Raw genomic sequence first — 47,546 nt, forward strand, 5'->3', positions numbered from 1 at the left:
AAGTCTGTATTCTAACATATTTTTTTACTGGATTCTAAAGTCAATTATTTTTTATTTGCTAGAATTGCTTGTTTTTGTCTAATAAGATTATAAAGGATAGTGAAATGAAACATTTTAAAGTGCAATGCGACTATGAGAAACTTGCCAGACAATATGGTACACCGCTCTATATTTATGATATAGAATCTTTGCAGCAACAATATCTTAAGATAAAAGATTCTTTTGGTGGTTTTAAATCTCTTATATGTTATGCACTGAAAGCAAACTCTAATCTAAGCATTCTCAAGACTCTTGCAAAGCTTGGTAGTGGAGCTGATTGTGTTAGTTTAAATGAAGTAAAACGTGCGTTGCTTGCTGGTATTCCTGCATATAAAATTATTTTTAGTGGTGTGGGAAAGGAAGACTATGAGATAGAGGAAGCAATAAAGCTTGGTATTTTGTTTATTAATGTGGAATCTAAAATGGAGCTTTATCGTATTGAAGCAATTACAAAAAAGCTTTATGGTGATCATATTGCAAAAAAGACATCACATACAATGGAGAGCAACAAAACAGATTCTATACCCTATAGTATGCCAGAATCCATACAATATCAAACAAGAATTTCTATCCGTGTGAATCCTGATGTTGATGCAAAAACACATCCATATATCTCGACAGGACTGCATGAAAACAAGTTTGGCTTAGATATAGAAAGTGTAAAAGAGTTTTATATATATGCTCATAAAAGTGAGTTCTTAAATCCTATTGGCATACATTATCATATTGGATCACAGATTTTAGATAAAGCACCACTTTTAGAATCAACACAAAAAATTCTAGATCTTGCAAAAAGCCTTAAAGCCTTGCAGATTCCATTAAAATTCTTTGATATCGGTGGTGGTTTTGGGATATCATATAACAATGAAGAAAGCTTTGTGATACAAGACTACATTCATGAGATTATAAGAAAGATTGATGCACTAGATTTTACAGCTATTTGTGAGCCTGGACGCTTTATTATGGGAAATAGTGGGGCATTGCTTACGCGTGTTATCGGAGAGAAGCAAACTGCTAATAAAAGATTTGTTATTGTGGATTGCGCTATGAATGATTTATTGCGTCCGAGTTTATATCATGCTTATCATCATATTAGTCATGTTGCACATAAAGATCAAGATTGTGTTCAAACTTGTGATGTTGTTGGAGCAATTTGTGAAAGTGGAGATTATGTAGGGAAAGATATTGAGCTGCCACATTGTGAAAGTGGAGATTTACTGCTTATTGAGAGTGCTGGAGCATATGGATACAGCATGTCAAGTAACTATAATTCCCGTATGCGTCCTGCAGAGATTGCACTTTACAAAGGAGAGTCTTATATTATAAAAGAGAGAGAAGACTTTGATTTAAGTGTGCAAAATGAACTTGCATGTCTGAATAAATTGCCAGATTTGGATTGTAAGTAAAATATCTTGGCATGGATATACCTCAAAATAGGGTTCTTAAGTACATGATATATAAGCCAACTATTATCATATATGCTATGATAGCATACAGATATCAAAGGAAAATGCTGTGAGAATAGGATTTTATACAGAATGACTTAAGTTACTTTTTACAGCATAGTAGTGCGGTTTTTAGGATATGGTTGCTTGTATATTTTATTGTTATTGTGTTATATTCTGTATAGCTTCAAATACATAAGAAGGGTTAATAATGTCCCAAAAATTCTTGTAGAAAAGATTCTATATTACTTTGTAGTGTTTTCAAGTCACTTGTATTTTCAATGACAAAATCACTTTTTCTTCGTTTTGTTTCAATATCAATTTGTGAATCTACTCTTTTTATTGTGTCTTCAAGACTTAGATTATTACGAGATTGTATGCGTTGTATTTGCATATCTCTTGTAGCATATACACAGATTACAAAACGTTTCTTATATTCATATTTACTTTCAAAATAAAGTGGGATATCAATAAAGTATGGACTTTTCTTTTTTTCTAAAATTTCACATTCTCGTGTGATATGCTGATGAATGAGTGGATGAAGTATAGATTCTAATTCTATTTTTTTATTAGAATCTTTAAAGACTATATTGCCCAATTTTTCACGACTAATATATCTTTCTTTATTGCTAGTTTCTAAGATCTCATCGCCAAATACTGACACAACATTATCTCTGGCCATCTCTAATGCTTTGTGTGCTATTGTATCTGCATCAATAATCCTAAATCCATGCAATGCTAAAAGTCTTGCTGTTGTGCTTTTACCACAACCAATACCACCTGTGAGTATATTTGCATAATACATTATTACTCCTTTTATTATTTTATACAAGTGTTATGTGTGGAATTTATATTCTAAAATGCACACATAGCCCTTCTTTTTTTGTTTGCCTTGTAAAAAATTCTACTTTTGTGTTGTGGATTTTTGCAATTTCTTTTACGATAAAAAGTCCTAATCCCAACGAGTGGCTGCCTCGTTTTGCACTGCTTCCTTGATAGTATTTTTTTGTAAGATTCACTATTTCATTTTTTGACACACCAGGACCATCATCAATTACTGCAATATAATCATCTTGAATCTGCACAATAACTTGTGTATCCGCATACTTCAAGGCATTATAAATGAGATTATTTAAAACTTGCTCTATTAGGATTCTGTCTGCAAATATTAAGCGGTTTTTACCTTCTAGGATAATCTTTTTGTCTTGATATACGGACTTTAAAAGATAGTTGTGGAATCCTTCTATGACTTCTTCACAGAGTGTTAGAATGTCAAATTTTTCCATTTTTATTGTAATGACATGATGTTCTAAACTCTCGCTCAAAGTAAGCTTATTTAAAAGAGAGTTAATCTTTTTGCTATACAACATAATGCGGTGCAACAATTTGTTCTGTGTCTCTTCTTCCATTTCCTTATGAATCAAAATGGTTTCAATACTTGCTTGAATGATGCTTAATGGGTTTTTTATTTCATGTGATATACTTCCTAAGAGTTGTGTGATTTGCAGATTTTTTTCATGTAGTTTCTTTGTGCGTTTTTGGATTCGGTTTTGCTGTTTTTGCATAGCCTCACTCAGATCTTTTAACTCGCTAACATAGGGATTATTATCTTTTTTCAATGCTTTGAAATTAATATCTTGAAACCTCTTCTCTCTTAAATTGCAAAGGACTTTTTTTGTAGATTCTATAAGATGGTTTTCTTTAGCCATTTCTTTGTTACGTAAAAAGTGTGCCAATACAAATAATAAACCAAATAAATTGCAAACCATGGCAATACTTGTGAAATCAAGTAAAATGGTAAGAAGAGATATGGCAAAGAAAATCCCACAAATTAACATAATTTATAACCCTCATTGCGGATAGATTTAATCTTTACTTCCTTTGTTTCTTTTTCTATCTTTTTACGTAGCCTTTTTATACCCACATTTACGCTATTTTCGTGATAACCATCTTTATTTCCCCATGCATGTTCGAGTAAAAAATCCCTGCTTAATGTTTTACCTGCATGTTGCATAAAGCATTGCATAATACGTGTCTCAAGCGGACTTAATTGAATATTAATGTCTTCGATACTCAACTCCTTTGCATTAATGTCTAGAGTTATATTTTTATATTTAAGCACAGATCTTATAGAATCTTTTTTATATCGCCTTAGCACAGCTTGAATGCGTGCTACAAGCTCATCAAAGTTAAAAGGCTTTGTTACATAATCATCTGCATAATGCAGCCCTTTCACTCGCTCCATAGGTAAAGACATGGCACTCATCACAATAAATGGTATATCATAGCCTAGTTCCTTGACCTCCTTGATAAAATCTAACCCATCTTCTGCAACAAGATTTCTATCCACTAAAATAAGAGATACATGCTCTTTTTTTAAGAATCTTCTTGCCATATCAGTATTCAAACAACCAATAACTTCATAACCACTTGTATTTAAGGCGGCATTTAGATTTAGTTCAATTAAGTCAAGTAAGTCTTCTTCATCATCAATACATAAAATAACTTCATTCACTGGCTATCCTTTACTTTTGAGTTAGCATTATGCGGTTTTAGATTCTACCCTTTTCTGAATAATATATAACAAAATAATCCAAATGCTATATAGCATAATTATATAATTCAAAGCTTTACATAAATGCAATATGCAGAACTTCATGAGTAAAATACCAAAGTATTAAAGTAGGCTGTCAAGAATATTTTAAGGTTGTGTTTTAACTTAAAATCATTTGTTTTGACAACTTTATGATAGAATAAGCGGTTTTTAAGCTATGTTTTGTAGAATCCTACATCATTAAAGAAAGGGTGAATATGAAAGAATCAACACATATTTGGAAAAATGGTAAACTTATACCATGGAGTGAAGCAACAACACACATTCTAAGTCATACCTTGCATTATGGTAATGCTGTATTTGAGGGTACAAGGGCTTATATGACAAAACGAGGGTTAGCAATATTTCGTCTAGATGATCATACAGAAAGATTGCTTAATAGTGCAAAGATTTTATTGATTAATTGCCCTTATACAAAAGAAGAGCTCAAACAAGCACAGATTGACTTGCTAAGAGCAAATAATAGTGATTTTAAAGGCAATGTATATATCCGTCCAATTATTTATCTTGGTTATGGTGCTATGGGCGTTTATCATTTAAATTCCCCTGTTGAGACTGCTATTGCAGCATGGGAATGGGGTGCATATTTAGGTGAAGAGGCGTTGCAAAAAGGGATTCGCGTCAAAATTAGCTCTTTTGTACGAAATAATGTGAAGTCTACAATGGGTAAAGCAAAAGCAGCAGCCAATTATCTTAACTCACAAATGGCAAAGCATGAAGCCATTGCAAGTGGTTTTGAAGAAGCTTTACTGCTTGATGATAATGGCTTTGTGGCAGAAGGTAGTGGCGAGTGCTTTTTTATCGTTAGAAATGGGGTATTGATCACGCCGCCTTATGATAATACTTTGGAATCTATCACACAGAAGACAGTCCTTGAACTTGCAAAAGATTTGGGTATAAAGGTTGAACAAAGACGCATTACAAGAGATGAGGTGTATATCGCAGATGAGGCATTCTTTACTGGAACTGCAGCAGAGATTACACCAATTTGTGAAGTAGATTTTCGCGTTATTGGTACAGGTAGCCGTGGAGATATGACAAAAAGATTGCAAGATGAGTTTTTTAAAATCGTTATGGGAGAACACGAGAAATACGCACATTTACTGACATATGTTAATGAATGACGTCTATATGACGCTATGATTGTGGGCAGTGGATTTTATAATATTGTGCTATAATCATACATCATCATTCATTTGAACTTGACTATAAAGGGAAATAGATGCCAATAGATTTAAACGAACATAGACGTAAGCAACAAAGCAATGCACCAAAGCAAACTCCACAAAATAATGACAACAGGAATAGTGGAAATAGTAATAATGGTAGAAACAATAGGGGTGGGTTTGGCGTAGATTCTATGCCAATGCCAAGTATGCCGAGCGGAAAGTTTTTAATTCTTATTATACTCGCAGTTATTCTTGTAATTAATTTTGTAGTTGCACGACCATTTGTTATTATTAATTCTGGTGAGGTTGGGATTAAGGTAAACCTAGGTAAATATGATGATGTCCCTTTAACCCCAGGTTTACACTTTTTTATACCAATTATTCAGCAGGTTATAGTTGTAGATACGCGCATGAGAGTTTTGCATTTTTCGCGTAATGAAGATATGGGCAGTGTTGGAAGAGATGATCAAAGCGTATTGCGTAACGATGCTATTAGTGTTATGGACTCGCGTGGTTTACCTGTATCTATTGAACTTACTGTGCAATATAGACTTGATCCAAGTAAAGTACCAGAAACTATTAAGAATTACCGCCTATCATGGGAACAAAAGATTATTAATCCAGTTATAAGAGATGTTGTTCGCAGCGTTGTTGGTAATTATCCTGCAGAGGATTTGCCAAACAAACGTGATGAGATAGCAGGACTTATAACTTCAAGTTTTGAAGCGAAGTTGCGATCTACACCAAATCAACCAGTTATCTTTGATTCTATTCAATTAAGAGAAATTGTGTTGCCGCCTATGGTAAAAGAGAGAATTGAGCAAGTACAAGCAGCAAAACAAGAAGCAGATAGAGCAAAACAGGAAGCCAATGCCTTGAGAGAAAGAGCACAGGGTAGAGCTGATGCTGCAATTATTGAGGCAAAAGGACAGGCACAAGCAAATAAACTCTTAAGTGAGAGCCTATCACAGCGATTACTTGAATTGCGTCAAATTGACGTACAAGGTAAATTTAATGAGGCGTTGAAAGAAAACAAAGATGCACAAATATTCCTCACACCTGGTGGTTCTGTGCCAAATATTTGGGTAGATTCTAAGTCGAAACAACGCACAACAATTAGCAATAATCACTAGTATTTGAGAGTGGTTTTATGAATCTTGCAAAACAATGTTATTGGGCGAATAAGAGATGAAAGATTTACATATTGCTTGGGATAGCAATGGGCTAATCCCTTGTGTAACACAAGATTCTGTTAGCAATGAGGTGCTCATGCTCGCCTATATGAATGAGGAGGCATTAGAGCTTACTTTGCAAACTGGGATTGCACATTACTTCTCACGCTCAAAGCAAAGAATTTGGAAAAAGGGTGAGCAAAGTGGCAATATACAAGAAGTGTGTGAAATAAAGCTTGATTGTGATAGCGATTCTATTTTGCTCCGTGTGCGTCAAAAGGGAGCAGCATGCCATACGGGTCAGTATTCATGTTTTTTTAAAAGAATTGATTTGCTCGCATCTATTGGTAAGGAACATGTTGGTATTAAGCAAGAGGGGCTAGATGTAGCAAAAGATTCTCTAAAGCATAGCATAAAGACATATGACACATTAGATACACTTTACCACACGCTTTTGGAACGTCGGCATGCTGATGTGAAAACTTCTTATACTGCTTCGCTCTTTGCAAAAGGGACAAATGCTATTGCAAAGAAGATTATTGAGGAATCAGGAGAGTTCTGTTTTGCATTGAAAGATAAGAATTCTGAAGAAATCATCTATGAATGTGCCGATGTGTTTTATCATGTTTTAGTAGGACTTGCAAGTGAGGGTATCCACCCAGATAGAATCTATCAGGAACTTATAAGACGTATGGGCACAAGTGGGATTGCAGAAAAGCAAAGCAGAACACAAGTGCGTACTGATAAGGAATAAGTAGGCATGAAAGAGCAAATACTTAATTTTATTTCTTACTTTCATCTATATGATTTGATTTTATTTGCGTCGTTTGCATTGATTGCTATGTGTTTTGTGTTTTTATCTTTCATTTCATTTCGCAAAAAAATTATTTCTATTCCTTTATTTTTGTTAGGGTTTTGTTTTATTGTTGCTATTCCTTTTGCGATGCGTTATTTTATGGAAGAGCGATTTTATAAGATAGACAAAGAGATTGCCTATGATCGCACTTATAATTATTCTGATGTGTATCAATATATTGCAACAATCACAAATGTTGGTAAGAGAAATATCGCAGGTTGTGTCTTTTCACATCAGATTCTTTATGATACAGATAATGAGCAAGGCATGACAAAATATAAACATATTATACTCAATTATGTAAAACCAAAAAAAGTATATAACAGGGATATCCCCATGGACTTGAAAGTAGGACAAAGTGTAAATATTTCAGAGGTTATGGAGAATTATGCACATAAAGGAGAAAAATATATTACAAAAGTAGAATGTTATGGTAAGGTGCGGCATAAAGAGGGGGCAAAGGTTTTGCAAGGATTTTACAAAGATGATGCTAAAAATGGCAGCGGAGAAGACAAGGCTTCTAAACAGGTGGCAGACGAAGCGGGCAAGGATGATATGAGGGCTTATACAGATGAGATAGAACAATTGGAGAATGCTAAGAGAAGCAAGGAAGTGGTGTCGCAATCCCAAGCAATGAGTGTAGAGGATTCTCTAGGGGATTCAAATACAAGGGTTGAGACAAATAATAACATAAATCAGGATATGGAATCTAAAGACAATCAAATGCAAAACAACGCCAATGTAATACCAGAGAGCAATACTTCGCAATCACAGGGCATACCACCACAGGTTGTGCTGCCACCGCAAGAGGAGAAAATGTCACCAAATTGGCGTGAAGAAAGGGATAGATTTAATCCACCACTATTAAAGGAAATGCCTAGATAGAATCTATGATTATTTTCAATGGATTTATTGTTTTGCTTCTATGAATACCTAATAGGTTTTTTAAAGATTGAATGTATGGTTCGCTGGGAATTTTGCATATTTTTTGGTTAATTATTTTAAAACAATATAAAATAATGTTATAATAGATGGTTCATGTTAAACAAGTTGATATCAATACCAAGTGGGAGAAAAATATGGCTGTAAAACTATTGTGCCTATCATCTGCAAACACAAGCTTATTTGCTAAAGCCTTTTTGCAATATATTGCCAAGCATGATTCGATAGAGTATGATTACGCAGAAATTGAGCCTTATGTCCTTGCTAAGATTCCATTCACAAAACTTCTGACACATTTTTGCTCCCAAACACCAGATTATGTAATGTCTTTTGATGGTCATTATCGCTATATTAAGAATGATCCAAAGATTCCTTTTATCGAGATGAGTAATTCTGTTGCTGGACCAATTAGAGCCAATCGTCCATTTATAAAAACACCTGTAGATTGGGAAAATAGGGTTGTCAAAGTCGAACCATCGTGGTATAACAAGGTGTTGCCTATTGAAGATAAAATGATTTATAGTATGCCAGATTCTTATCGTTATGTATACTTGCGATACCTTGTTGCAGAATCAAAAAAGAATCCTGTAAGGAAGGAGCCGCCATTTGCCTTTTATATCCCTGATTGGAATACTCACACAGATGATATATTGAATAATATTTATCGATATTTAGATTTTTGCAGGGAAGATCGTTGTGGGTTGCATGTCGCACTCCCAAAAGCTATATTGGACCCAACTGATATGAGTTTGGAGGAAAAATATAAGGTAAAGCGAAAAAGTATTGATACCACGCTAAAGATTATTCATGATGAGATTGATAAATTTAATAAGGAATATGAAGAAGAGGGACTTATCGGTCGAGTTGTGGAAAATACAAACTATGAAAAAGATTTATTGAAATATGATATTCGTTTGTTATCTATAGAACCAAGTAGCACAACATGGCTGGAAGCACTTTATATGCTGAAAGTAAAAGAAGTGCAATGTAACAAAATTAGACTTGTTTTTGCGAGTGGACGCAGGTTTCCAGGCACAGATGACTTTGACAAAATGTTACCTGATGTTGAAAAGTATTTTAAAGAAAATCTCATGCGTAGGGATAAAACGCAAATGCTTGGCTATATCTATACGACAACAGATAGATTCTATCATTTCTTGGATTTTCAAGAGAATTTTGCACTACATATGGATTTTAATAAAATTGCTGATATTGTGGCGGGTGGTGAATCTATTCAGCGACAAGAGGCTTAATCGGTTTGGACACATCTAGCTTACATCTTTATTTATTTGCTATTGTAAATAACGAGTTGTTGCCTTAAGGATTTTTAAAAAAGATATATACACTTTTATTTTTCATGATGATGCTGATTGTTTGAATGCTAGGTATTTATCGCGTGAGGGCAGTGGGTGATACATCACAAAATTTGTGCCATTTTAGGGCGATTTCATTTCATTGTTAAAGTCCTATACACATAAATTATTTATAATACCATTTTAATATTATGTTATTGATATGAGGGTTCGTTATGCAAAAGAAAAAGCGTGTTTTGATTAAATTTTCTGGTGAAGCTCTTGCTGGTTCTGGTGGATTTGGTATCGATTTAGATATCCTAAAGTTTATTGCAAAAGAGATTAAAAATTTATATGAGTGTGGGTTAGAAATTGGCATTGTTGTTGGTGGGGGGAATATTATTCGCGGTGTCAATGCTGCTCAAGGTGGGCTTATTAAGCGTACAAGTGGGGATTATATGGGTATGCTTGCAACCATTATTAATGCTGTGGCAATGCAGGAGGCTTTGGAAAGTTTAGGGCTTGATGTGAGAGTGCAAAGCGGTATTGATGTAACGGAGGTATGTGAAAGTTATATCCATCGACGTGCCTTAAGACATTTGGAAAAAGGGCGTATCGTGATTTTTGGTGCTGGTACAGGGAACCCATATTTTACAACAGATACTGCAGCAGTATTACGTGCTATTGAGATTGAGTCTGCTGTAATTGTGAAAGCCACAAAAGTAGATGGCGTTTATGATAAAGATCCACATAAGTATAGTGATGCAAAACTTTTACCTACATTAACTTATGATGAAGCATTGAGGGACCATATTAAAGTTATGGATGACACCGCAATAGCACTTGCTAAAGACAACAAACTCCCTATTTTAGTATGCAACATGTTTAAGCCAAATAATCTCATCGATGTATTGGTTCATGAAAAAGGTGAGTTTTCGCTCGTGCGTTAACTTATTTTAATTATATAGAAGTTTATAGAGCTCATGTTTATACAAAATCAGATGCATACTCACATTAATGTATTACAATCATATTTTATGCAATCAGCACAAACAATAAAGGATTGTCCTGCACCAAATTATACAGAAATAGCTATGCTGGGACGGAGTAATGTAGGCAAAAGCTCTATTATTAATCTTTTGCTTAATCATAAACTTGCAAAAAGTTCAAGCACACCAGGCAAAACAAAGCTTATAAATTTTTTTAGCACTACTTGGGAATTATCTGCTAATAAAGAAGATTCTATAATTTATGATGCAGTGGAACTCGATGAGATTGCAATGCACAATAAAGAAGAATCATCATGCACAAAATCTATGCGAATTCCACTTGTATTTATCGATTTTCCAGGCTTTGGATATGCAAAGGTGAGCAAGGATACAAAGAAAATTTGGGATAAACATCTTACTGATTTCATCTATAAGCGACAAAGTATTAAATTGTTTTGCCATTTAATCGACTCCCGTCATACAGATTTAGCGATAGATGCAGAGATTGAGAGATTCTTAAAAGCGATTACAGAATCTAGGCAAGATTGTAAACTCTTACAAATTTACACAAAGGATGACAAATTAAACAAAAGCGACTATCACAAATTAAAAGCTCAAAATAAGATCACAATTTCAACGCTTAAAAAAACACCACAAGCCATACAACAACTCTATCATGCAATTTTATATGCGAGTCTGAATTGGTGATTACAATTTCTCGTGCTACATTCTATGAGTTATGATGGTTTCTTATTGAACATATCTAAGCAATATTGCAGTGAATATGGTGGTTATAATGATAATTTTAGGTGTTTAATTAATACTATAATATACCTGCTTTGTATTTGATAATTAAAGTTTTATAGTCGCTAGGTGTTTTGTGAATGAGCGTTGTGGCAACAAAGCTTAAGATAGAAAACACTTATAATAATTTATTCTCAGAATCTAGGACATCAAGTATAAAGTTGTATAGACAGTGTGAAGCAGCTACATAATAATTATTTCGTGTTTTTAACAATAAGTTGCTATTATTCTACATGGGTAATAAAATTTATGGCTAAGGGAGTATGATGTATTGCTTAAGGTGTTTTTATACGATATTTGCATTTTGTATGATGTTTGCCTTGCATTCTATGAGTTTATATGCAGAAGATAAAACAATCGTTGTAACAAGACAAACTGATAATATCCCAAATATCCAAGTTGTAAGTAGTGATGGTGCTGATAATACTATGGCAATATATAAAATGTTGGTGCAAGATCTAAGGACACTTGGACCTTTTAATGTGTATTATGATGATACATTGCGGGCTGATGTCTTACAAAGCGATCTTGCGTTGCAAGATTATAAAAATAAGAATATGAATTTTATTGCTCAAGTATCGCAAAAGAAAAAAGGTAATACTCTTACAGCCACTCTTAGCTTATATGAGTATGCAAGTGGTAAAACCATTACGACAGAATACAGAGAAGATGAAATAGAGCGTTATCCTTTTATTGCGCATGCCATGGCAAGTTATCTTAATGACTATATTAAAGCACCAAAAGCTGATTGGCTTAATCGTTATGTTATCTTTTCAAATTATGTTGATTCTGGTCGTAGCAATATTCTTATTGCAGATTATACTTTTACTTACCAAAAAACTATTATTAGCAATGGCCTTAATATGTTTCCAAAATGGGCAGATAATGATCAGCAAGAATTCTATTATACGCTTGTAACACATGAGGCAACCATATATAAGTATAATATGTATAATGGAAAAAATGAGAAAATTATCTCAAGTCAAGGCATGGCGGTAGTGTCTGATGTGTCTAGACATGGCGATAAGTTACTCTTATCGCTTGCTCCAGTTGGGCTAAGTGATATATTTTTGTATGAGATAAAGAGTAAAAAGTTAACACAGCTTACAAGATATTCTGGTATTGATGTCAATGCACACTTTACTAACAATGAAAAAAGCTTTGTATTTGTGTCTGATAGACTTGGGTATCCAAATATCTTTATGCAGGATCTTATACCAAATGCTAATGTCACGCAAATTGTATTTAGAGGACGTAACAATAGCACGATATCAACTTTTGGGCAATATGTGGTGTATTCTAGCAGGGAGAGTGATGAGGAGAGTGGACTAAATGTCTTTAACCTCTACCTAGTTTCGGCCAATAGTGATTATGTTCGACGTTTGAGTAAAATAGGTACAAATAGAATCCCAGTGTTTTCTCATGATGGGGATTCTATTATGTTTTTACGTCAACAGAAGAATGAGCAAGCAATTGGCATTATTCGATTGTCGATTAACAAAAGCTTCCTTTTCCCACTAAAAAATATAAAAATTCAAGCGTTTGATTGGTAATCTTTTCGTTTTTTTTGATAGAATAGTGTAAGATTTTTCAAAGTTTAAGGAGACAGCATGAAGTATTTAAAGCTCTCAAGTGTTTTAGTCGCACTTTTTTTTGCGGTTGGTTGTGGTAGTAAAAGTGTAGAAAAAGATGGTAACACCACGCAAAAAACTACAGAAATGCAACACAAAGTAGATACTCAAGAGCCTGAGGAGACAGTGGCAAGCCCAGGTGGTGCTGGGTTACCTGAGGGAGGGTTTATGCCTGATGGTGCTGCAAGTGATGAAGATGGCTATAGTGATAATAATTCCAATTCAAGTGAGCCTTATGTAGACAATGATAGCGAAGCTAATGGAAATGGTGGGCTTGGAAACACTGCTGATGATACTGATGAAACATATGCTGGAAATGACGATAATAATGAAGTCGGTCCAGCTTATGGTGATGCAGTCAAAGTGGATTCTCTTACTACAATTTATTTTGACTTTGATAGGTACAATATTAGAGCAGATATGAAAGATTATATAAAGGCAAATGCAGATTTTATCAAAGAGAAGGGTATTGAGGCTGTTGTATTGCAGGGTAATACTGATGAGTTTGGTGGTGATGAATACAATACTGCATTAGGTTTAAAGAGAGCGATATCAGTACGTGATGCTCTCGTGTTGCAAGGATTACCAAAAAATATGTTCTCAACAATTTCTTATGGTATGCACAAGCCTGTATGTAAAGAGAAGACTTCTGAGTGCTATGCTAAAAATAGACGCACAGATATAGTTGAAAAGCAATAAGAATAGCAAGAGGTTTTTGTAATGAAACTTAAGAGGTCTGTATTAGTATTTGCATCATCATTTATGTTACTCTATGCTGAACCTTCAGCATTTGAACTACAGAGTGGTGCCACAAAGAAAGATATGCAGGATCTTAAGGATATCGCGGATTTTACACGTTCTGTTATTGGTGATTTTCAAAATAAAATTGTGAATTTAGAACAAGCAGTTGATGGATTAAAAACTGTTTATGAGGGGATGAGTGTAACCTCAAGGCAGGATAGCATTGCAATTAAGAATCAGATAGAGAAAATCCAGAATATTCAAGATATTGTGAATTCCTACCAAATGTCGCAAAAATCTCAAGCAGAACTTGTTAAAAACTTGAAAGCTCAAGTTGAAGCAAATACTAAGAATATTGAGCAAATTAATCAAAAGATTGATAAATTATCAGAGGCATTTTTGCAGGCTAATGATGAGATTATAAAACAAATACAAGTTTTAAGCGAACAAGCCTTGGCACTACAAAATAATATACAAGGTATCCAAAATCAGCCAATCATAGATTCTATGCAGGTAAATGGTAGCGCATCAAAACAAACTTATAATTTTTCACCTGATAATGATAAGAATCTGCGTGAAGCAAAAAATCTTTTGCGTAAGAAGCAAAATGAAGAGGCAAAGGCTTATTTTGAATATCTTATTGATCAGCGGTTTGCAGTAGCGGAGTCAAGCTATTACATCGGTGAAATATATTATGCAAGAAAAGAGTATAATAAGGCATTACCTTACTATAAAACGAGTGCCAGCCTTGATAGTAAGGCTAACTATATGCCCATTTTACTATGGCACACAGCATGGTCATTTAAATACTTGAATGATCCAGATAATTACATAAAGTTTTTACAAACCTTGGTTGCCTTGTTCCCTGAAAGTGAGCAAGGTCGTAAAGCCCAAGATATTTTATCAAAATAGGAGATACATTATGATAGAAAATAACAATGTTGTGTCAATTAATTATGAAGTGATCGATTCTGAAACAAAGCAACCAATCGATAGTAATCAGGATAATAAACCACTCGAATTTATTGTTGGACAGTCCCAAGTTATTGAAGGTTTAGAGCAACATATAAAAAATGCAAAGATTGGAGATAAACTAGAATTTAGTGTTGTGCCAGAACTTGCTTATGGTATACGTAATCCAGAGCTTATTCAAGAAGTGAGTAGAGAACAATTTGGAAATATTGAGCTAGAAAAAGGCATGACGTTATTTGGTCAGGCTGAGAATGGTATGCCCGTGCAAGTTATTGTTGCTGATTTTAACGATACTTCGGTGTTGATTGATTATAACCATCCATTAGCAGGAAAAACCTTAGATTTTAAGGTTGAAGTACTTAATGTGAGGGAGGCTACTGATGATGAGATCATAGCTAGTATGGGCGGTGGCTGCGGTTGTTCTAGTGGTGGTCATGGACATGGCGGCGGTGGCTGCTGTGGTGGTGGTGGTGGTGGCTGCGGTTGCAGTCATTAAACTTTGATATAAGGAATGGTGTGTAAAGTTTATTTGCTAGAATTATGCAAATAGTGGAGGGTAAGGCAAGATGTCTCGTAAAAAGATTTACTTCATAAACCTTTTACCGATTATACTCATAAGTATCAATTTGCGTGGACCTATTACATCTGTTGGCCCTATTGCAAATCTTTTGCAAGACTATTATGAGCTTAGTTCAGCGCAAGTAGGATTGTTGACCTCGTTACCATTATTGGCATTTGGTGTAGTTTCGTTTTTGGTTGCGGTATTTCAACCTATAAGAGCGATGTTCTTTGGGCTTGTGTGTATAATTCTTGGTGAGATATTGCGCTGTGTTGGAGATAGCATAACCTTATTTGTTGGTACAGCGATTATGGGTTCTGGCATTGCTATTGCAAATGTGTTGCTACCGAGCTTTGTAAAGGTTAAGTTTCCTCGCGAGATTCCAAAGGTTATGGGAATTTATAGTTTGGTACTCAATATTTCTGCTGCATTAGGGATGATTGCTATACTTCCGTTAGCACATATTTTACCGTTGCCTTTGGCTTTTGGTTGTTGGGTGATACTAGCTATTCTTGCTTTTGTAAGTTACTTACCGCAGATAAAAAATCGTAGGATTTTTCGTCCAAAGCGAAGCTACGCAGTAGCAGGTTCACTCTTTGCAAATATGCATGCATGGAAGATAACACTCTTTATGGGATTACAGAGTGCAATGGCGTATAGCTTTTTTGCATGGTATCCGAGTTTGCTTATTGATTTCGGGTTTGATAAGAGTTTTATTTCTCACATCATGATTCTAATGCAATGCATCATTGTTCCGCTCTCATTTATCATTCCGCTATGGTTACATTCTCTGCGTCAAAGACTACGAGATGTTGCTATCGTGGTTATCTGTATGCTTTATGCAATAAGTTATTCCTTATTGCTTATTTCACATGAAATGTGGCTAGTTATACTTGCTTCCATTTTTATCGGTGTTCCTATAGGTGGTGTTTTTAGTGTTGCTTTGCTCTTTATTTCGAGTAAGAGTGCAAATGCTTCTGTGGCGACTAAATTGTCAGCTATGTCGCAGGGGATAGGCTATCTTATGGCTTCTATTTGCCCATGGATTATCGGAAAGATTCACGACGCATATCATAGTTTTACTTACGCAATTTTTATGCTTATAATACTTAGTTTATTATTAAACGTTGTTGGATATTATGCCCAGAGAGTTGTTGTTATAGAATAATTTAAGGTTTTCTTGGTAGTGCGCACGCAAATAAAATATTTGTCCACCATAGGCATTTATATATTAAGTCCGCTCTATCTTGTTGCATCTAAAGTCAATGTTATCTTTATTGTTTGAGATCGAAGGTTTCCTTTATATTTACTATTATTAGATACAATCTTGGGCTTAATCCAAAATTGGGTTAAATCCGTTTTCTTAGGAGTCCGTTATGAAAGTTCGACCATCGGTCAAAAAAATGTGCGATAAATGCAAAGTCATTAAACGCAAAGGTGTGATTCGTGTAATTTGTGCGAATCCAAAACATAAACAAAGACAAGGATAAAAAATGGCTAGAATTGCTGGTGTAGATTTGCCAAAAAAGAAACGAGTAGAATATGCACTCACTTATATCTATGGTATTGGGCTTAAGAGCTCAAGAGATATTTTGAATGCTGTAAATATTTCTTTTGATAAGCGAGTTCATGATCTCAGCGAAGATGATATTTCAAAAATCTCAAAAAAGATTCAAGAAAGTTATATGGTTGAGGGTGATTTACGCAAAAAAGTAACAATGGATATCAAGGCTCTTATGGATTTAGGCAGTTATCGTGGTTTAAGACACAGAAAAGGCTTACCTGTGCGTGGGCAAACAACAAAAAATAATGCTCGCACACGAAAAGGTAAGAAAAAAACCGTTGGTAGCAAGTAAGGAGTAGCGTATGGCAAAAAAACAAACAAATGTTAAAAAAAGAGTGGTAAAAAAGAATATTGCTCGTGGGATTGTATGTATTGCTGCTTCATTTAATAATACAAATGTAACGGTTACTGATGAAATGGGTAATGTTTTGTGTTGGGCTACTGCTGGTGGATTAGGTTTTAAAGGTAGTAAAAAATCTACACCTTATGCTGCACAGCAAGCTGTGGAATCTGCGTTATCCAAAGCAAAAGAACATGGTATTAAAGAAGTTGGTATTAAGGTGCAAGGTCCAGGTAGTGGGCGTGAGACTGCTGTAAAAAGTGTTGGTGCGATTGAAGGTATTAAAGTGTTGTGGATAAAGGATGTAACACCATTGCCGCATAATGGTTGTCGTCCTCCTAAAAGAAGAAGAGTGTAAGGGAGTATTGCATGGCAAGATATAGAGGACCTGTAGAAAAAATTGAGAGACGACTAGGTGTTTCGCTTGCACTAAAGGGTGAGCGTAGATTGGCTGGTAAAAGTGCACGTGAAAAAAGGGATTATGGTCCTGGACAGCACGGCATGAGACGCGGTAAAATATCTGATTATGGTTTGCAATTACGTGAAAAACAGAAAGCAAAGTTTATGTATGGTATTAGTGAAAAACAATTTCGCTCTATTTTTAAGGAGGCAAATAGACAAGAGGGCAATACAGGTGAAAATCTTATTCGTTTGCTTGAATTACGTCTTGATAATGTTGTGTATAGAATGGGTTTTGCAACTACAAGAAGATTTGCAAGGCAACTTGTAACTCATGGGCACATATTGGTTGATGGTAAACGTGTAGATATCCCATCATTCCAGATTAAACAAGGACAAAAAGTTGAAATAAGGGAAAAAAGTAAGAATAATGTGCAAATCATACGTTCACTTGACCTTACTGAACAAACAGGTATTGTGCCTTGGGTTGATATCGATAGGGATAAAAAGTTTGGTATTTTTACGCGTAATCCAGAAAGAAGCGAGGTTGAGATTCCAATAGAGGAGCGTTTAATCGTTGAGCTATACTCAAAATAATACATAAGGTGGTTTAGTATGAAAAGCATAAAGGTAAGACCATATATTCCAGAAAAGCTTGAGATAGAGGAAATTGCACCAAATCATATTCGATTACATGCGTATCCCTTTGAACCTCATTATGCTATTACAATAGCTCATCCTGTGCGTAGGTTGTTACTATCAAGCTCTGTAGGATATGCACCAATAGGTATAAAGATCGAAGGTGTACGTCATGAGTTTGATACTGTACGTGGGGTCGCTGAAGATGTAGCGCCATTTATTGTGAATATTAAAAACTTGAAGTTTAAAGTAAATGATGATATGCAGCAACAAGAAAGATTTGAATTGCACTATGAGTTTAATGGTCCAATGGAGTTGCGTGGTGAGCATTTAAGTAATGAAAGTATTACTGTGCTGAGTGGGGATTCTCATTTAGCAAACATTAACAGTGATGCTAAACTTAAATTTTCTATTCTAGTGCATAAAGGTTTAGGATTTGTGGCGAGTGAGGTTATTCGAGAAGAGATAGGTAGTGAGTATATACCACTTGATGCTGATTTTACGCCAGTAAAGAGGGCTGTGTATGAGATTGAGAATGTTTTACACGAAAGTAATCCTAACTTCGAAAAAATTGTGTTTGAAGTAGAGACAAATGGGCAAATTGAGCCTATGGAAGCTTTTAAGGAAGCAGTTGCTATTATGCATTCTCAAATGAGTGTATTTGGTGCAGAACTTAGTGATGTGCCAACAAGCAATGGTCGATTGAATGATGATAGCCCAGAGCTAAAAGTGTTGTTATCAAGTGTTGAGATACTTAATCTTGAGCATCGCCCAAGCAATTGTTTGCAGAAGTCAAATATTAAATACATAGGTGAATTGGTATTGATGAATGAAAATGATTTGAAAAATATCAAAAACTTAGGTAAACGATCGTTTGATGAGATTGCAGCAAAATTGAATGAGGTTGGTTATGCCATTGGTGCGGATCTACCACATGATTTGGCTACAACTCTAAGTAAGCGTTTGGCAAAATTAAAAGGACAAAATTAAAAGGAATAATATGCGACATAAACATGGTTATAGAAAATTAGGTAGGACTTCATCTCACAGAAAGGCGTTGCTAAGAAATTTGAGTATTGCACTCATTGAACATGGTAAAATTGAGACAGGTGTATTTAAGGCAAAGGAATTACAGAGTTATATTGAAAAACTTGTTACCGCATCAAAAAATGCAGATTTCAATACCCATAGGTATGTGTTTGCTGAATTGCAGAACAAAAAAGCTACAAAAAAGTTAATCACTGAAATAGCACCTAAATTTTCTGCAAGAAATGGTGGTTATACTCGTATTCAAAGAAGCGGTATTAGAAGAGGTGATGCTTCTACTATGGCCATTATTGAGTTTGTTGAATAAAGAATATTGTGTGACTCCAAATATATACGTGATGTTGGCCTTTATGGGTCGGGCACACAATTTTTACCGCTACATGTAAATAAATTTTAAATTATCTCTCACTTATTCAATAATATTTTAACACATTGTAAAGCTTATGTGCATTATACCTGACGTATCATTATTGCTAAAAATCTTGCATGAAGAATGTTTCAGCTTTTTTGTAATATCGTTTGATCATGCTTTGCAGTAGATATTGAGAAACTGCAATACCATTTGTTTTTTGTGGATATCCTTATTCTACCTGCGTTGAGTATCTAGCATGATTGGACTTTTTAACATAATGCCACATGATGGAAATGACCAAAGGATTTTAGAGATTATATGCAAGATCCTAAAGTGATACGGGGTTATACATTTAGTTACTCATTATTAATATGTTTCACTTTTTTATTGCGATGAAAGGTGATAGCAAATCTGTGTGCCTCATCGCGTAGCTTTTGCAAAAATTGCAAACGTAAGTCGTTACCTTGCAATCTAAACTCTAAATTTTTAGAACGCACAATGTCTTTTGCATGACCTTTTGCACGATAAGCTTTAAAGTCTCTTTTTTCTTTTGCAATAGCCAACACACTCACTCTCGCACCGCTTGATTCTAAAATATCTAGTGCAAGGTTAATTTGTGCTAATCCGCCATCAAGCAGCCATAGGCTTGGTGCTGGGTTTTTATCAAAACTTTGTGCTCGTTTTGTTAGCATTTCTCTCATTTGTGAGTATTCATCCTTGCCACTTAAATTATAGTGTCTATATCCAGGTTTATAAAAGTCATAATCCATGTAACTTATCATACCGCCAACAATAAAACTAGCACTATGATGACTTGTGTCAAATACTTCAATACTTGTAATCTCATGGTCTAATGCAAAGAGTTCTTTAATCCCAGTTAGTATCTGATCTTGCTTTGCATACATATTTGTCTTATGTGTAAGTATGTGTAAAGCATTTGTGCGTGCAAGTGTGGCAAGACGCAACTTTTCACCTTTTTGTGGAGCAAAAAGCTTTGATGATAATTCAGGCATAGAATCTTTTAATATCGCTAGACTAGTTGTGCTTATATCAGCAAGAATAATATCATCGCATAAAGATCCTTCTTTCAGAATCTTTAAAAGTGCTTGTGTATAGATCTCACAGGCCAACTCTTCGTGCAACAATTCCTCGCACATAAACTCTTTTTGCAAAGGACTGGTTGGATTATCTTTATTTGCGTAATATCGCTCTGGTAAGTTTGGTTTTACAAATTGATGATGAGTGCTTACAACCTTTCCATCTCTCACAAAAAGCTTCAATAAGATTCCATGATTGCCTTGCAATACAAAACTATACACATCAGCATTATAAAGCTTTTTCATATCCACCGCACAAAATTGTTTTACTTCCTGCAATACATCAATGCAATCTTTACATATTTTTGCTTGCTCAAAAAGCTCTTTTTCTGCAAAGGAAAACATTTTAGATTCCAAAGCTTTTTGCATTTTATTTGTATTTCGCATAAGCATTATAGCCTGTTGCACATACGAGTTGTATTTGGCTTTTGTTTGAGAATCTTTTATGCTACACACGCCAAGACATTTCCCTATTTGATAGTAAAGGCATGGCTTTTTGCCTTTCAGACAGCTTGCTTGTTGCACAAGTGGAAAAAGTTCATAAAGACTTTGTAATATCTCTTTTGCTCCCTTGGGATATGGACCAAAATAAAGCGTGTCTTTGTGTCTTATAATACGTCGTGTGATGCTAAATCTAGGATAACAATCACTAAGGTTAATCGTAATGTAGGGATATGTTTTATCATCACGTAAGAGAATATTGTATTTTGGATTCTGTGATTTTATAAATGAATTTTCAAGAATAAGTGCCTCATGCTCATTTGCTACAACAAGCGTATGAACACTTGCTATCTGTGCGACCATGTGTTGGATTCTAAGACTATTTTTTGGATTTGGCATACATTCTTTTGTAAAATAACTTCGCACTCTCTTTTTAAGATTTTTTGCTTTACCTACATATAGTAGACGCCCGTTACTATCATAATATTGATAAATTCCTGGATCACTTGGAATCTTTTGCAGCTGTGAATGCAGGGTATTATCCATAAAAATCCTTTTGATACTCATAAAGATAAGAAGGCTAGATCCAAATATTATATTGTATCATTTTAATACATATTCTACAATGTCTTACTTCTTAGATCTTTAGGCAAGAGGCATAAGTCTTTGGAGTAATATTTTCGCAACCCTGTCTTAAAGTTTGATAACTTTGAATATTTTGCTTGAAAAAGCAGAGAAATAAAGGTAAGATTCTGTTTTCAGCATAGCACAATAACTAGGTTGCTATATCAAGCATATGGGATAAAGGGATTATATGGGTAAGCTATATTTAAGCATATTTTCATTTGACTCACGCATAGATTTTCAGAATGGTTTTGTAAGGCAAGAAGTACACTACAAGGCAAATGACACGCTAAAGGATGTATTTCAAGCAGTGGATTCTAAAAATTTTGGCTATCAAGAGTTTGGTGTAGATTTACAATTTATACATTGTAGAATTAATGGCTATGCAGTATTTGGGAATCTCACTGTAAAAGAGATTGTAAAAAAGCTTGGTTGTTACCTAGAGATTGAACCACTTAATAAAAGATATGCAAAAAAAGATTTGTTACTTGATTTAGACGCGGCATTTGCAAAATATCATAACTTTTTTTACTTAATGGATTTTATCGCTCCAAGTGAAAGAGAGGAGTTGAAAAAATATTTGCTTATTAATTTTATCGTGCCTTCTTATGATGACTCCTATTGTGGAGATGGGTTTCTACTATATATCAAATGGTTGAGTTTGCGTTACCCATTACATAAAGAAAGGCTGCTGCATTTTATCTCTTGTAAGGAAAGTGGCATTTTTTGGCATGTAAGTACTGCAAACTTTATGCTGCCACATAACAGGGCAATCGATACGCAAATAGAATCATTGCAGAGCATGTTAATTTCACCCACATGTAAAAATCAAGAATGGGCAGAACTTAGGTCTCACATCAATTCGCAGTATCACTTTGCGTGTCAAAATCGCATAGCTGATTATAATGCAGCGGAAAGTTTTACGCCATTTATACAAAGCATTTTACATGCTAATCACACACAACAAACATATCAATAAAGGATATCCATGTATCTCATATATGATTGTCTAAAAAATAGTCCATTCAGCATTGCCACACAACAAGTCCTAAAGCATTTAAATATACAATATACAATGCTAGATAAAAAAAATAGCTTCAAAGCACACGGAGGATACTTTGGTAGGATAGGTGCGTTAGAGCAATTTATATTTGCAAATGTATATAATATTGCATTTGCAAGTCTTGAAGAGAAAAAGTTATTGGCTATAGAGGAAGATTCGTATGCAAATCTTGTTTTTACACTCGATTTATTACGCAACAATCAATCATTAAGAGATTTTGTCATAGCAGAGTTACAAAGTCAAAATATCATACTAGATATTGATATATTGCAAAATAGCATTGCTTATTTTCCAGCGATATTAGCAGACTATATGGCAGAAATAGAACAATCTGTAAAATATAGCTTTGGCAAAAATGCAAAGAATTTCCCTCACATCTCACCAAACAATATTACAAAAGGTTTTAGCACGTGTGCTTTTTATGGGAGCAGACATGCAGATTGCAATATGCAAGATGAATATAAACATTTGCCACAATTATTCAAAATTTTAGGTTTGACTTATCTTGATAAGCCAATAGGTTTGCAATCCTTTACTCATTTGGCTCACATTGATTCTGAAAAAGCGTATCAAAAAAGTGGGGATCTTTTATATGAAGGGATTGATCTAGGGATTGATTTTTTGTGCGTGTTTGCAGCTTCTACTTTCGATATGTTTGATAACAAACAGGATTTATGTACCAAATATTGTAGGAGAGATCCCATCAGTATAGCAAGTCTTAATATGGCACAGATATTGCTAGTCTGCTTTGATAAGGCAAATGAAGCAGGGTTTGAGCTACACAAAGTTAATCCATATTTTGTGCAACATAATAAAGCTTCATAAGGCTATACATTGCGGAGATTTTGAAGATATGGCAGTCATTTTAAAGATTCTTTTTGCTTGTTTTGTTGGTATGGCATGGTATCATTTAAATGGAGCAGAGCAGGCACCAGTTGCAGGGATTTTGGCCGCTATGGTATTACTTGCTTCATTTATTAAGCCAATTAGATATCAAGATCCAAAAGAAAGAGATGAATATCGCCACAAAATTCAAGAAGCAAGAGAAAAAAGGCGTGTTTTGGCGGAAAAACAGAATGAAGAAAGAAAGCTACTCAAAAAGCAAGCACTTGAAGCAGAAGAGGTGCGTAAACAAGAATTGAGAAAGAAGTTAAAACTCTAGGATTTATATCTTATGTAAGGAAGCAAAATGGAATTAGTATTATTTTTAATTGCAGCAGGAATTATATTTTATCTCTATAAAACCTTTCAAGGTTATCTTAGTAATCCCATTGTACCAACCGATAGGGATGTTCTACAACCACAAAGACAGCATGAGTATGTACAAGAGCGACCGATACTTAGCCCAAAAGAAAAGTTGAAATGCACTGAATATGGCATTATTATACGTATATTAAGCAAATTGAGCTATGCGGATGACAAGAGTTGCATATTGGAAGAACGACTTGTAAAAGGCATTATTGATGATATGGCAAAAGATTCTGATCAACCAAGTGAGCTGTTTTTGGAAATCTATAAAGAATCTGGAAGAGATGATATACAAGAATTAGCAGAGCTATTTGCAGATGAGACAATTGGGCAATACAAAAAAAGAGTGAAGATTATCGAATTTATGTTTACTTTGGCGTATGCAGATGGTAACTTTTCACAAGAAGAGGAAGATTGCATCATCAATGTCGCTGCTATTCTAGAAATTGATAACACAGATTTCAACCATTTGTATGATAGTTTTAAGGCTCTTAATGAAGCATATGTTCCACTTACAAAAAGTGAAGCATTAGAACTTTTTGGGCTTACAGATGGCTTTACTAAAGATAAACTAGATTCTAAATATAATGACTTTTTCAAACAAAAAAGGCAAAATATAACTGATCCAAAGAATTTAGGAAAACCATACAATGAGAATGGTGGGCAAGATTTAAGGAAGATTTCTGAAGCTTATGCGGTTCTTTTAAAAGAAGTATCTTAAGCAAATTGTATCTCAGATAAAACACAAGCCTAGCTTGTAAGTGGTGTCTACCTAATATCTCCCTTTTACAATTTATAAAACTTTCAAAAACCTACAAACAAATAGATAAGGGGTTGCTGCAGTTTTCTAAAGTTTTCTTTCTGTTATAGAGACTCTCTTTTATTAATTGCATATCAAGCAAAAATAGTGTTGTAATAAAACAAACCACAAATCTCTAGAATCTAATATAAATATATAAATATTATTGCTTATAGATTTCAAGCATCTCATAAGCTGTATTGCGTTTCGCTGGGATTTCTCCAATATCTTGTATGAGTTTAATCATCTCGCTTTGACTCATAGAATAGCATGCACCCGCTGATGAGACAACATTTTCTTCCATCATTGTGCTTCCTAAATCATTTGCACCAAATAAAAGTGCTAATTGCCCTATATGACTCCCCTGTGTCACCCAACTACTTTGTATATTAGGGATATTGTCAAGATATAATCTACTACATGCTAACAGTCGTAAATATCGATTTGAACTTGCTTTTTGTATGTGTGGAAATTCGATGCTAAGAGGCGTATTTAGAGGTTGAAAACTCCATAAAATAAATGCTCTAAAGCCACCAAATTCATCTTGCAAATCCCTTACTCTACGCCAATGCTCGACAATATCATCATCTTTTTCTATACTGCCAAACATCATTGTAGCAGTAGTTTTCATATTAATCTTATGTGCTTCTCTATGCACCATAATCCATTCATCCGCACTTAATTTTTTTGGTGCGATAATATCACGCACAGAATCACTAAGAATTTCAGCACCAGCACCAGGGATTGAGGAAAGTCCTGCTTTTTGCAAACGCACTAAAACCTCATGTATTGATAGCTTTGAAATTTTTGCAATATAATTAATCTCAATTGCTGAAAATCCATGTATTGTAATGCTTGGATATTTTTCCGCGATGTGTCTCACAAGATCTTCATAATAATCAATCTTTAACTTTGGGTGTACACCGCCTTGAAATAAGATTTGTGTGCCACCAATTGCTAAAAGCTCTTCAATCTTAGAATCTATTTCATCAAAACTTAGAATATACTCCCCTTCCTGTCCCAACTTTCTTTTAAATGCACAAAACTTACAATCTACCCAGCAAATGTTTGTATAATTAATATTTCTATCTACAATAAATGAGGTGATTTTTGCAGGGTGCAATGCTTTTTTGGTTTCATACGCCATTTTACCTAATTCTTTTAGTGAAGCATTTTGCATGAGATTCAGTATCTCAGAATCTGTATAACGCTTTTTTGTCATTTTTCTCTCTCTTGTATAAATTGCATAATTATAATGTATTTTTCTAGTTTTTTGCTGTGTGCTATAAATTTATGTTTATGCTTTGTTTTGTTATAATTTCACGTATTATTATTTATTTAAAGTTAAACACAAAGGATTTCAATGACTGATAATAATCAATTATTACCATATATGATAAAAGGAAAGCAGCTTGATGATAATATGTTATCTGCTGATACAAGGGGACAAAAACTTATTTGGAGAACTGATAAATCTCAAAGTGAAATAGAAATGATTATGCAAAAAATACATGATGCAATACAGAATATTACACAGAGTTTTAAGGTTGACGCACATGAGGTGCAGCTTTATAACTTGCCACTCATATCACCCAAAAAGACTATAAAAACACATGATGAAGCACTGCATCATCTACACGCATGTCATTGTAATGTTAAGACGCCCTTATACACACCTCTTGTGATACGAGAAATATTAGCACAAAGAAACATTAAAGAAAGAAAAGGTAATTTTTTGACAAAAAAATTTATAACTCAAGCAAACAAAAAACTTAAAAAGGCAAAAAACAAACATTTACTTTTTTGCAAAAATACCCCAAACTATACACCAAAAGACATACAAGTTAGCGTGAATGCAAATGTCTTTTTGTGTCAAAATAAAGACTGGATTACAGAATATAAGCTAAGTATAACACCTGTTGTGTGTGGTAGATTCTATATTCGTCCAAGTTGGCATACAGAAAATAAGGAATATGATAATCTCATTATCGATCCATCGCTTAGCTTTGGGAGTGGACACCATGCAACAACAGCTATGTGTATTATGTTGCTTAGTGAAATGAATCTACAAGGTAAAGATATGCTTGATGTGGGTTGTGGTAGCGGCATTTTGTCGCTTGTTGCAGCTAAATTAAACGCAAATATATATGCTTGTGATACAGACATAGAAGCTTATCGGCAAAGTAAGCAAAATTTTGCTATAAATAATCTCACATACAAGGAAATATGGCAGGGTAGCATACAGGGCGTAAAGCAATTTGATGTGCCAAAAAGCTATGATGTAATATGTGCAAATATTGTTAGCTCTGTGCTTTTATTGCTTAAAAAAGATTTAATTTCTTGCTTAAAGCAAGATGGAATCTTAATTTTATCCGGTATTTTGCAAGAACATGAAGCAAAAATACTTGAAGGTTTTCATACACTAACGCTTATAGAAAAAAAGCAAATTGATGAATGGTTATGTTTCAAGTTTATCAAAAAATAATATAATTGCGTAATTTTGTATTGTTAAAAGAGGAAAAAATGGCAAATAATGATTCAAATGGTGGTAAGCCGCCAATATCAAAAAATCCCGTTTTTATTTTTATTGTTCTTGGGATTATATCAATTATTTTATATAAAACTTTTTCGACTGATGACTCTAGTATTTTTGGTAGGTTAGGTGGCAATAGTGTTAGCCAAACGATTGAATATTCAGAGTTCAAACAGCTTATCAAAAGTGGACAGATTCAAAGCGTATCAATCGGTCAGACGATGGTAAAAGGCGTAAGCAAAACTATGAATCCCACTATTTATTACACAACAAAAAAAGTGCAAGATGCAACTCTTGTGCCTCTTCTTGATGAACACAAGGTGAGTTATAGTGGATTTAGTGAGCAAAACTTTTTTACGGATTTGATTGGTTGGTTGCTTCCTATGTTTATTTTCATAGGGCTTTGGATGCTCTTAACAAGTCGTATACAACGTAATATGGGCGGTGGTATGTTTGGGTTAGGTAATGCAAATAAGCTTATTAATGCAGAGCGTCCAAATGTCCGCTTTGATGACATGGCAGGTAATAAAGAAGCAAAAGAAGAAGTTGTCGAGGTTGTAGATTTCTTAAAATATCCGGATAGATATGCTGCAGTTGGTGCAAAAATCCCAAAAGGAGTATTGCTCGTAGGACCTCCGGGGACTGGTAAAACTTTGCTTGCAAAAGCTGTTGCAGGTGAAGCAAATGTTCCATTTTTCTCGATGAGTGGTAGTAGTTTTATTGAAATGTTTGTGGGGCTTGGGGCAAGTCGTGTGCGTGATTTGTTTGAGAAGGCAAAAAAAGAAGCTCCGAGTATTATTTTTATTGATGAGATTGATGCAATTGGAAAAAGTCGTGCTGCTGGATCTGTTGTTGGTGGGAATGATGAAAGAGAGCAAACACTAAATCAACTCTTGGCGGAAATGGATGGGTTTGGTAGTAATGCACCTGTTATTGTTCTAGCTGCTACAAATAGACCCGAAATTCTTGATCCTGCATTGCTTAGACCAGGTAGATTTGATAGACAAGTGCTTGTTGATGCACCTGATTTTAAAGGGCGTATTGAAATTTTAAAAGTGCACATTAAGGGTGTGAAGTTAGGTAAAGATGTAGATTTAAATGAGATTGCAAAATTTACTGCTGGTTTGGCGGGTGCTGATTTGGCAAATATTATTAATGAAGCAGCTTTGCTTGCTGGTAGGGAAAATAAGAAGGAAGTATCGCAGAAACACTTTAAAGAAGCAATGGAACGTACCATGATAGGCTTGGAGAAAAAATCTCGCAGACTTTCACCAAAAGAGAAGAAAATTGTTGCTTATCATGAAAGTGGTCATGCCTTGATGGGTGAAGTTACAAAAGGTGCACATAGGGTAAATAAAGTATCAATTATCCCTCGTGGTATGGGTGCGTTGGGCTACACACTTCATACACCCGAAGAAAATCGTCATCTAGAACAAAAGCATGAAATGCTTGCAACCATTGATGTATTGCTTGGTGGTAGAGGTGCTGAAGAAGTGTTTTTGGAAGAGATATCAAATGGTGCCTCAGATGACTTACGCCGTGCAACAGGTATTCTTAAGAATATGGCAGTATATTATGGTATGACTGATGTTTCTGGACTTATGGTGCTTGAAGACTTTACTAATAGAAATCGCTTTCTAGGTGGAGGTGGTGGCAGCTCACGAGAGTATAGCAATGAGACTGCACAAAAGATGGATACATTTATTCAAACAAAACTTGAAGAGCATTATACACATGTTAAACAGACTCTACGTGATTATCGCGGTGCTATTGAGACTATGGCACAAGAGTTACTTGAGAAAGAGGTGATAGAGGGCGAAAGAGTGCGTGAAATTATTGCTGCATATGAAGTGGAACAAAATATGGAGAGTAGGCTAGTGCCAATTGAAGAAAGTTAATAAGATATATTAAAGCAACATATTTATCAGAGTTTGATATGACTATTGCTAATATTTCGGAGTAATGTTGTATTGGAACTTTTCTACTAAAATTATTGATATAAACGATGGCAACAAACAGAAGCTTAATTTTTATGCAGCTTTTCTTTAGCAAAATCAATATGTGGCAAAGAAAAATACTCATGTTTTAAGCAAATAAAACAGGCACTTGGAGATTGCCCCCCCCCATATGCAAACTATTATAAATTGCAACTTAGATTTTTTATATCTATAATGCTGTTGATCTATACCAAATATATAAAAAGGCTATTCACAGATTAATCACTAATATTTTAAGATTTTTTATATGATTTACATATGTGCTTTTTTGTTATATCAAGAAAATTTTAATACATTGATTGTATCAGACTCAATAAATAAAATAATCTAAAGGCATGTTGTTAGATTAGATTCATCAGCATATTTCATTATATTAGAAACATTTAGTTACCTTAAAGCAAGTGGCAACACTCAATGTTGTTGGAATAGAAGATAGTTGCATATATATAATTCGAAAAATCGCAATATCCTAGTGAGTATGCCCTCTAGGAATTTAACCTCATAATACTGCAATAATTTTTATTTATTTTTTGCATATGAGTATTCATTATATCTTAAAACTTGCTATATTTATTGCTATGGTTGTTCTTCTAATTCTTGAATCTTTTATAATCCCTATGGATCACTTTATACATACCATTAAAATATATTAACAAATATGCTTTAAAGAAGATTGAGGGTTATATAAAAACTATTCGATAGGATATATTTTCAACTATCTTCGATCTTTATTTCAACTCTTAAATATTTTATATGTGTATGAAGTGTAATGAGAGTTTCTTCCTTTCTCTTGTTTATTACTAAATAGCTGCTATATTATTACAGCTTCATACTCAATTCTTCATAACGTAACCATTTATAATCAAGCGCCTTTTTTGCTTCATCTAATTCATTACTTAATGTTTGGATTCCATATTTTTCGTATTCACTTGGTGTTGAAAGTTTATATTCTAGTTCTTTGATATGCAGTTCAAGTTTATTTATATCTTCTTCTAGGTTATCATACTCCCTTTGGTCTTTATAGCTTAACTTTTTTGGTTTTGTTTCTTGTTTTAAAGTCTCATTTGTGTTGCTATTAGACTTTGTTTGAGATTGTTTGGAATCTTTGTTAAGCTCATCTTGTAATGTGCGAATTTCTTTTAATTCGGCTTGTGTATCCAAAAACTCACTATATTTTGCATAAGTAATAATATAGCTTTGTTGCGTAGAATCATGTATATCTTGCAATACTACCAGTCGCTGTGCAATTTTATCTGTAAAATACCTATCATGACTTACAAAAATAATGGCACTCTGACTTTGCATAAGATAATCCTCTAAGATATTCATCGTCGCAATGTCTAAATCATTTGTTGGCTCATCAAGTATGAGGCAGTCATATTGTCTTGAAAATAGTAATGCAAGTGCCACTCTTGATTGCTCACCACCGCTAAGCATACCAATCTTTTTTTCTAAATCCTCTTTAGGAAACAAAAAACTTTTAAGATAACCATATACATGCATATTTTTGCCACGCACACTCACCCTATCGCCACCATTTGGACAGAACGTTTCAATAAGTGTTTTTGCAGGATCTAGCATTTTTTTATGTTGATCAAAGTAGCCAATGCGTATATCCCCTCTTAATATCTCTCCATGAAAGCTAATTCCCCTTGACTTTAGTATCAAAGGATCATCATATAACAGGCAGTTAAGCAATGTGCTTTTACCACTACCATTCCTCCCCACAATAGCAATTTTTTCTTGTTGCATAATACGTAAGTTAAGATTCTCAATCAATTTTTTATCATGAATACAGAGTGTAACATCTCTTAATTCAAACAACATCTTTTTTGTATTTTTTATGGAATCTTTTGGTAATTCATTGAGCGTTTTTTCAAGTGTTTGAGTGATACTCCGAGCAAGGCTTGGCATGGACTTGACTTTTTCTCTTAGCTGCATTAACCTCTCTTTTCTACCCTCATTTCTCTTGCGTCTTGCTTGCACACCTTTTTGCAACCATTGCTCTTCTGTTTTTAGAATCTTTTTAAGTGCTTCATTTTCCTTCATTAAATTTGCAAGCATTTGTGCTTTTGTTTGTAGATAAGAGAGATACCCACCATTAAAATTTGTGAGCTTTGCATTATCTAGCTCCACAATCCTTGTAGCAACATTATCAATAAAATATCTATCATGACTAATAAAAATAATACTTGCTTGCATATTTTTTAAATAGTCTTCCAAAAATGCAACCATACTTACATCAAGGTGATTTGTGGGCTCATCAAGAATAATAATATCTGCACTTTTAATAAGAAGACTAGCCAACATAATTCTTTTTTGCTCACCACCGCTTAGGGTGATAGCAAGGCGTTGTGCAAACTGCTCTAATCCAAATGATTGCATAATATTTTTGACTTTCAGCTCTAGGTCCCAACCATCATGTCTATCAATATATGAATGTAATATGTTATATTCTGTAGATAATAACGTATTATTTGCAAAATCTCTATGTTGCATAATTTCTTGCAATCTTTTATGAGCTTGTTTTAATCCATAAAGACTATTTTCAAGCACATCTGTCACGCTATGATTTGGATTAAAACTAATATGTTGGGGTAAAGATAGAATCTCAATATCATTTTTTACAATTCTTTGTCCAGAATCTTGTGCTATTTTTCCTTCTATGATTTGCAAAAGGGTGCTTTTACCACAACCATTCTTACCAATTATTGCAACCTTTTCATGCGTATCTATACTAAAGTGAGCTTCCTTTAACAATATCTTTGTGTCATATTGCTTACTTATCTCATTGAGTGAGAGCAATGCCATTATGAATTGCCCTTAAAAAGAGATTCTAGTGCTTCAAGGCCTAGTTTTTTCTCTTCATCTTTTTCTATAGCATCCTTATTTGTTACTTGCTCATGTGTTTTATCGGCTATTTCTTGTAATTCAAAATCATAACCTGTTAGCATACTTGCAAGGCGAATATTAATCCCTGATTTACCTATAGCCTTTGATTTTTGAGATTTTGCAATTTGTACTATTGCTTTTGGTTTCTCCTCTTCTGTATCCGCTTTTTGTAGCTTTACAGAGATAACTTGTGCAGGTGAAAGTGATTTTGCCACAAAAATTTCTGGCACACTTGAATACTCAATGCAGTCTATATTTTCTCCATGCAGTTCCTTGCTCACAGCGTTAATGCGTACACCACGTGCACCAACAGCAGAGCCGATAGGATCAATCTTTGGATTATTTGTATAAAGTGCTACTTTTGCTTTTTCGCCAGGTATTCGCACAATTTTGTGAATCATAACTTCACCATCTTTAATTTCTGGCACTTCAAGCATAAGTAGTTCTTCAAGTAATTTTGGCGTTGTGCGTGAAAGCTCAATTTTGATACCATTTCGTGTAATTCTAACGGATTTTAAGATAGAACGCACTGATTGTCCAATTTTAAATTTTTCCCCTTTGATGCGATTCTTTAATGACAATATTGCACGAGTTTCGCCAATTTCTATGGAAGTATTCCCTTCATCATCAACATGCACCACTTGCCCAATTACAATATGACCAATATCTTTTTCAAAAGCCTTTAATACCTCTTGCTCATTAAGTTTTTGGATTTGGTAGGTAATATCATGGAAGATGCTGTTGACAGCATTGCGATTCATCCCTTCTAAATTAATTTGATATTCAAGCTCATCTCCTGTATTCACGTTCTCCACAAGACTTCTAGCTTCATTTAGAGGGATATGTGTAGATTCTAACTCCTCGCTAAAAGCATCATCATCACATACAATCATTTTTTGCACAAGACGCAACTCTTTAGCACCCCAATCTTCTATAACAACAAAGTTTGCATTCTCATTAATCTCTTTTTTTGCCATTTTTATCATCGAATCTTTGATCGCCAATACAACCTGATCTTGTGGTAACCCATTCTCTGATGCTATCATTTCAACTATATCTAAAATTTTTTCCATGTATAAAACCTTAATTTACTTTTGTATATTCTTGATATGTGAGAGTATATAAAGAAGAAGGAAATTCTAACACAATTTTACTAATGTGTGGCTACACAACTACGGAACTTAGGTGCTATTTGTTAGCGCAATATCTTACTAGATTGAATTCTTTTTTTAATGTATAACAAGGAAGCAATAAAGATAAAAAGCCCTACAAATACAGCTGGCAAAGCATATGGATATGCTAATAGCATTTTAATAATATCAAATAAGAATCCACTTGCATAATATCCAGCAATACCCAAAGAAATCCCCCAAATAACTGCCCCAATACAATTGATGAATATAAATTTTGGTAAATTATATTGACTAATGCCAACTGCAAGTGGCACAAAGGATCGGATTCCATGCAAATACTTACTCACAATAAATAATCCCCAGTCATATTTTTTTATCATGAAATACATATACGCAATTTTTCGTCTATGTTTACTTAACATTTTTCTCACCTCTGCTTGTTGTGTCCTTGCAAATAATGCAAACAATGAACTACCGAGTGCATTACCAGAAATTGCAATAATTATACTCATAGTTAAATCAAGCGTACCAACACTCGATAATGCAGCTGCTGTGAGTACCGCGATATAACCTCCACCCATGGAGTAAAAAAAGAGTATCAAGTAGCCAAAGTTTTCTAAATTATTATAATCCTTTAATATGTCTAATACTTCATTTTGCATACATAACCCCAAACTATTATTTGTGTAATTATATCTTAAAAATAAGTATAATAATATTCATTTTTCTTTATAAAATTTATTGTAGTCTGCTTTTTTATGTAGAAATAATTTCTTACATAAGTTATAAGTTAAGATTAGTGCTATATCAGATAAAAAGCAATGATGTAAAATCAAATAGACACAATTAGTAAATATCTTTTTACGTCAGGGATTTAAAAGGTTTTGTTTAATGATTAAGCTTAAATAAACCATGTATTTTCTAAAACACAAAACACATATTAAACTTTGCAAATAGTTCTAGAAGGATTAAAAGAGATATTTCAATATTTGGTTAGACATGAATACCATAGCCCAATATAGCATACCTTGCATTGTATTGTAGTCTCAATTTCGCAAAAAAAATAAATCAAGCAGGATTTAATCTCAATCTGCTCCTTTTTTGCTAAGCTATCATATATAAAGTAACTTGGTATGGACACATAAACAACAAGATTGCCAAGCAAACAAGATGATATAGCATCTAGCAATATAGATTCTAATGCTCCTATTTTATACCACAAAAATCCTTAATCGCTTCAACTTTATCAGTTTTTTCCCAACTAAATTCTGGCAACTCGCGTCCAAAATGTCCGTAAGCTGCTGTTTTTTGATAGATTGGACGTAAAAGATTAAGAGATTCAATAATACCCTTTGGTGTAAGACGAAATACTTGTTTCACACATTCAGTAAGCTTTGAATCTTCTACCTTACCTGTGCCTTGAGTATCGACCAAGATCGATACTGGTTCTACTACACCAATAGCATATGCTACTTGCACTACTGCCTTATCGCAAACTCCACTTGCTACAAGGTTTTTTGCAACATAGCGTGCAGCATAAGCTGCACTTCTATCTACCTTGCTTGGATCTTTACCACTAAAAGCTCCTCCTCCGTGCGGACAACTACCACCATAAGTATCTACGATAATTTTACGTCCTGTAAGCCCCGCATCACCTTGGGGACCACCAATAACAAATTTTCCAGTAGGATTGACAAAATAACGAATATTATCATTTAAATATTTTGCAGGAATGACCTTTTGCACAATCTCTTCGATCACAGCATCTCGCAAATGTGTTTGTTGCGTCTCTGGACTATGTTGGGTAGAAATCACAATTGTATCAATTGCTACTGGCACACCATTTTCGTAGCGTACTGTCACTTGAGATTTACCATCTGGGCGTAGAAATGGCAAACTCCCATCTTTTCTCTTGGCAGCTAAGCCTTCTGTAAGACGATGAGAAAGCCAAATGGGTAGAGGCATGAGTGTGTCAGTCTCTCTACATGCATAACCAAACATTAGTCCTTGATCTCCTGCACCAATTTCACCATCAGCCCTATCTACGCCTTGATTAATATCTGGGCTTTGCTCACCAATGCCATTAAGCACTGCAGCAGAGCGGTAATCAAACCCATAAAGTGCATCAGTATAACCAATCTCGCGTACAACCTTGCGTGCAATTTCTTGCATAGGTGCATATACACTTGTTTTTAGCTCTCCAGCAATTACACAAAAGCCATTACTTACAAGTGTTTCACATGCAACACGTGCATTCTTATCGCGTTCAATAATATAATCTAAGACTGCATCGCTGATTTGATCTGCCATTTTATCTGGATGTCCTTCAGTTACAGATTCAGAAGTGAAAAGAAATGAATTCTTCATAAACTTACCTTGCAATTTATTTTCTTGTAAAACTAAATATTAACACAAAAAGTTAAACTACATATTGTAATTTAAATTTTTTGATAGAAGAGTTAGTTATTCATATAGCACCAAGAGGGTTTATAAACATCATCCATTAGTGTATGCACCACAACAATAAAACATATTGTATTTTTTAAATACACCCAATTTGTAACCCCAATATAAAAATTTTTTATACTCAATACTCTAGAGGTAAATATATAGTTACATGTGGAACTAGATGGATAATACTCTGCGATTCAATGTATTTAGTATTGCTGCCGCTTTGTCATATTTTATTATAACTGTAGGCATACTCTGATTAAAATTTTCAAAAAGTAGCACATATTGCAATAGGGAAAGAATTTAAAATCCAAAATATAAATTAAACATTATTAAAGAGTCTCTAAGAGCTTATGGTTTTATATTTAAATTCATACCTTGGCTTATTAAATCTAGATTCTAAAGCACTTAGGTGAGCAAAATTTCTTGGTGCTGTTTTTTTGTAGTTTCTAGATTTTTGTTAGTTTTGATGCTTATGAGCATTTAAGATAAGAAAGAAACACTTAATTCACTTCCTATATCTTTCTTCTTGGATCTAGTGTGCCATAAATAATACCTGTTCTTGGGTCTATTAGAATCGCATTGACATCACCCATAGTATCAGATTCTATAATCTTATATCCCATTCTTTTTAAAATTTCTTGTGTGTCTTTATTTAAATAAAATTTTTCAATATCAAGTGTATCTGGTTGCCATTGCATATGAAAACGCGGTGATTCCACAGCGGTTACAATATCCATTTTGTAATCAATAAGATTTACAATCACTTGTGCAATAACACTAATAATTTTTCCACTTCCAGGGCTACCAAGTACAACATAGAGCTTATTGTCTCGTAAAATCATGGTAGGACTCATTGTGCTTAATGGTCGCTTGTTTGGCGAAATAGCATTATTTGTGCCCTCAATCATACCGTGTCGATTTGGATACCCAACCTTAATGGAAAAATTCTCCATTTGATCATTAAGCAAAAATCCATAACCATTAACAGCTGCTGCAGAACCATAGCGTCTATTGAGTGTATAGGTAACACTTACTGCATTCCCCCATCTATCAACTACAGAAAAATGTGTAGTATTATTGCCCTCATGTAAATTTGGACTATTTTTTTGTGTAATTTTGCCTAAACCCGGTATGACTTTATTGCTTGGCGTAGCTTTGTTGGTTTTTATAGAATCATAAACTGATTTTGCATACTCTTTACTTAAAAGTATATTTAAAGGTAAATCAACAAAATCTGGATCGCCCATAAAGCTAGATCTATCAGCTTGTGCTTGTCGCATGGCTTCTGTTAGAAGATGAATGCTTTTTGATGACGCAAAGCCCAACTTACCCATATCTGCATTTTCAACTATGTTAAGAATTTCAATAATATGTGCTCCGCCACTGCTAGGTGGAGGCATAGTGATAATATCATAGCCACGATATGTCCCATGCAAAGGCTTTCGCCATTTTACTTGATACTCCTGCAAATCTGTAAGTGTGAGTATGCCACCACCAGATTGGATATCTCTTACCATAGCTTTTGCTATCTCGCCTTGATAAAACGCCTTTTCTCCCTCTTTTTGTAAGATTCTTAGAGCTTTTGCTAAATCTTTTTGAATTAGTATATCACCATCTTGATATACTTCACCATCATCCTTTAAGAAATATTTGGAAGAAGATTTGAATTTTGCAAAATCACTTTTGACTTCTTGCATAGTTTCTGATTGTCTTTGTGTGACCATAAAACCCTCTTCTGCCAATATGATTGCAGGTTCTAAAAGTTCACTAAGCTTTTTTGTGCCATATTTATCAAGCATCGCACTCATTCCCTTAACAGTGCCAGGAACACCAACAGAGAGATAGCCTGTAACAGCGGCATTTGGGATAACCTCTCCTTTAGAATCTAAAAACATATCACGACTAGCTGCTTTTGGTGCAGTTTCTCTAAAATCAAGAGCGACATTTTCTCCATTTGCCAAATGGATGAGTGCAAATCCACCACCGCCAATATTTCCTGCTGCTGGGTGTGTGACTGCTAGAGCATAGCTTACTGCAACTGCTGCATCAATAGCATTCCCCCCATTCTCTAGTACAGCCTTACCAATAGCATTTGCGTAGGGACTACTTGTCATAGCAAGTCCGCTGCCCTCCCTATCTTTAATAGGTACATAACTTGCAGCATACACACCTATTATATTTATATTCAACAATGCGATACAAAACACTAGCACACTAAAGATTCTATGTTTTCTCATACAACAATCCACCAACTTTAAATATGATAACAACATGTTTCCCCTTTTTTCATTCATCTCAAAAGAACTTAATTATAACTTAGTTTATAGCGAGAAATCCAACATTTTTATATTGCTTTTTATTTTTAGTTTTGTCAAATAAAAATACCCTCAAGATAATTATGTAAAAATAAATTATCAGATAAAAATCTATGTTATTATTTTTTATTATAAATTAATAATAAAATTAAAAATTTACTCTTAGATTTTACACATATATTTATTTATTATTCTATACAGCATAAGGAGAGGCATGAAGCTTCAACAATTACACGATATTTCACGCTTATTTTGCAGCCATAAGATGATTACTTATATTGCACGTATCAATGATAACGTGATACATATGAGGCTTGATGATATAAATTATTTTATTGATTTAAATAAGGGTGATCCAAGGATATATAGTCATGATAACATGCTAAAAACAAAACACTATAATGCACCATTTGATGTTGCAATGAATAAATACATCTATAAAGCTCACATTCAAACATGCAAATTAGATGGTATGAATAAGATTCTAAAGATATATTGCATCTATAAAAGCACATATAAGAGCGTAGAAACACTTTTTCAAATCGAACTCATAAATCGTGCTACAAATGCAATTATTTTACAAAATGACAGAATAATATCTGCATTAAGATTTATAGATTCTACAAAACGGGCAATACTTCCTAAAGCATTGCTTACACCACTAGCCCAACCACATTTTTCAAAAACCTTTATCGATAATAGTAATGAAGATACGCTTAAAGCACTCAAGGAAGAATATAATAATATGCAAAAAGCATTATTAGATCAAAAACGTGAAAAGGTATTGCACAGTTTAGAATCTAAAAAAGCCAAGCTCACGCAATTAATGGAATCTTTACCAAACATTGAAACACTTACAAGAGAAAAAGATGTGAATTTTATGCTTGCAAATTACATTCTAACGCATCTAGATTCTATACCAAACTATGCAACAAGCCTAACCATCGGCACCACTGCCTATAATATCCCATGCACAAATCGACCAAGCCTAGCAAGTGATAAGCTGTTTAAGCAAACAAAAAAATTAAAACAGAAGATAGAGCATATACATAAACAACAAGAAAATTTAGAATCCAAAATCATCTTTTTAAATAATCAAATTGATTTTGCAAAATATGCTAATGATGAATCTCTATCGATACTTTTACCAAAAAAGCACAATACAAAAAAGTTACAAAAAAACCATTATGCAAACTTTTATATCGATGGGGTAAGAATTAGTGTAGGTAGGAACGAGCGTGAAAATATAAGGCTCTTGCAAGATTCTAAAGGAGATTTTTTGTGGTTGCATATATGTGATATCCCCTCATCACATTTGATTATTCATGCAAATAAAGTAAGCAATCAAGTGTTAGAACATGCTGGGATATTGCTTGCAAAACTTTGTGGCATAAAAGATAACAAAATTGTGATAGACTATACAAAACGCAGATTTGTGAGACTTACACAAGGCGCACATGTGGTTTATGCAAAAGAAAGTAAGCTACACTTACAGCTAAATAAGGAGTAACAAATGGCTTTAAATACTATTGGAAATATAACTTACATTAATCAAGCAAGTAGTGCTACATCAGCTTTGCATGCAAACAATATGCCTCACCAAACTCCCATTAATCATGCTATTTTTCACGAGCAAATGCAAAAAGTAGAGGAGGTGCGTCCAGCAGAAGAACTGCATAGAACAGATGATAGAGAGGGTAGTGGGAAGCGTGAGTTTGACGAAAAAGAAGAGAAAAAAGAGGGAGAGGCTAAAGATTTTCAAGAACAAATGGAGAATGCCATAATGACTCCAAAGAAAAAGAAAGATGAAAGGGTGATTACCGAAGATGAAATGCTCATGCGACCAGAAACACATCTGCTTGATGTAAAAGGCTAAAAGAATATGCAATAAACTTGCATAAAATAAATACCCTTGACATAGATATATTTCTATGCAGTATAAACTTGAATTCACAATAGTACATGCCTAATATACATAAGAAAAATTGTGTTATTTTTTTGTGTAAACAGGATACATTGTAATCTTATTTATGATACCTTGAATGTTGTTTTTTGTTAATCTATCTGTATGATTTTCTTATGGGATTAAGGAGAAGGTTGTATTTGCATTGTTTCTAGTATTTGAAAAATTGTTGTTTGCATTTATGAGAGAGCAAAAATAAAGTTGTATTAATTATAATACTGCACCTTTCTTCCATACAAGCATTATACACACGATTGGCTTCTCTTTAGTTTCAGTATATTTATACTGAAAAGTAGTGCTACAGCATATAGGAGGTAGCATTCTGCAATCTCTTGATTCTTACAATGTTGTATTGATATCTGCATCACATCATTGTTGCTTTATACTATTATCTTAAAAACTATGCATAAAGATAATATGTCTTGACAACACAAGTATTCTTGGTTTAACACTATGCCACCAATCTCCATATTGTTGTTTTATTATGTAATGACGTAGATTCTACAATTTTATTGAATCTTTATGAAACTTAGGTGCTTAATCACAACTTCTCATATATTTTTATACAAATAAAATCAACTCTAAATATTTACATTCTCTTTAAAGGTTTTTGCCAAAAATTCTTCAATATTGTATTTTTTACGATGATTTTCTGTAAAGATATGCACTATAACCTCGCCTAAATCGATAATAATCCAATCTTCACTTTCTTCATCAACAGCATAAAACCGAACATTCCTTGCTTTAAGATCTTCTTTAAGATAATGCAGTAAAGACAATGCGTGTTTCCCTGCCATAGCAGTAGCAATAACTACAAATTGAGATAAATACCCCTTGTTTGCCACATCAATAATCTCAATAGATTCTGCCTTTTTAGAATCTAATATGTCTTTTACTGCTTGTGCTAGGTTTTGTGCGTTATGCAACATGTCATCTGTCATATATATCCTTTCATATAATTTAATTCACGTGTAATGTCTTATAAGATTCTATCACATCATATCGAATATTTTCTGGAATCTCATCTTGATAATATTCTAAATTTTGAACAATGAGACTTGAGGCATATGGATATGAAAAGTCTAAATATTTCATTTTAAGTTTATGTTGTTGTGCAAATTGTTCACATGCGAATTGACTCTTATGTGTCGTGTTGAAAGAATTATTGACTATGCGTTCAAACACTATAAAGCAAAGATTCTCTCTTAATGTTTCAAAGCAACTCCACTGGGGCACCTGCAAGAAATTATCTTGACCCAGTATAAAATACATGGCAGATGGTTTATACAAATCCTTAAAGTATTCCATGCTTTCTTTTGTTGTTGTGGGTTTATTTTGCAATATTTCATAGTCGCTGCATAATACATTATTGTATGACTTACATATATCTTTCATCCACGCAAGTCGCTTTTGCGCATGCACCCTATAATGTGCTTTGAGAGGATTCTGATAGGCTACAAGGACAATTAACAAATCCAATTTTAGTGTAGCTAAAGCCTTCTCAATAATACCTACATGCCCTTTATGTGGTGGGTCAAAGCTCCCACCAAAGATAGCAAGATTCACTATTATTCACCCTTATGTTTAGCTTCTTTAGAATCTTTGTATTGTTTTGCTTTTTTTGATAGCACAAGAAAAATTAAAAAGGCACTACCTGTTACGATAAATATCGTACCCCATGCTTCAAAATGAGAGAAAGGTGCACTTAAGTCAAAAACCTTTTTACCAAATATCTCAAATCCCATAATAACCCCTTTTATTTACTGGCATTGCTTTTACGAGTTTTTATTGTCCATAGCAACAATAATGCAATACCCATCATAACACAACTTAAAATCTGCCCCATACTAAGCCCAAGCGAATAATACCCCATTTGCACATCAGCCTCTCGGAAGTATTCTGCGATAAATCGTGCAACACTATATGCAAATGCATAAATCACAATAAGCATACCCTCTGTTTGAATCTTTCTGGAAGCAAACCACACCACAATAAAAACGACAATTCCTTCCAAAAAAGCTTCAATTAATTGGCTAGGATAACGTAATGCGCCCTCAACATAGATTCCAAGAAATTGCAGTGAATCTTCTTTAATTACCCTTCCATAAAGCTCTTTGTTTAAAAAATTACCAATACGTCCGAATACATATGCAAGCGGCACACTCAGTGCAACAAGGTCAAGCAATGCAAAAATATTTGCCTTTTTTACATAGAAAAATATGAATGAAGCAAGCAGAAAGCCAAAAACGGCACCATGAAAGCTCATACCAGCAATACCCACAAATTGCCCATTAACATAAGGATTAAATGCTTCCCACGGATGTGTAAGATAAAATATGGCAGAATCTGTATAGATAAATAAGTATCCAAAACGTGCCCCAAGCAATATCCCAATTTCAACCCATATAAAATAACTATCTATAATCTTTGAATCTATATGAGCAAAACGTGGCATAGTTTTGACAAAATACTTAGCAAGAAAAAATCCAATAAGCAAAGCAGATATATATGCTAAGCTATACCAATGAATATTAAAACCAAATGCGCTAAAAGCAATAGGGCTAAAATGTGAGTAGATTTCATTCCAAAAATTCATAACACAAGCTCTGTAATAACTAAAATTAAAAATTACAATTATACATAATGTGTGATGATTTTTTAGCAAATACTACAAAAAGTTGGCTTTTATGCTTGCACAACAATTGATATTATGTGTTGAAAAATAAATATAATGTTCAAGGATACCATGAGACTTTCTTAAATATTTTGAAAAATAAATAGAAAGTCTTCAAGCCATAAAAAAATACAATAGAAATAATAAAAATAAATTGAATACAACTGGGTAATAAGTAAAATGGTGGCTCGAGGCAGAATCGAACTGCCGACACAAGGATTTTCAGTCCTTTGCTCTACCGACTGAGCTATCGAGCCATAAAATCTTCAACCAATGCAATGTAAACAACAGAGAATGGCATTATACTCGAATAAATATTAAAAACAACTTAAACCATAAATAAAATCCATCATATTTACTTCTCTTACTACTATACATAAAATTATATCTCATCTCATTGCATTTTAACATTTTTAACAAAATATAAGAGGTGTGCTATACAAGATAAAAACTCAAAATGTGAATTGATGATAAATTTCTGTGTAATGTTGTTTATAAATTTTTTAGGCTAATAATGTAAAATTTCACATTTGTTACAGATATTTTAAGACATTGAGTATAATTTTATCTGCACTATTTTTAAATTACCTGGATTAATATGGAATTTTTACAAGAAACATTTTTTAAATTACCGCTTGTTGCAAGTTTTTTGGGAGGGATTCTAAATTTTCTTGCACCCTGTATTTTACCTCTTATACCATCTTATATGAGCTACATCTCTGGAAGTGCATTGCATGATGAAGCGAAACATTCTCGTTTTAATATGTTTCGCAATGCATTGCTTTTTGTTGCTGGGTTTGGGCTTGTCTTCTTCTTGCTTTTTTTGGCAATGTTTCAGATTATAGGTAATTTTTCTAGCTATCCCATCGTGCGATATGTTTCTGGTGGTATTGTGATTGCTTTTGGTATTCATTTTTTAGGCATATTTCGTATTGCAATGCTTAATCAAACAAAGCAGTTAAATCTACAAAAATTAGAACAACATAAAATTTTAAAATTAATTGCACCATTTCTTATAGGCGTTGGCTTTGCAGCAGGTTGGTCGCCTTGTTCTGGTCCTATTATAAGCTCTATTGCTCTGCTTGCTTCTGTGAATGATGGACTTGCTATATGGGCTAGTCTAGCTTTTATATTGGGGCTTTCGTTACCATTTTTGTTGTTGGCACTTTTTTTGGAAAGAGGATTGCACCTCATACGTAAAGCAAAAAAGCAAATGCAAATTATTGAAAAAATATGTGGTGTCTTTTTGATTGGCATTGGAATCTTGATTATTTTAGGCAACACTTCTTTATTTATTGGTGGTCAGTGAAAGGATAAAATATGCTAGGTGATGCAATACAATGTTTTAAAAATGCGAAAATCTTTGATGATGAAAAAGGTTTTATACAAGGAAGTGTGTATGTCCAAAAAGGGCAGATTATACAGATTACACAAGATTCTGTTTCTTTTAGGAATGATTTGGAAGAATGTGAAGAAATTGATTGTAAGGGATATGCTATGCTTCCAGCATGCATTGATATTAATGTATTTCCGCTTGATAAAAGACTTGCAGCAAAGCCTATACATACGCTTGCAAATAAGGCACTTTATGGTGGGATTTCCACCATATTTCTTAACCCATATACACAGCCAAGCATTGATAATGAAGCTATGAATGCTCTTATTGAAAGCATCAATACACACAATAGTCTAAATATTTATCCACTTATTGCAAGCACAGATAGTGAATCTAGACTAAGTAATATTGATACATTGCATAGCCTAAATAAAAATGCTAGAGCAATTTTTAGTAATTCTGCTATTGGATCCAACCTCTTGTACCAGAGTATGCAATATGCTAAAATGTTAAATCTCCCACTTTGTGTATTTGCATTTGATTTTAATATTGAACAAGGTGTTGCTTATGAAAGTGCGTTTGCAAGAGGGCTTGGACTACCCATGATAACACCAATTGGACAAATAAAAGAAGTGGCAAAGATAAAAGAAATGGCGAAATTTCTTGATATTGAAGTCGTTTTTATGTCCATGAATATAGCACATACACTTGACATGATTTGCCATGAGAAGAATATGTACGCACAGGTTGGAATCCCGCATCTAGTCTTTAGTGAGCAAAGCATAAAAACCTATGATACACGCTACAAAATGATCCCCCCTCTACTTACTCGCAGCAAAAAGGAAAAACTTATAAAGAGACTTCAGGAAGGCAAAGTTTCTCTTTTAACAAGTATGCAACAAGAAGTCTCACAACAGCATAAAGAACAAGTTTTTGAATGTGCTAGTGAGAGTGTATCAGGCATCGAGTATTTTTTTAGTCTCGCCTATACCTTGTTGGTAAAAAACGAGATTCTATCAATGCAGGAGTTAGTAAAGCTTACAAGCAGCAATGCAAGTAAGCTTATGAAATTAAATAAGGGGCATATTGCTACACAAAAGGATGCTGATTTTATGCTTGTTGATTTAAATGAAAAATTTGTGGTTTCAGATTCGACGAGCCTATATCATGGGTTGGAGTTATATGGAAAAATTAAATACATGGTGATTGGCGGTAAATTACATAAGTTATAGATATAAAGATGAAATACTATGAGCATTTAAATATTTTTTTGACAAACTTTTTAAAATATTCTCCGCGATACTTCTCATCTGCAAGGTCTACATATAATAAAAATATAAAACTTGTTAACATCTAAATTTACATATAAACACTGCTAGATAAAATATATTTAGGGCTTAAGTTTAAAGTAATATGTATCATTTAGATAAAAAGATATCTTTTTTTTGAGCGTGTCCTTTAATCTATTAGGATTATAAAGAACACCAAAGTTATCCATAAATATTATTGATTTGTGCCATATGGAGATGTATTGAAAGCCTTAGAGCATTGCAGTTATGAGAGCATTAATATCTCTTATTTGTAAATGTTATATATAACTCAAAATTTACAGGGCATTAGTCTATAAAAATACTAAAGATATACCAATATAATCTGTAATTGAAAGTTGTTGATTGTTTTTAAAAATTAACAAAACTATAATAATTTGTATAATTAAGATGAGCAATGTTGTAAGTCTTTTTGGTGAAAAATAAGCATAATCTATCTTTTTTTATGCTATAGTTAGCAAGTATTTTTCATAAATGTACATATTTGTTGTTATTAATCAAGCTAGTAAAAGGGGTGAAGCTATGCAGTTTAAGTCGTATGTACTAAGCAATATCTTGGTTAGAAAGATAAAACAAAAGGGAGTTAATATAGCCATTGCGTGTGGAGCTACGCTATTGCTATGCAATGTAAGTTATGCAGAAACTGTCAGTTTAGGTGGCGGTGGGACTGATAGTTGGACTGCGACATGTCGCGGATGGCTTTGTAATCTCGGTGGCAGTGCTGCATATGATACCATTAATATACAGGGTGGAGATGGCTCTGGTAGTTATAATTTCGATTCTATTCGAATGCAAACAAATAACTTTGGAGGATCGGTAACCCTTGATATTAATTCAGACAGGCCCGATAGCGGAAAGATAACAATAGGCGATCTGCATACTTGGTCTACAGGGACATTTGTTGCCGTCAATACATTGAATGTCAATGCAGACACCTATATAAAATCTTTGCGGTACCTATACAGTTGGGCGGCACCAAATAAAGGTTATCTAGATGTTAATGTGGGTAGTAATGGTAATGGGTCTTATACAAAAGACTTGCAAGTAGATAATATTTCATTTGAGCATAATGGGCTTCACACCAATCAGGGCACAATAGCTTTACGCGCAAATAATATCACACTTGGGACGGTTGCTGGTAGATTGTCACATATTCTCAATGTGGAAGCGGATGGCAATATCACGGCAAATAACGTTTATTTTGATGGTGTTAGTGGTGTTGGTGGATTTGCCACGATCCCAAAGAGCTCCATCTCATTTACCGCAAAGGGCGGCAGCTTTATGGCTAATAGCGTTACTGGTATGGGGCATTCTAACGTATGGGTAAAGGCAAGGGATCAAGTAAAAATAGAGAATGTGAGTTTTATTGTTGATATTTGTATAACCGAGGCTTGTGCTGGACTGATACAGCTAGAAAGCACAAATAGTGATGTAATAGTGGGTAGTGTAAGTGGTGGCACAAGCAATGAAAGTGGCATAGGATCATTTAATACATTAAAGGTTATAGGAAATAACTTCTATGCTGGTCATGTAGAGGCAATCTCTCTGGTTACAGCATTAAATAATAGCTATCTTGATTTAAGTGGAGTTAGGGATACGACTTTTATTGATAATTTAGAGTTTAGAAATGGTACACTGAAAGCACAAGACTTTCATTTCAATAATTTTACTGTGTGGAAAGCAAATGCAAATCGCGTAGGCTTTGAGCATCCAACAGATGGGAGTGCCTACACATCAGTGACGACTAATATCGGTAAAAGCTTTATTAATTATCTTTCAATGGAACTTGGCACAAGTGATACAGCTGATTTTGCAGCTTTATGGTTTAAGGGTGGTGGGGACATATTAAATATAAACCTTATTGATGCTAGAGCTACAAGCTATATAAACTTTGGAAGTATAAATAATGTGAATGTGGATACACTAAATGGTATTGAAACAAGTATATATATGAAAAATGGGATATTCAACACCATAACAAATAAAAAAGGACAAACAGCAATCGCATCTAACACTAAAATAGTTGCCAATGCTTTAAATGTCAATGAGCTTCTACACATCAAAGATTCTAGTAAGCATAGTG

At 34.0% G+C, this 47,546-nt stretch carries 43 protein-coding genes, 1 tRNA gene and 1 pseudogene; 30 read left to right on the forward strand and 15 right to left on the reverse strand.

Features of this window, described 5'->3' with window-relative positions; genetic code table 11:
* Positions 1-104 precede the first annotated feature (104 nt).
* Positions 105-1,445 carry a diaminopimelate decarboxylase gene (lysA, locus tag LS81_RS07120; RefSeq protein WP_034346179.1) on the forward strand — a complete coding sequence of 447 codons (1,341 nt, stop codon included), beginning with the start codon at positions 105-107 and terminating at the stop codon, positions 1,443-1,445.
* Between the two features lie 244 nt (positions 1,446-1,689).
* Here the strand turns inward: lysA and coaE are convergent, their stop codons facing one another.
* The 3 genes from coaE to LS81_RS07135 are packed head-to-tail and all read right to left on the reverse strand — an operon-like array spanning position 1,690 to position 3,999.
* Complete coding sequence (gene coaE, locus LS81_RS07125) at positions 1,690-2,289, reverse strand: dephospho-CoA kinase (protein ID WP_034346181.1); 600 nt, start codon at positions 2,287-2,289, stop codon at positions 1,690-1,692.
* Positions 2,290-2,332: 43 nt separating this feature from the next.
* Positions 2,333-3,322, reverse strand: coding sequence for a sensor histidine kinase (locus tag LS81_RS07130; protein WP_034346182.1), 990 nt, complete (start codon positions 3,320-3,322; stop codon positions 2,333-2,335).
* Positions 3,316-3,999, reverse strand: coding sequence for a response regulator transcription factor (locus tag LS81_RS07135; protein ID WP_034346184.1), 684 nt, complete (start codon positions 3,997-3,999; stop codon positions 3,316-3,318). The genes LS81_RS07130 and LS81_RS07135 overlap by 7 nt, the downstream gene beginning before the upstream one ends.
* 296 nt (positions 4,000-4,295) lie before the next feature.
* Here LS81_RS07135 and LS81_RS07140 point away from each other — a divergent pair, with 296 nt between their 5' ends.
* From LS81_RS07140 to rplQ, 18 genes are all read left to right on the forward strand, one after another.
* Positions 4,296-5,222, forward strand: coding sequence for a branched-chain amino acid transaminase (locus LS81_RS07140; RefSeq protein WP_034346185.1), 927 nt, complete (start codon positions 4,296-4,298; stop codon positions 5,220-5,222).
* 98 nt (positions 5,223-5,320) lie between these two features.
* Positions 5,321-6,400 carry an SPFH domain-containing protein gene (locus LS81_RS07145; protein ID WP_034346186.1) on the forward strand — a complete coding sequence of 360 codons (1,080 nt, stop codon included), beginning with the start codon at positions 5,321-5,323 and terminating at the stop codon, positions 6,398-6,400.
* Positions 6,401-6,455: 55 nt separating this feature from the next.
* Complete coding sequence (gene hisIE, locus LS81_RS07150) at positions 6,456-7,193, forward strand: bifunctional phosphoribosyl-AMP cyclohydrolase/phosphoribosyl-ATP diphosphatase HisIE (RefSeq protein ID WP_034346188.1); 738 nt, start codon at positions 6,456-6,458, stop codon at positions 7,191-7,193.
* Positions 7,194-7,199: 6 nt separating this feature from the next.
* Entirely contained in the window at positions 7,200-8,180 is a 981-nt protein-coding gene (locus tag LS81_RS07155; RefSeq protein ID WP_034346190.1) for a DUF2393 family protein, read from the forward strand.
* A 194-nt stretch (positions 8,181-8,374) separates the two neighbouring features.
* Positions 8,375-9,490, forward strand: a complete 1,116-nt coding sequence (locus LS81_RS07160; RefSeq protein WP_034346193.1) for a hypothetical protein — start codon at positions 8,375-8,377, stop codon at positions 9,488-9,490.
* Between the two features lie 275 nt (positions 9,491-9,765).
* Positions 9,766-10,479 (forward strand): UMP kinase, encoded by a 714-nt coding sequence (pyrH, locus tag LS81_RS07165; protein WP_034319515.1) that lies wholly within the window; start codon positions 9,766-9,768, stop codon positions 10,477-10,479.
* 144 nt (positions 10,480-10,623) lie between these two features.
* The gene (locus LS81_RS07170; RefSeq protein WP_052096601.1) at positions 10,624-11,226 is read left to right on the forward strand and encodes a GTP-binding protein; all 603 of its coding nucleotides are present in this window, start codon (positions 10,624-10,626) and stop codon (positions 11,224-11,226) included.
* 362 nt (positions 11,227-11,588) lie between these two features.
* Entirely contained in the window at positions 11,589-12,875 is a 1,287-nt protein-coding gene (gene tolB, locus LS81_RS07175; RefSeq protein ID WP_034346195.1) for a Tol-Pal system protein TolB, read from the forward strand.
* Positions 12,876-12,932: 57 nt separating this feature from the next.
* A complete protein-coding gene (locus LS81_RS07180; RefSeq protein WP_034346198.1) occupies positions 12,933-13,652 on the forward strand; it encodes an OmpA family protein in 720 nt (239 codons plus the stop codon).
* Positions 13,653-13,673: 21 nt separating this feature from the next.
* Complete coding sequence (locus tag LS81_RS07185; RefSeq protein ID WP_034346200.1) at positions 13,674-14,606, forward strand: tetratricopeptide repeat protein; 933 nt, start codon at positions 13,674-13,676, stop codon at positions 14,604-14,606.
* A 10-nt stretch (positions 14,607-14,616) separates the two neighbouring features.
* Positions 14,617-15,162: an FKBP-type peptidyl-prolyl cis-trans isomerase gene (locus LS81_RS07190; RefSeq protein ID WP_104696526.1), complete on the forward strand. Its 546-nt coding sequence runs from the start codon at positions 14,617-14,619 to the stop codon at positions 15,160-15,162.
* Positions 15,163-15,292: 130 nt separating this feature from the next.
* On the forward strand, positions 15,293-16,393 hold the full coding sequence (locus LS81_RS07195) for an MFS transporter (RefSeq protein WP_233715941.1): 1,101 nt from the start codon (positions 15,293-15,295) through the stop codon (positions 16,391-16,393).
* A gap of 208 nt (positions 16,394-16,601) precedes the next feature.
* Positions 16,602-16,715, forward strand: coding sequence for a 50S ribosomal protein L36 (gene rpmJ / locus LS81_RS07200; protein ID WP_004088486.1), 114 nt, complete (start codon positions 16,602-16,604; stop codon positions 16,713-16,715).
* Positions 16,716-16,718: 3 nt separating this feature from the next.
* Positions 16,719-17,081: a 30S ribosomal protein S13 gene (gene rpsM / locus LS81_RS07205; protein WP_004088490.1), complete on the forward strand. Its 363-nt coding sequence runs from the start codon at positions 16,719-16,721 to the stop codon at positions 17,079-17,081.
* A gap of 10 nt (positions 17,082-17,091) precedes the next feature.
* Positions 17,092-17,487 carry a 30S ribosomal protein S11 gene (rpsK, locus tag LS81_RS07210; protein ID WP_004088492.1) on the forward strand — a complete coding sequence of 132 codons (396 nt, stop codon included), beginning with the start codon at positions 17,092-17,094 and terminating at the stop codon, positions 17,485-17,487.
* An 11-nt stretch (positions 17,488-17,498) separates the two neighbouring features.
* On the forward strand, positions 17,499-18,125 hold the full coding sequence (rpsD, locus tag LS81_RS07215; RefSeq protein WP_034346205.1) for a 30S ribosomal protein S4: 627 nt from the start codon (positions 17,499-17,501) through the stop codon (positions 18,123-18,125).
* Between the two features lie 18 nt (positions 18,126-18,143).
* Positions 18,144-19,157, forward strand: coding sequence for a DNA-directed RNA polymerase subunit alpha (locus LS81_RS07220; protein WP_034346208.1), 1,014 nt, complete (start codon positions 18,144-18,146; stop codon positions 19,155-19,157).
* A 10-nt stretch (positions 19,158-19,167) separates the two neighbouring features.
* Positions 19,168-19,521, forward strand: a complete 354-nt coding sequence (rplQ, locus tag LS81_RS07225; protein ID WP_034346211.1) for a 50S ribosomal protein L17 — start codon at positions 19,168-19,170, stop codon at positions 19,519-19,521.
* A gap of 401 nt (positions 19,522-19,922) precedes the next feature.
* On the opposite strand, the gene LS81_RS07230 is transcribed toward rplQ, so the two are convergent.
* On the reverse strand, positions 19,923-21,650 hold the full coding sequence (locus tag LS81_RS07230) for an excinuclease ABC subunit UvrC (RefSeq protein ID WP_034346214.1): 1,728 nt from the start codon (positions 21,648-21,650) through the stop codon (positions 19,923-19,925).
* A 268-nt stretch (positions 21,651-21,918) separates the two neighbouring features.
* Here LS81_RS07230 and LS81_RS07235 point away from each other — a divergent pair, with 268 nt between their 5' ends.
* The 4 genes from LS81_RS07235 to LS81_RS07250 are packed head-to-tail and all read left to right on the forward strand — an operon-like array spanning position 21,919 to position 24,760.
* A complete protein-coding gene (locus tag LS81_RS07235) occupies positions 21,919-22,707 on the forward strand; it encodes a DUF5644 domain-containing protein (protein WP_034346217.1) in 789 nt (262 codons plus the stop codon).
* 9 nt (positions 22,708-22,716) lie between these two features.
* Positions 22,717-23,616: an HdrB C-terminal domain-containing protein gene (locus tag LS81_RS07240; protein ID WP_034346220.1), complete on the forward strand. Its 900-nt coding sequence runs from the start codon at positions 22,717-22,719 to the stop codon at positions 23,614-23,616.
* 28 nt (positions 23,617-23,644) lie between these two features.
* Positions 23,645-23,953, forward strand: a complete 309-nt coding sequence (locus LS81_RS07245) for a hypothetical protein (protein ID WP_034318644.1) — start codon at positions 23,645-23,647, stop codon at positions 23,951-23,953.
* A gap of 27 nt (positions 23,954-23,980) precedes the next feature.
* Positions 23,981-24,760, forward strand: a complete 780-nt coding sequence (locus tag LS81_RS07250) for a TerB family tellurite resistance protein (protein WP_034346223.1) — start codon at positions 23,981-23,983, stop codon at positions 24,758-24,760.
* Positions 24,761-25,001: 241 nt separating this feature from the next.
* On the opposite strand, the gene LS81_RS07255 is transcribed toward LS81_RS07250, so the two are convergent.
* Positions 25,002-26,060 carry a dehypoxanthine futalosine cyclase gene (locus LS81_RS07255; RefSeq protein ID WP_034346226.1) on the reverse strand — a complete coding sequence of 353 codons (1,059 nt, stop codon included), beginning with the start codon at positions 26,058-26,060 and terminating at the stop codon, positions 25,002-25,004.
* A gap of 141 nt (positions 26,061-26,201) precedes the next feature.
* Between LS81_RS07255 and LS81_RS07260 the strand changes: the two genes are divergently transcribed.
* Together LS81_RS07260 and ftsH are read left to right on the forward strand one after the other, a co-directional pair.
* Positions 26,202-27,323, forward strand: coding sequence for a 50S ribosomal protein L11 methyltransferase (locus tag LS81_RS07260; protein WP_034346229.1), 1,122 nt, complete (start codon positions 26,202-26,204; stop codon positions 27,321-27,323).
* A 38-nt stretch (positions 27,324-27,361) separates the two neighbouring features.
* Positions 27,362-29,269 carry an ATP-dependent zinc metalloprotease FtsH gene (gene ftsH / locus LS81_RS07265; RefSeq protein ID WP_034346232.1) on the forward strand — a complete coding sequence of 636 codons (1,908 nt, stop codon included), beginning with the start codon at positions 27,362-27,364 and terminating at the stop codon, positions 29,267-29,269.
* Positions 29,270-30,187: 918 nt separating this feature from the next.
* Here the strand turns inward: ftsH and LS81_RS07270 are convergent.
* The 5 genes from LS81_RS07270 to ggt form a co-directional block, all read right to left on the reverse strand.
* Positions 30,188-32,179, reverse strand: coding sequence for an ABC-F family ATP-binding cassette domain-containing protein (locus LS81_RS07270; RefSeq protein WP_104696527.1), 1,992 nt, complete (start codon positions 32,177-32,179; stop codon positions 30,188-30,190).
* Positions 32,179-33,333: a transcription termination factor NusA gene (gene nusA / locus LS81_RS07275; protein WP_034346234.1), complete on the reverse strand. Its 1,155-nt coding sequence runs from the start codon at positions 33,331-33,333 to the stop codon at positions 32,179-32,181. Before nusA ends, LS81_RS07270 begins: the two co-directional genes overlap by 1 nt.
* A 122-nt stretch (positions 33,334-33,455) precedes the next feature.
* Positions 33,456-34,055: a DedA family protein gene (locus LS81_RS07280; RefSeq protein WP_034346236.1), complete on the reverse strand. Its 600-nt coding sequence runs from the start codon at positions 34,053-34,055 to the stop codon at positions 33,456-33,458.
* A gap of 544 nt (positions 34,056-34,599) precedes the next feature.
* The gene (gene metK / locus LS81_RS07285; RefSeq protein WP_034346241.1) at positions 34,600-35,760 is read right to left on the reverse strand and encodes a methionine adenosyltransferase; all 1,161 of its coding nucleotides are present in this window, start codon (positions 35,758-35,760) and stop codon (positions 34,600-34,602) included.
* A 599-nt stretch (positions 35,761-36,359) separates the two neighbouring features.
* Positions 36,360-38,084, reverse strand: a complete 1,725-nt coding sequence (gene ggt / locus LS81_RS07290; protein WP_411710191.1) for a gamma-glutamyltransferase — start codon at positions 38,082-38,084, stop codon at positions 36,360-36,362.
* A 292-nt stretch (positions 38,085-38,376) separates the two neighbouring features.
* Between ggt and LS81_RS07295 the strand changes: the two genes are divergently transcribed.
* Positions 38,377-39,672 carry a DUF814 domain-containing protein gene (locus tag LS81_RS07295; protein ID WP_034346247.1) on the forward strand — a complete coding sequence of 432 codons (1,296 nt, stop codon included), beginning with the start codon at positions 38,377-38,379 and terminating at the stop codon, positions 39,670-39,672.
* A 3-nt stretch (positions 39,673-39,675) separates the two neighbouring features.
* The gene (locus tag LS81_RS07300; protein ID WP_034346250.1) at positions 39,676-40,038 is read left to right on the forward strand and encodes a hypothetical protein; all 363 of its coding nucleotides are present in this window, start codon (positions 39,676-39,678) and stop codon (positions 40,036-40,038) included.
* A gap of 668 nt (positions 40,039-40,706) precedes the next feature.
* On the opposite strand, the gene rsfS is transcribed toward LS81_RS07300, so the two are convergent.
* The 5 genes from rsfS to LS81_RS07320 form a co-directional block, all read right to left on the reverse strand.
* Positions 40,707-41,066, reverse strand: a complete 360-nt coding sequence (gene rsfS, locus LS81_RS07305; RefSeq protein ID WP_081955917.1) for a ribosome silencing factor — start codon at positions 41,064-41,066, stop codon at positions 40,707-40,709.
* 19 nt (positions 41,067-41,085) lie between these two features.
* Positions 41,086-41,691 carry a nicotinate-nicotinamide nucleotide adenylyltransferase gene (locus LS81_RS07310; protein ID WP_034346252.1) on the reverse strand — a complete coding sequence of 202 codons (606 nt, stop codon included), beginning with the start codon at positions 41,689-41,691 and terminating at the stop codon, positions 41,086-41,088.
* A 2-nt stretch (positions 41,692-41,693) separates the two neighbouring features.
* Positions 41,694-41,870 carry a hypothetical protein gene (locus tag LS81_RS11640; RefSeq protein ID WP_162846248.1) on the reverse strand — a complete coding sequence of 59 codons (177 nt, stop codon included), beginning with the start codon at positions 41,868-41,870 and terminating at the stop codon, positions 41,694-41,696.
* An 11-nt stretch (positions 41,871-41,881) separates the two neighbouring features.
* Complete coding sequence (lgt, locus tag LS81_RS07315) at positions 41,882-42,721, reverse strand: prolipoprotein diacylglyceryl transferase (protein WP_034346255.1); 840 nt, start codon at positions 42,719-42,721, stop codon at positions 41,882-41,884.
* Between the two features lie 259 nt (positions 42,722-42,980).
* Positions 42,981-43,056, reverse strand: a tRNA-Phe gene (locus LS81_RS07320).
* A gap of 341 nt (positions 43,057-43,397) precedes the next feature.
* On the opposite strand from LS81_RS07320, the gene LS81_RS07325 reads away from it, so the two are divergent.
* The 3 genes and pseudogenes from LS81_RS07325 to LS81_RS07335 all read left to right on the forward strand — a co-directional run.
* Positions 43,398-44,108, forward strand: coding sequence for a cytochrome c biogenesis protein CcdA (locus LS81_RS07325; RefSeq protein ID WP_034346258.1), 711 nt, complete (start codon positions 43,398-43,400; stop codon positions 44,106-44,108).
* Positions 44,109-44,119: 11 nt separating this feature from the next.
* Complete coding sequence (locus LS81_RS07330; protein WP_034346261.1) at positions 44,120-45,367, forward strand: amidohydrolase family protein; 1,248 nt, start codon at positions 44,120-44,122, stop codon at positions 45,365-45,367.
* Positions 45,368-45,985: 618 nt separating this feature from the next.
* A pseudogene (locus LS81_RS07335) lies at positions 45,986-47,546 on the forward strand (autotransporter domain-containing protein); the annotation flags it as partial.

Origin of the sequence: Helicobacter trogontum, assembly GCF_000765905.2 — a bacterium.
GTDB lineage: Bacteria > Campylobacterota > Campylobacteria > Campylobacterales > Helicobacteraceae > Helicobacter_A > Helicobacter_A trogontum.

Coding starts and splice junctions, on each gene's coding strand:
- lysA (WP_034346179.1), top strand. CDS start 105: ATGAAACATTTTAAAGTGCAATGCGACTATGAGAAACTTGCCAGACAA.
- coaE (WP_034346181.1), bottom strand. CDS start 2,289: ATGTATTATGCAAATATACTCACAGGTGGTATTGGTTGTGGTAAAAGC.
- LS81_RS07130 (WP_034346182.1), bottom strand. CDS start 3,322: ATGTTAATTTGTGGGATTTTCTTTGCCATATCTCTTCTTACCATTTTA.
- LS81_RS07140 (WP_034346185.1), top strand. CDS start 4,296: ATGAAAGAATCAACACATATTTGGAAAAATGGTAAACTTATACCATGG.
- LS81_RS07145 (WP_034346186.1), top strand. CDS start 5,321: ATGCCAATAGATTTAAACGAACATAGACGTAAGCAACAAAGCAATGCA.
- hisIE (WP_034346188.1), top strand. CDS start 6,456: ATGAAAGATTTACATATTGCTTGGGATAGCAATGGGCTAATCCCTTGT.
- LS81_RS07155 (WP_034346190.1), top strand. CDS start 7,200: ATGAAAGAGCAAATACTTAATTTTATTTCTTACTTTCATCTATATGAT.
- LS81_RS07160 (WP_034346193.1), top strand. CDS start 8,375: ATGGCTGTAAAACTATTGTGCCTATCATCTGCAAACACAAGCTTATTT.
- pyrH (WP_034319515.1), top strand. CDS start 9,766: ATGCAAAAGAAAAAGCGTGTTTTGATTAAATTTTCTGGTGAAGCTCTT.
- LS81_RS07170 (WP_052096601.1), top strand. CDS start 10,624: ATGCTGGGACGGAGTAATGTAGGCAAAAGCTCTATTATTAATCTTTTG.
- tolB (WP_034346195.1), top strand. CDS start 11,589: ATGTATTGCTTAAGGTGTTTTTATACGATATTTGCATTTTGTATGATG.
- LS81_RS07180 (WP_034346198.1), top strand. CDS start 12,933: ATGAAGTATTTAAAGCTCTCAAGTGTTTTAGTCGCACTTTTTTTTGCG.
- LS81_RS07185 (WP_034346200.1), top strand. CDS start 13,674: ATGAAACTTAAGAGGTCTGTATTAGTATTTGCATCATCATTTATGTTA.
- LS81_RS07190 (WP_104696526.1), top strand. CDS start 14,617: ATGATAGAAAATAACAATGTTGTGTCAATTAATTATGAAGTGATCGAT.
- rpmJ (WP_004088486.1), top strand. CDS start 16,602: ATGAAAGTTCGACCATCGGTCAAAAAAATGTGCGATAAATGCAAAGTC.
- rpsM (WP_004088490.1), top strand. CDS start 16,719: ATGGCTAGAATTGCTGGTGTAGATTTGCCAAAAAAGAAACGAGTAGAA.
- rpsK (WP_004088492.1), top strand. CDS start 17,092: ATGGCAAAAAAACAAACAAATGTTAAAAAAAGAGTGGTAAAAAAGAAT.
- rpsD (WP_034346205.1), top strand. CDS start 17,499: ATGGCAAGATATAGAGGACCTGTAGAAAAAATTGAGAGACGACTAGGT.
- LS81_RS07220 (WP_034346208.1), top strand. CDS start 18,144: ATGAAAAGCATAAAGGTAAGACCATATATTCCAGAAAAGCTTGAGATA.
- rplQ (WP_034346211.1), top strand. CDS start 19,168: ATGCGACATAAACATGGTTATAGAAAATTAGGTAGGACTTCATCTCAC.
- LS81_RS07230 (WP_034346214.1), bottom strand. CDS start 21,650: ATGGATAATACCCTGCATTCACAGCTGCAAAAGATTCCAAGTGATCCA.
- LS81_RS07235 (WP_034346217.1), top strand. CDS start 21,919: ATGGGTAAGCTATATTTAAGCATATTTTCATTTGACTCACGCATAGAT.
- LS81_RS07240 (WP_034346220.1), top strand. CDS start 22,717: ATGTATCTCATATATGATTGTCTAAAAAATAGTCCATTCAGCATTGCC.
- LS81_RS07245 (WP_034318644.1), top strand. CDS start 23,645: ATGGCAGTCATTTTAAAGATTCTTTTTGCTTGTTTTGTTGGTATGGCA.
- LS81_RS07250 (WP_034346223.1), top strand. CDS start 23,981: ATGGAATTAGTATTATTTTTAATTGCAGCAGGAATTATATTTTATCTC.
- LS81_RS07255 (WP_034346226.1), bottom strand. CDS start 26,060: ATGACAAAAAAGCGTTATACAGATTCTGAGATACTGAATCTCATGCAA.
- LS81_RS07260 (WP_034346229.1), top strand. CDS start 26,202: ATGACTGATAATAATCAATTATTACCATATATGATAAAAGGAAAGCAG.
- ftsH (WP_034346232.1), top strand. CDS start 27,362: ATGGCAAATAATGATTCAAATGGTGGTAAGCCGCCAATATCAAAAAAT.
- LS81_RS07270 (WP_104696527.1), bottom strand. CDS start 32,179: ATGGCATTGCTCTCACTCAATGAGATAAGTAAGCAATATGACACAAAG.
- nusA (WP_034346234.1), bottom strand. CDS start 33,333: ATGGAAAAAATTTTAGATATAGTTGAAATGATAGCATCAGAGAATGGG.
- LS81_RS07280 (WP_034346236.1), bottom strand. CDS start 34,055: ATGCAAAATGAAGTATTAGACATATTAAAGGATTATAATAATTTAGAA.
- metK (WP_034346241.1), bottom strand. CDS start 35,760: ATGAAGAATTCATTTCTTTTCACTTCTGAATCTGTAACTGAAGGACAT.
- ggt (WP_411710191.1), bottom strand. CDS start 38,084: ATGAGAAAACATAGAATCTTTAGTGTGCTAGTGTTTTGTATCGCATTG.
- LS81_RS07295 (WP_034346247.1), top strand. CDS start 38,377: ATGAAGCTTCAACAATTACACGATATTTCACGCTTATTTTGCAGCCAT.
- LS81_RS07300 (WP_034346250.1), top strand. CDS start 39,676: ATGGCTTTAAATACTATTGGAAATATAACTTACATTAATCAAGCAAGT.
- rsfS (WP_081955917.1), bottom strand. CDS start 41,066: ATGACAGATGACATGTTGCATAACGCACAAAACCTAGCACAAGCAGTA.
- LS81_RS11640 (WP_162846248.1), bottom strand. CDS start 41,870: ATGGGATTTGAGATATTTGGTAAAAAGGTTTTTGACTTAAGTGCACCT.
- lgt (WP_034346255.1), bottom strand. CDS start 42,721: ATGAATTTTTGGAATGAAATCTACTCACATTTTAGCCCTATTGCTTTT.
- LS81_RS07325 (WP_034346258.1), top strand. CDS start 43,398: ATGGAATTTTTACAAGAAACATTTTTTAAATTACCGCTTGTTGCAAGT.
- LS81_RS07330 (WP_034346261.1), top strand. CDS start 44,120: ATGCTAGGTGATGCAATACAATGTTTTAAAAATGCGAAAATCTTTGAT.